The organism is Halobellus litoreus, assembly GCF_024464595.1.
Lineage (GTDB): Archaea > Halobacteriota > Halobacteria > Halobacteriales > Haloferacaceae > Haloquadratum > Haloquadratum litoreum.
Window position 1 is genome coordinate 114,359 of sequence record NZ_JANHAW010000002.1, and the last position, 54,101, is coordinate 168,459.

At 65.9% G+C, this 54,101-nt stretch carries 56 protein-coding genes, 1 tRNA gene and 2 pseudogenes (2 of these 59 running past the window's edge); 29 read left to right on the forward strand and 30 right to left on the reverse strand.

Annotated elements, in window-relative coordinates:
- The 7 genes from NO360_RS08120 to NO360_RS08150 all read right to left on the reverse strand — a co-directional run.
- Window positions 1-178 carry the beginning of a tRNA uridine(34) 5-carboxymethylaminomethyl modification radical SAM/GNAT enzyme Elp3 gene (locus NO360_RS08120; RefSeq protein WP_256307279.1) on the reverse strand. Its footprint begins 1,514 nt before the window's first position, so 178 of the gene's 1,692 nt are visible here — the first part of the coding sequence; the start codon lies at window positions 176-178; the stop codon falls past the left edge of the window.
- 122 nt (window positions 179-300) lie between these two features.
- Entirely contained in the window at window positions 301-2,445 is a 2,145-nt protein-coding gene (locus tag NO360_RS08125) for a DHH family phosphoesterase (RefSeq protein WP_256307281.1), read from the reverse strand.
- An 87-nt stretch (window positions 2,446-2,532) separates the two neighbouring features.
- Window positions 2,533-3,135 (reverse strand): YIP1 family protein, encoded by a 603-nt coding sequence (locus NO360_RS08130; RefSeq protein ID WP_256307283.1) that lies wholly within the window; start codon window positions 3,133-3,135, stop codon window positions 2,533-2,535.
- Window positions 3,136-3,145: 10 nt separating this feature from the next.
- On the reverse strand, window positions 3,146-3,733 hold the full coding sequence (locus NO360_RS08135; protein ID WP_256307285.1) for a thymidine kinase: 588 nt from the start codon (window positions 3,731-3,733) through the stop codon (window positions 3,146-3,148).
- Between the two features lie 122 nt (window positions 3,734-3,855).
- Window positions 3,856-4,119 carry a lipoyl domain-containing protein gene (locus tag NO360_RS08140; protein ID WP_256307287.1) on the reverse strand — a complete coding sequence of 88 codons (264 nt, stop codon included), beginning with the start codon at window positions 4,117-4,119 and terminating at the stop codon, window positions 3,856-3,858.
- 4 nt (window positions 4,120-4,123) lie between these two features.
- A complete protein-coding gene (locus NO360_RS08145) occupies window positions 4,124-5,140 on the reverse strand; it encodes an alpha-ketoacid dehydrogenase subunit beta (protein WP_256307288.1) in 1,017 nt (338 codons plus the stop codon).
- Window positions 5,140-6,153 carry a thiamine pyrophosphate-dependent dehydrogenase E1 component subunit alpha gene (locus NO360_RS08150; RefSeq protein ID WP_345780203.1) on the reverse strand — a complete coding sequence of 338 codons (1,014 nt, stop codon included), beginning with the start codon at window positions 6,151-6,153 and terminating at the stop codon, window positions 5,140-5,142. The genes NO360_RS08145 and NO360_RS08150 overlap by 1 nt, the downstream gene beginning before the upstream one ends.
- 319 nt (window positions 6,154-6,472) lie before the next feature.
- Here NO360_RS08150 and NO360_RS08155 point away from each other — a divergent pair, with 319 nt between their 5' ends.
- From NO360_RS08155 to NO360_RS08165, 3 genes are all read left to right on the forward strand, one after another.
- Window positions 6,473-6,724 carry a hypothetical protein gene (locus NO360_RS08155; protein WP_256307290.1) on the forward strand — a complete coding sequence of 84 codons (252 nt, stop codon included), beginning with the start codon at window positions 6,473-6,475 and terminating at the stop codon, window positions 6,722-6,724.
- Between the two features lie 205 nt (window positions 6,725-6,929).
- Window positions 6,930-7,664 (forward strand): DUF429 domain-containing protein, encoded by a 735-nt coding sequence (locus tag NO360_RS08160; RefSeq protein WP_256307292.1) that lies wholly within the window; start codon window positions 6,930-6,932, stop codon window positions 7,662-7,664.
- Between the two features lie 399 nt (window positions 7,665-8,063).
- Window positions 8,064-8,459, forward strand: a complete 396-nt coding sequence (locus NO360_RS08165) for a RidA family protein (protein ID WP_256307293.1) — start codon at window positions 8,064-8,066, stop codon at window positions 8,457-8,459.
- A gap of 182 nt (window positions 8,460-8,641) precedes the next feature.
- On the opposite strand, the gene NO360_RS08170 is transcribed toward NO360_RS08165, so the two are convergent.
- The 6 genes from NO360_RS08170 to NO360_RS08195 all read right to left on the reverse strand — a co-directional run bounded on the left by NO360_RS08170 (window position 8,642) and on the right by NO360_RS08195 (window position 13,161).
- The gene (locus tag NO360_RS08170; protein ID WP_256307294.1) at window positions 8,642-9,574 is read right to left on the reverse strand and encodes a DUF1641 domain-containing protein; all 933 of its coding nucleotides are present in this window, start codon (window positions 9,572-9,574) and stop codon (window positions 8,642-8,644) included.
- Window positions 9,575-9,578: 4 nt separating this feature from the next.
- Window positions 9,579-10,754, reverse strand: a complete 1,176-nt coding sequence (locus NO360_RS08175) for an NAD(P)/FAD-dependent oxidoreductase (RefSeq protein WP_256307295.1) — start codon at window positions 10,752-10,754, stop codon at window positions 9,579-9,581.
- 19 nt (window positions 10,755-10,773) lie between these two features.
- Window positions 10,774-11,436 (reverse strand): helical membrane plugin domain-containing protein, encoded by a 663-nt coding sequence (locus NO360_RS08180; protein ID WP_256307296.1) that lies wholly within the window; start codon window positions 11,434-11,436, stop codon window positions 10,774-10,776.
- Window positions 11,436-12,581: an NAD(P)/FAD-dependent oxidoreductase gene (locus NO360_RS08185; protein WP_256307298.1), complete on the reverse strand. Its 1,146-nt coding sequence runs from the start codon at window positions 12,579-12,581 to the stop codon at window positions 11,436-11,438. The genes NO360_RS08180 and NO360_RS08185 overlap by 1 nt, the downstream gene beginning before the upstream one ends.
- Entirely contained in the window at window positions 12,574-12,819 is a 246-nt protein-coding gene (locus NO360_RS08190) for a sulfurtransferase TusA family protein (RefSeq protein WP_256307299.1), read from the reverse strand. Before NO360_RS08190 ends, NO360_RS08185 begins: the two co-directional genes overlap by 8 nt.
- A gap of 162 nt (window positions 12,820-12,981) precedes the next feature.
- On the reverse strand, window positions 12,982-13,161 hold the full coding sequence (locus NO360_RS08195) for a DUF8073 family membrane protein (protein WP_256307300.1): 180 nt from the start codon (window positions 13,159-13,161) through the stop codon (window positions 12,982-12,984).
- Window positions 13,162-13,388: 227 nt separating this feature from the next.
- On the opposite strand from NO360_RS08195, the gene NO360_RS08200 reads away from it, so the two are divergent.
- Window positions 13,389-14,825 carry a cytochrome ubiquinol oxidase subunit I gene (locus NO360_RS08200; RefSeq protein WP_256307301.1) on the forward strand — a complete coding sequence of 479 codons (1,437 nt, stop codon included), beginning with the start codon at window positions 13,389-13,391 and terminating at the stop codon, window positions 14,823-14,825.
- A complete protein-coding gene (locus tag NO360_RS08205) occupies window positions 14,818-15,819 on the forward strand; it encodes a cytochrome d ubiquinol oxidase subunit II (protein WP_256307302.1) in 1,002 nt (333 codons plus the stop codon). The genes NO360_RS08200 and NO360_RS08205 overlap by 8 nt, the downstream gene beginning before the upstream one ends.
- Window positions 15,820-16,185: 366 nt before the next feature.
- On the opposite strand, the gene NO360_RS08210 is transcribed toward NO360_RS08205, so the two are convergent.
- Window positions 16,186-16,425 carry a hypothetical protein gene (locus NO360_RS08210; protein WP_256307303.1) on the reverse strand — a complete coding sequence of 80 codons (240 nt, stop codon included), beginning with the start codon at window positions 16,423-16,425 and terminating at the stop codon, window positions 16,186-16,188.
- 157 nt (window positions 16,426-16,582) lie between these two features.
- Between NO360_RS08210 and NO360_RS08215 the strand changes: the two genes are divergently transcribed.
- The 4 genes from NO360_RS08215 to NO360_RS08230 all read left to right on the forward strand — a co-directional run bounded on the left by NO360_RS08215 (window position 16,583) and on the right by NO360_RS08230 (window position 19,546).
- Window positions 16,583-17,302 (forward strand): helix-turn-helix domain-containing protein, encoded by a 720-nt coding sequence (locus NO360_RS08215; protein ID WP_256307304.1) that lies wholly within the window; start codon window positions 16,583-16,585, stop codon window positions 17,300-17,302.
- Entirely contained in the window at window positions 17,299-18,216 is a 918-nt protein-coding gene (locus tag NO360_RS08220; RefSeq protein ID WP_256307305.1) for a sulfurtransferase, read from the forward strand. The genes NO360_RS08215 and NO360_RS08220 overlap by 4 nt, the downstream gene beginning before the upstream one ends.
- Before the next feature lie 243 nt (window positions 18,217-18,459).
- The gene (gene dps, locus NO360_RS08225; protein ID WP_256307306.1) at window positions 18,460-19,119 is read left to right on the forward strand and encodes a DNA protection during starvation protein; all 660 of its coding nucleotides are present in this window, start codon (window positions 18,460-18,462) and stop codon (window positions 19,117-19,119) included.
- Between the two features lie 43 nt (window positions 19,120-19,162).
- Window positions 19,163-19,546, forward strand: a complete 384-nt coding sequence (locus NO360_RS08230; protein WP_256307307.1) for a 2Fe-2S iron-sulfur cluster-binding protein — start codon at window positions 19,163-19,165, stop codon at window positions 19,544-19,546.
- Window positions 19,547-19,952: 406 nt separating this feature from the next.
- Here the strand turns inward: NO360_RS08230 and NO360_RS08235 are convergent, their stop codons facing one another.
- Window positions 19,953-20,309: a winged helix-turn-helix transcriptional regulator gene (locus tag NO360_RS08235; RefSeq protein ID WP_256307308.1), complete on the reverse strand. Its 357-nt coding sequence runs from the start codon at window positions 20,307-20,309 to the stop codon at window positions 19,953-19,955.
- A 142-nt stretch (window positions 20,310-20,451) separates the two neighbouring features.
- Here NO360_RS08235 and NO360_RS19070 point away from each other — a divergent pair.
- The 4 genes and pseudogenes from NO360_RS19070 to NO360_RS19170 all read left to right on the forward strand — a co-directional run.
- Window positions 20,452-21,438, forward strand: a pseudogene (locus NO360_RS19070) (winged helix-turn-helix domain-containing protein); the annotation flags it as partial.
- 99 nt (window positions 21,439-21,537) lie between these two features.
- Window positions 21,538-21,897 (forward strand): annotated as a pseudogene (locus tag NO360_RS08240) (transposase); the annotation flags it as partial.
- Window positions 21,898-22,470: 573 nt separating this feature from the next.
- Window positions 22,471-23,535: an acetylserotonin O-methyltransferase gene (locus NO360_RS08245; protein WP_256307309.1), complete on the forward strand. Its 1,065-nt coding sequence runs from the start codon at window positions 22,471-22,473 to the stop codon at window positions 23,533-23,535.
- Between the two features lie 360 nt (window positions 23,536-23,895).
- Window positions 23,896-24,507, forward strand: a complete 612-nt coding sequence (locus NO360_RS19170; RefSeq protein WP_465260951.1) for a helix-turn-helix transcriptional regulator — start codon at window positions 23,896-23,898, stop codon at window positions 24,505-24,507.
- A gap of 236 nt (window positions 24,508-24,743) precedes the next feature.
- Here NO360_RS19170 and NO360_RS08250 read toward each other — a convergent pair.
- The 4 genes from NO360_RS08250 to NO360_RS08265 all read right to left on the reverse strand — a co-directional run bounded on the left by NO360_RS08250 (window position 24,744) and on the right by NO360_RS08265 (window position 26,743).
- Window positions 24,744-24,818, reverse strand: a tRNA-Arg gene (locus NO360_RS08250).
- A 123-nt stretch (window positions 24,819-24,941) separates the two neighbouring features.
- Window positions 24,942-25,247: a chorismate mutase gene (locus NO360_RS08255; RefSeq protein WP_256307310.1), complete on the reverse strand. Its 306-nt coding sequence runs from the start codon at window positions 25,245-25,247 to the stop codon at window positions 24,942-24,944.
- Complete coding sequence (locus NO360_RS08260) at window positions 25,244-26,098, reverse strand: shikimate kinase (protein ID WP_256307311.1); 855 nt, start codon at window positions 26,096-26,098, stop codon at window positions 25,244-25,246. Before NO360_RS08260 ends, NO360_RS08255 begins: the two co-directional genes overlap by 4 nt.
- 63 nt (window positions 26,099-26,161) lie before the next feature.
- Entirely contained in the window at window positions 26,162-26,743 is a 582-nt protein-coding gene (locus NO360_RS08265; RefSeq protein ID WP_256307312.1) for a MaoC/PaaZ C-terminal domain-containing protein, read from the reverse strand.
- A 112-nt stretch (window positions 26,744-26,855) separates the two neighbouring features.
- On the opposite strand from NO360_RS08265, the gene NO360_RS08270 reads away from it, so the two are divergent.
- The 3 genes from NO360_RS08270 (at window position 26,856) to NO360_RS08280 (ending at window position 29,107) form a co-directional block, all read left to right on the forward strand.
- On the forward strand, window positions 26,856-28,268 hold the full coding sequence (locus NO360_RS08270; protein ID WP_256307313.1) for an outer membrane protein assembly factor BamB family protein: 1,413 nt from the start codon (window positions 26,856-26,858) through the stop codon (window positions 28,266-28,268).
- Window positions 28,269-28,400: 132 nt separating this feature from the next.
- Window positions 28,401-28,877 (forward strand): DUF5796 family protein, encoded by a 477-nt coding sequence (locus NO360_RS08275; protein WP_256307314.1) that lies wholly within the window; start codon window positions 28,401-28,403, stop codon window positions 28,875-28,877.
- Window positions 28,877-29,107, forward strand: a complete 231-nt coding sequence (locus NO360_RS08280) for a DUF7508 domain-containing protein (protein ID WP_256307315.1) — start codon at window positions 28,877-28,879, stop codon at window positions 29,105-29,107. Before NO360_RS08275 ends, NO360_RS08280 begins: the two co-directional genes overlap by 1 nt.
- A gap of 46 nt (window positions 29,108-29,153) precedes the next feature.
- Here the strand turns inward: NO360_RS08280 and NO360_RS08285 are convergent, their stop codons facing one another.
- On the reverse strand, window positions 29,154-30,320 hold the full coding sequence (locus NO360_RS08285; RefSeq protein WP_256307316.1) for a DR2241 family protein: 1,167 nt from the start codon (window positions 30,318-30,320) through the stop codon (window positions 29,154-29,156).
- A complete protein-coding gene (locus tag NO360_RS08290) occupies window positions 30,313-31,206 on the reverse strand; it encodes a CbiX/SirB N-terminal domain-containing protein (RefSeq protein ID WP_256307317.1) in 894 nt (297 codons plus the stop codon). The genes NO360_RS08285 and NO360_RS08290 overlap by 8 nt, the downstream gene beginning before the upstream one ends.
- A 154-nt stretch (window positions 31,207-31,360) precedes the next feature.
- Between NO360_RS08290 and NO360_RS08295 the strand changes: the two genes are divergently transcribed.
- Window positions 31,361-31,876 carry a DUF7523 family protein gene (locus tag NO360_RS08295; protein WP_256307318.1) on the forward strand — a complete coding sequence of 172 codons (516 nt, stop codon included), beginning with the start codon at window positions 31,361-31,363 and terminating at the stop codon, window positions 31,874-31,876.
- Between the two features lie 71 nt (window positions 31,877-31,947).
- Here NO360_RS08295 and NO360_RS08300 read toward each other — a convergent pair whose 3' ends face one another.
- The gene (locus NO360_RS08300) at window positions 31,948-32,925 is read right to left on the reverse strand and encodes an L-lactate dehydrogenase (RefSeq protein WP_256307319.1); all 978 of its coding nucleotides are present in this window, start codon (window positions 32,923-32,925) and stop codon (window positions 31,948-31,950) included.
- A gap of 182 nt (window positions 32,926-33,107) precedes the next feature.
- On the opposite strand from NO360_RS08300, the gene cysS reads away from it, so the two are divergent.
- Window positions 33,108-34,595, forward strand: coding sequence for a cysteine--tRNA ligase (gene cysS, locus NO360_RS08305; protein ID WP_256307320.1), 1,488 nt, complete (start codon window positions 33,108-33,110; stop codon window positions 34,593-34,595).
- A 42-nt stretch (window positions 34,596-34,637) separates the two neighbouring features.
- Here cysS and NO360_RS08310 read toward each other — a convergent pair whose 3' ends face one another.
- Window positions 34,638-34,925: a DUF357 domain-containing protein gene (locus tag NO360_RS08310; RefSeq protein ID WP_256307321.1), complete on the reverse strand. Its 288-nt coding sequence runs from the start codon at window positions 34,923-34,925 to the stop codon at window positions 34,638-34,640.
- A 134-nt stretch (window positions 34,926-35,059) separates the two neighbouring features.
- Here NO360_RS08310 and NO360_RS08315 point away from each other — a divergent pair, with 134 nt between their 5' ends.
- The 4 genes from NO360_RS08315 (at window position 35,060) to NO360_RS08330 (ending at window position 39,964) form a co-directional block, all read left to right on the forward strand.
- Window positions 35,060-36,130, forward strand: a complete 1,071-nt coding sequence (locus NO360_RS08315) for an NAD(P)/FAD-dependent oxidoreductase (RefSeq protein ID WP_256307322.1) — start codon at window positions 35,060-35,062, stop codon at window positions 36,128-36,130.
- A 324-nt stretch (window positions 36,131-36,454) separates the two neighbouring features.
- Window positions 36,455-37,879, forward strand: coding sequence for an MATE family efflux transporter (locus tag NO360_RS08320; RefSeq protein WP_256307324.1), 1,425 nt, complete (start codon window positions 36,455-36,457; stop codon window positions 37,877-37,879).
- An 84-nt stretch (window positions 37,880-37,963) separates the two neighbouring features.
- A complete protein-coding gene (locus tag NO360_RS08325) occupies window positions 37,964-39,571 on the forward strand; it encodes a BCCT family transporter (RefSeq protein ID WP_256307325.1) in 1,608 nt (535 codons plus the stop codon).
- Between the two features lie 108 nt (window positions 39,572-39,679).
- Window positions 39,680-39,964: a DUF7545 family protein gene (locus NO360_RS08330; RefSeq protein WP_256307326.1), complete on the forward strand. Its 285-nt coding sequence runs from the start codon at window positions 39,680-39,682 to the stop codon at window positions 39,962-39,964.
- 36 nt (window positions 39,965-40,000) lie between these two features.
- Here the strand turns inward: NO360_RS08330 and NO360_RS08335 are convergent, their stop codons facing one another.
- A complete protein-coding gene (locus NO360_RS08335; RefSeq protein WP_256307327.1) occupies window positions 40,001-40,846 on the reverse strand; it encodes a ZIP family metal transporter in 846 nt (281 codons plus the stop codon).
- A gap of 260 nt (window positions 40,847-41,106) precedes the next feature.
- On the opposite strand from NO360_RS08335, the gene NO360_RS08340 reads away from it, so the two are divergent.
- On the forward strand, window positions 41,107-41,571 hold the full coding sequence (locus NO360_RS08340) for a YbaK/EbsC family protein (RefSeq protein WP_256307329.1): 465 nt from the start codon (window positions 41,107-41,109) through the stop codon (window positions 41,569-41,571).
- Between the two features lie 12 nt (window positions 41,572-41,583).
- Here NO360_RS08340 and NO360_RS08345 read toward each other — a convergent pair whose 3' ends face one another.
- Complete coding sequence (locus NO360_RS08345) at window positions 41,584-42,690, reverse strand: sensor histidine kinase (RefSeq protein ID WP_256307331.1); 1,107 nt, start codon at window positions 42,688-42,690, stop codon at window positions 41,584-41,586.
- Window positions 42,691-42,795: 105 nt separating this feature from the next.
- Between NO360_RS08345 and NO360_RS08350 the strand changes: the two genes are divergently transcribed.
- The 4 genes from NO360_RS08350 to NO360_RS08365 all read left to right on the forward strand — a co-directional run bounded on the left by NO360_RS08350 (window position 42,796) and on the right by NO360_RS08365 (window position 46,880).
- Window positions 42,796-43,113 (forward strand): DUF7967 family protein, encoded by a 318-nt coding sequence (locus tag NO360_RS08350; protein WP_256307333.1) that lies wholly within the window; start codon window positions 42,796-42,798, stop codon window positions 43,111-43,113.
- Window positions 43,114-43,282: 169 nt separating this feature from the next.
- On the forward strand, window positions 43,283-45,376 hold the full coding sequence (locus NO360_RS08355; RefSeq protein WP_256308507.1) for an acetate--CoA ligase family protein: 2,094 nt from the start codon (window positions 43,283-43,285) through the stop codon (window positions 45,374-45,376).
- Window positions 45,377-45,386: 10 nt separating this feature from the next.
- Complete coding sequence (locus tag NO360_RS08360; RefSeq protein WP_256307334.1) at window positions 45,387-46,571, forward strand: phosphotransacetylase family protein; 1,185 nt, start codon at window positions 45,387-45,389, stop codon at window positions 46,569-46,571.
- Window positions 46,572-46,703: 132 nt separating this feature from the next.
- On the forward strand, window positions 46,704-46,880 hold the full coding sequence (locus tag NO360_RS08365; RefSeq protein ID WP_256307336.1) for a hypothetical protein: 177 nt from the start codon (window positions 46,704-46,706) through the stop codon (window positions 46,878-46,880).
- Between the two features lie 96 nt (window positions 46,881-46,976).
- On the opposite strand, the gene NO360_RS08370 is transcribed toward NO360_RS08365, so the two are convergent.
- Window positions 46,977-47,588, reverse strand: a complete 612-nt coding sequence (locus tag NO360_RS08370) for a plastocyanin/azurin family copper-binding protein (protein ID WP_256307337.1) — start codon at window positions 47,586-47,588, stop codon at window positions 46,977-46,979.
- A gap of 170 nt (window positions 47,589-47,758) precedes the next feature.
- On the opposite strand from NO360_RS08370, the gene NO360_RS08375 reads away from it, so the two are divergent.
- Window positions 47,759-48,004, forward strand: coding sequence for a DUF7543 family protein (locus tag NO360_RS08375; RefSeq protein WP_256307338.1), 246 nt, complete (start codon window positions 47,759-47,761; stop codon window positions 48,002-48,004).
- Window positions 48,005-48,073: 69 nt separating this feature from the next.
- On the opposite strand, the gene NO360_RS08380 is transcribed toward NO360_RS08375, so the two are convergent.
- Window positions 48,074-48,859 (reverse strand): CBS domain-containing protein, encoded by a 786-nt coding sequence (locus NO360_RS08380; RefSeq protein ID WP_256307339.1) that lies wholly within the window; start codon window positions 48,857-48,859, stop codon window positions 48,074-48,076.
- Between the two features lie 81 nt (window positions 48,860-48,940).
- Window positions 48,941-50,416 carry a DHHA1 domain-containing protein gene (locus tag NO360_RS08385; protein WP_256307340.1) on the reverse strand — a complete coding sequence of 492 codons (1,476 nt, stop codon included), beginning with the start codon at window positions 50,414-50,416 and terminating at the stop codon, window positions 48,941-48,943.
- Window positions 50,417-50,619: 203 nt separating this feature from the next.
- Between NO360_RS08385 and NO360_RS19075 the strand changes: the two genes are divergently transcribed.
- Complete coding sequence (locus NO360_RS19075; protein ID WP_390282389.1) at window positions 50,620-51,102, forward strand: NUDIX hydrolase; 483 nt, start codon at window positions 50,620-50,622, stop codon at window positions 51,100-51,102.
- A 189-nt stretch (window positions 51,103-51,291) separates the two neighbouring features.
- Here NO360_RS19075 and NO360_RS08390 read toward each other — a convergent pair whose 3' ends face one another.
- Together NO360_RS08390 and NO360_RS08395 are read right to left on the reverse strand one after the other, a co-directional pair.
- Complete coding sequence (locus tag NO360_RS08390) at window positions 51,292-52,806, reverse strand: NADH-quinone oxidoreductase subunit N (RefSeq protein WP_256307341.1); 1,515 nt, start codon at window positions 52,804-52,806, stop codon at window positions 51,292-51,294.
- Window positions 52,806-54,101 carry the 3' portion of a complex I subunit 4 family protein gene (locus tag NO360_RS08395; RefSeq protein ID WP_256307342.1) on the reverse strand. It continues 231 nt past the right edge of the window, so 1,296 of the gene's 1,527 nt are visible here — the last part of the coding sequence; its start codon lies off the right edge, out of view — the gene reads right to left on this strand; its stop codon occupies window positions 52,806-52,808. Before NO360_RS08395 ends, NO360_RS08390 begins: the two co-directional genes overlap by 1 nt.

Sequence of the window (54,101 nt, forward strand, 5' to 3'; positions counted from 1 at the left end):
CCTTCGGCGAGGAATGCGTCGAGCAGGCGTCGAGCTTCGCGGACTCCAGATCGTCGCGTCCGACGTCGCCGTCCAGGATCCGCTGAACGAGGTCCTCGCAGGTGCGTCGGAACGCCTCGGTCTCCGTCGGGTCTGATTCCCCCTCTGACCCGGGCTCGGGATCGGCGTCGGCGCTCACCGGCGAAGCACCTCCCACAGTCGCGGCGAAGAGCGGTTCATTACCAATTTCTCGTCCCGTTTCGGGGTTAAGCGTGTCGCTCCGCAGGATCGTGAACGCGTCGAACGACGGCGTGGCCGAGTTCAGAGCTGGTCGACGACGGCCGCGGCGACGGCGTCGACGACGTCCTCTCGCGCGCCGGAGAGGAACTCCACGCGGTTCTGTCGGATGCCGACGGCCGTGATTCCGCCCTCGGGGACGGCGTCACTGGCGTCGGCCGCAGCGGTCCGGACGTCGACGCCCTCGGCGCGGACGAACAGCTCGTCCGTGGAGTAGACGATCGTCGCCACCCGGTCGTCGTCGGCCCGGCGGTGCAGCGCGTCCGCGAGCAGCGACGTCGGCGGGAAGTCGAAGCGGTGACTGTAGGAGTCGGCGTCGAGGACGGCGACCGAGACGCCGTCGACCTCCCGGGTTTCGAGGTTCGCTTCGGCGGTCTCGACCTCGTCGTCGAGTTTGATCCGGAACTGCTCGGAGACATGACCGGCGAGGCCGCCGTCGTCCTCGAACAGCAGGTCGGTGATGAGCTCGCGTTTGTCCTGGTAGGACTGGTAGTAGGCTTCCAGCGCGACGGCCTCGCGGAGCTTGCGAGTCCCGTCGGCGCCGTAGCCGGCCTCGCTCGCGAGGTCGACGTACGCCGCCGGCGTCTCCTGCCAGTAGCTCACCGCGGGGAGGTGCGCGAGGTCGTCGCTCGCGTCGGCGTTGACGGCGGCCGCGAGGTTCGCACCGAGCGCACCAGTCGAGAGGCCCGAGGCGTCGACGTCGGTGAGGCTCGGCGAGACGAGGACGCTCGCCTCGTCGACGATTTCGGTGTCGACCGCGTCGGCGTCGACGACGACCCGGGACGCCCCGTAGACGCCGAGGAGTCCGAGGCCGTCGAGCGAGTCCGTGGTGCCGCCGACGCCGACGAGAACCACGAGCGGCAGTTTCTCGTCGTGGCGCTCGTTGTCCTGCAGCATTCGCGTCACGTCGTTGGTCGCGGCGTCCATCCCGTAGACGGGATCGTCGAGCGGCCGTCGGGTGAAGAAGTGGTACTCGGCGTCCGCGCGGGCGTGCTCCTCCCGGATGAGCGGCAGCACCGCGCGTTCGATGGCCGCGCCGGCGACGTAGCCGTCGGCGGTAGCGGCGTGGCGGACGACGATCGGTCGCGACTGCAACACGGCGGTCCGGATCGCTTCCGCGGCGTCCGCGAGTTGATCGGTGACGGCCTCGACCGCCTCGTCCGCCGCGAGCGGCTCGACGGTCTCCGGACGAGCCTTCTCCGAGAGCGCGTCTTCGAGCCGGGTTTCGACGGTCGCGGCCTCGTCTCCGGAGAGAGCCGTCAACTCCTCGGTTTCGACCTGCAGTTCGCCGCGTCGGAGTTCGACCTCGCCGTCGAGTCTGACGACGTCGCCCTCGTCGACCTCGGGGTACGCGCGGACGCCGGCTTCGACGAACGCCGCGCAGTCGACGACGGCCGTCTCGTCGCGGACCTCGAAGATGGTCGGCCCGCCGGTCTGACGCGCTCCGACGACCTCTCCTTCGATCCGGACGCGTTCGCCAACGCGGTCGCCGAGGGAGTCGACGGTGACGCGCTCGGGCGCTTCGACTTCCGTCGGTTCCTCGTCGTCGGTTGTCGCGTCCGATTCGGACGCCTCCTCGAACTCGAACTCGGTCTCCGCGTCCGCTTCCTCGGTCGTTTCGGTGACCTCATCTCCGGACGCCTCACTGGCGTCCACAGAGTCGCCATCGTCGTCCGGGCGTTCGGTTTCCGTTGCTGCCGACGTGGAAGCCGACTGTTCGGTGTCCTCGGTCGAATCCGTCCCGTTGCCGACACGGGATTTCGTCGAGATCCCCTTCGGCGTCTTCTTGACCGGCGTGGGACCGTCGTCGGCGGAGCCGTTGTCGATCGGTTCGCCGTCGTCGTCGCCGTCGGGGTCGTGGACGCGCGCACCCCGGAACTCCGACTCCGACTGACGAATCGACCAGCCGAGATCGATGTTCCCGTTGCTCCGGACGTTCTTCACCTGGACGAAGACGGTGTCGCCGGACTCCCAGTCGAGGCTCTCGAGGCGACGGTCGAGTTCGCTACGGTGCAGGAGCCCGGTCACTCCGGGCGCGAGGTCGACGAAGACGCCGAAATCCGCGAATCCATCGACGGTACCCTTGTAGTACCGCCCCGGCGTGAGCTGCTTCGGGGAATCTCCCCGGAAATCGAACCAGACGTCCTCGTCGTGCGTAATCCAATCCATTGAGAGAGTACAGTGTGTCGCGCCTAAAACGATTGTCGAATTCCTGCGCTCCGGGTGTGCATCCGTCTCACGGTCGCGTTCCGTCCGTCAGATCAGTCCGGCGGCCCGGAGAACGGCCTCCCCGGCGTCGAGACCGCCGAACGCGGAGCCGAAGAGCAGCGTCGCCGGGACGGCCCCGGCGGCGAGGGCGCGGACGGTCGTCGTCCCGTGCACTTCCCGGAGGCCGATCACGAGCAGCGCGCCCCCGTAGAGTGCACAGACGAGTCGCAGCGCCGGCCAGGGGAGACCGGCGACGACGCACGGGGCCGTGGCGTAGGCGACGACCTGAACTGTCTCGCTCACGCCCGCCCGGTCTCGAACCGCGACGATCAGGATGACCGTCTGCAACGCGGCGGTCAGGTGCAGCGCCGCGGGGGCGACGACGAGCGCCACGGCGGCGAGCGCGAGCGCGACCGACACGGTTCGACCGCCGGCCAGCGCCGGAATCCGCTCGGGGGCGAACGCGAAGAGCCCGATTGTGTAGGCCACGGCGACGACCACGGCGAAGACCAGCCCCGGTGCCTGATCGCCCGGCGCGACGCCGTTCCTGAAGAACTGTTGCGGCCTGACGAGGACTTCGACCCACGCACGCAGGAGCCCGCGCGGTCCGCGCTCGCGGCCGCCGTCGGGATTCTCGACCCAGGTGGTCACGGTGTGTGAACTACTCGCGGCGAAGCGTATGACAGTTCCGGCACCGGGCCTCGTAGGACTCCTCGGCGCCGACGACGATGGTCGGATCGTCGACGTGGGCGGGTTCGCCCTCGACGAGCCGCTGGTTCCGCGTCGCCGGCTCGCCGCACTGCGAGCAGATGGCCTGCAGTTTGTCGACGTACTCCGCGACGGCCATCAGTTGGGGCAGCGGCTCGAACGGCTCGCCCCTGTACGTCTGGTCGATTCCCGAGACGACCACCCGGCGGCCGTCGTCGGCGAGGCGCTGACAGACGTCCACCAGTTCCGGGCCGAAGAAGTTCGCCTCGTCGACCGCGACGACGTCCTCGCCGTCGAGACGCTCGCGGATCTCCCAGACCCCCTCGCCCTCGCTGGGAACGACGGCGGCGTTCCACTGCCGACCGACGTGTGACCCGACGGTCGTCTCCCCGTAGCGGTCGTCGACAGCCGGTTTGAACGCGGCGACCTCCTGACCCGCGATCTCCGCGCGCCGGAGGCGACGGAGGACCTCCTCGGTCTTTCCGGAGAACATCGACCCCGTGACGACCTCGATCCAGCCGCTGTTCGTGATGGCGTGCATACGACGTTCGAGCGCGGTGGAGGCACAAACCGTTGTCCATTCGTTCGGGAGCCCCGAAACCGGTAGGAGGAATCGCCGTCAGCCGGAGGACGGTACGGGCCGATATCTCCCCCAATCCACTCCTACGCTTCCGGGGTGATCCACGCCAGCGTGTCGCCGCGCTCGAACTCGTCGTCTTCCGCTTTGACGATCTCGGCTATCGTCCCACTGGCCGGCGCGAGCACGTCGATGCTGACCTTCTCGATCTGGATCTCACAGACGCTCTCTCCTTCCTCGACCGTCGCGCCTTCCCGGACGAACCAGTTGACGACGATCCCCTCGTCGCTGTCGGCCTCGTCGGCCCACTCGTCGGCGGTCACCGGAACGCGGTCGTCGGTTCCGCTCATCTGGTCACTGCGTCCTCCGGACGGCCGCGGCGATGTCGTCGACGTCCGGGACCACCTCGTTCTCCATCGGCCGCGAGTACGGGATCGGCACGTCAGGGAGCGCGACGCGCTCGACCGAATCGAGCGCGGCGAGCGCCTCGTCGGCGACGCTGGCGACGATCTCGCCCGTCACGCCGTAGGAGCGGTAGTCCTCGTCGACGACGACGAGGTTCCCCGTCTTCTCGACCGACTCGACGATGGTGTCGGTGTCCAGCGGGACGAGCGACCGCAGGTCGACGACCTCGGCGTCGATCCCGTCGTCGGCGAGGTCCGCTGCCGCCTCCAGCGCCCGGTGGACGTGCAGGCCGAGCGTCACGATCGTGACGTCGTCGCCGTCGCGCTTCACGTCGGCGCTGCCGAACGGGATCGTGTAGTCGGTCTGTGGGACGGGCGTCTTCGGCCCGTCCGGGGCGGGGAGCCAGCCGATCCCCATCAGGCGCTTGTGGAACATATAGAGGACGGGGTCGTCGTCGCGGATGGCGTTGTGCATCAAGCCCTTCGCCTCGTAGGCGGTCGAGGGAACGACGACTTTCAGCCCGGGGACGTGGGCGAAGGTGCCGTACAGCGTCTGGGAGTGCTGGGCGGCGTCGTTGTAGGTGCCGCCGACGGCGGCGGTGAGCACCATCGGCACAGAGACGTTGCCGCCGCTCATATAGGTGTTCTTGGCCATCTGGTTGTAGATCTGATCCATCGCGACGCCGAAGAAGTCGACGAACATCAGTTCCGCGATGGGCCGCATTCCCTCCTGAGCGGCCCCGACCGCCGCTCCCAGATACGCGGTCTCGCTGATCGGGACGTCCATCACCCGGTCGTAGCCGAACTCCTCGCGGAGGCCCTCCGTCGAGTCGAAGATGCCGCCGTAGTCGGCGACGTCCTCGCCCATGTAGAACACCTCGTCGTTCTCCCGCATCTCGTGGGCGATGGCCGAGACCATCGCCCTGCTCATCGTCAGGTCGCGGGTCTCGCCGCTGGCGTCGGACATCAGTCGTCACCCCCTGCGACGTCGAAGTCGGGTTCGCTGTCGGTCACGCCGCTCGGTGGATTCACGAACATATCCTCGTATGCGTCCGCCGGGTCCGGTTTCGGCTGCTCTTTGGCCCACGCGATCGCCGCCTCGACCCGCTCGTGGGACTCTTCGCGGATCGATTCCATCGTCTCGTCGTCCACGCCGTAGTCGCGGAGGTCCGCCTCCAGTCGCTCGATGGAGTCGCGTGCGAGAGCCGCGTCTTGGTCCGCTTCCGGCCGATAGGTCTGGGGGTCTCCCATAAAGTGGCCCATCCGACGGTGCACCTGCACTTCGAGGACCGTCGGTCCGTTGCGGTCGCGGGCGCGGCCGATCGCCTCGCCGGCGACCTCGTAGATCTCGACGGCGTCGTCGGCGTCGACGCGGACGCCGGGCATCTCGAACCCGTCGGCCCGATTCGCGCCGTTCTCGACGTCGGTGACGCGTTCTTTGGGCATACTGATCGCCCAGTCGTTGTCCTCGATGACGAAGACGACCGGGAGATCGAAGACCGCCGCGAAGTTCAGCGACTCCAGGAACGCGCCCTGGTCGATCGCGCCCTCCCCGAGGTACGCGACGGCGACGCTGTCCTCGTTTCGCTTCTTCGCCGCGAGGCCCGCGCCGGCGGCGGGGGGACAGCCCTCGGCGATGATCCCGCTGCAGGCGAAGTGGACCTCGGGGTCGAACAGGTGCATATGTCCGCCCTTCCCCTTTCCCAGTCCCGTCTGCCGGCCGAAGATTTCGGCGGTCATTCGCTGGAGATCCACGCCCTTCGCGATGGCGACGTGGTGGGGCCGGTGCGGCGCGGTCACCGCGTCGTCGTCGCGGAGGTGCTGGCAGACGCCCGCGGCCGCCGCCTCCTGTCCCGCGGCGAGGTGGAGTTCTCCGGGAATCGGCCCGGCCGAGATGTCGAAGGCCGGCTGTTTGCCCTCCAGATACTCCTCCTGCAACCGCTCCTCGTAGTGGCGAGCGGTCACCATATTCTCGTACATCTCCGTTAAAACGGTCCTGCTAACTCCTGCCATACTGAATACAACTATTTGACAGGTATTATAGTTAAGGATAGGCGATGGAGATCGGTCACGGCAGTCGTCGAGTGCCGAAACGGACTCTCACGGGGCGGAGCGGCCGCGGTGGACGGATCACCGCCGTCGGGTCACTGACGTTCCGCGACCCTCGGAGTGACGAGTGATGGTGGGTTCACGCCGCCCGTCGATCACACAGGGCGGATCTGCTACCCAAGGATTCAACTGGCGCTCTCAATTACGACCCGGCTGAACAGTGTCGCCCGCATTTATCCTACTGGGTCTTATGGCCGTCGCGCTCCTCGGAGTCGGGTACGTGCTCGTGTTTCGCGTCGATACCGCGCTCGCGTTACAGGAACGGTTCGCGGAGGTGGCTAGTTGGAAACCCCCCTCGGAAGACCCCGAATACTACGAGGAGATGCGCCCGCACCGACGAGCAGTGTTCCGGCTGGGCGGCACCGTCGTGCTCGCGGTCGGTGGGGTGTTGCTCGCGATGTGGATATACGGCACGTTCGTCCTCGGATCGGTTTCGCAGTGAGAGATGCCCCGGGATCGTCGAAATTGATCCCTGGCCGTCTGCAGCGGTTCGCGTGTTCGCCCTCGGGTGCTCGGGGGTGGAGGGCACAGACGTGTGCCTGTTGCCGGGGTAGTAGCACTCGTTCCAGCCGACAGTACGGTTTTCACCGTTTCGTAGCTACTTTGCGAAGAAACGAAGCGTGTGGGAACCCTCTACGACACCGCCAATGAACACCTACGTCGGCGTCGACGGTTGTCCGGAGGGGTGGATTGCAGTGGTGTACTCGGACACGGATTTCGTGGGGGCGTGGTTCTACGAAGACGTCTCCGATCTCTGGGAGAGCCACGCCGATGCCGAGCGGATCCTCGTCGACGTCCCGATCGGGCTTCGCGAGAACTCCAGTGATCCACGGGAGTGTGATGCAGCCGCGCGTGACGTACTCAAGCCCGATCGATACAGGAGCGTCTTTCCAACCCCGGTGCGGCAGGCAGCCCGCCAGGACTCCTACGAGGACGCCAAGGAGAAACAGGAGGAGCGAACCGACGGGAGCCTGAACCGGCAGACGTGGGGCATCACGCCGAAGATCGACGAGGTCGATCGGTTCCTTCTGGAAAACGAAGCTGCTCGCGGCGCGATACGGGAGGCACATCCCGAAGTCTGCTTCTGGGCGTTCGCCGGTGAAGAGATGGCGTACTCGAAGACCAACGATGGAGCGCGAGCCTTCTGGGAGCGAGTCGCCGTTCTTCGGACGCTCGAGGAGGACGTGTACGATCACCTCTGGGAAGTCGGAACCGGAGACCTCGGTGGCTCGCCATCGACTGACGACGTCGTCGACGCCTTCGCAGTCGCGCTGACCGCCCGCGGCGACGGAGACGGTCTCGAAACGCTTCCGGATGATCCCGAGGAAGACGAAGCAGGTCTCCCGATGGAGATGGTGTACCGACCGAAGCCGAGGGCGTAGCCGACGCAAACGACTCGTGTACTTCTGTGAGGGGCAGAAGGCTTCTTCCCAACATTCCAGATCCGTATCCACGGGCGAACTGACGCCCGAGGATTCCGAGAGGGGACCGATCATCTTCATCGACGAGCCGTGCCGAGCGTACGGGATCGACCCGCACGACTGCTCCCGTCCAAAGGAATCCGGACCACTGACACGTGAGAAGCGCTCCACGCCGGAGCGAGCTACCTGTTGCGGTCGACTCCCCACAGACGATCGAGAACGTCCCGACGTGGCTTCGGGACTGACGTTTCAGGCGGGATCGACGTCCTACTCTGAACCGGTTCGGCGGACGACGGCGATCGTTTCCTCCTCCCCGGTAGTCCCCGAAACAGGTTTCAGAATCGCCCGTTCCCAGTAGGTATGGAACGCCGTCGAATCGCCTCAGGCACAGAGTGGGAATCGAAGGTCGGGTACTCTCGAGCGGTCCGGGTCGGCTCACAGATCCACGTCTCCGGGACGACCGCGACCGACGACGAGGGCGACGTCGTCGGCGAGGGCGATCCCGCCGCGCAGACCAAACAGGCCCTTGCGAACATCGAAGCCGCCCTCAGGGAGGCCGACGCGTCGCTCGACGACGTCGTCCGCACCCGGCTGTTCGTCACCGACATCGAGGACTGGGAGGCGATCGGGGACGCCCACGGCGAGTACTTCGGTGACGTCCGACCGGCGACGAGTATGCTGGAAGTGAGCCGGCTGATCACCCCGGAACTCCTCGTCGAGATCGAGGCCGTCGCCGTCGTCGACGACGGGTCGTAGCGACCCGCAGCACGATCGAAACCCCTCCGATCCCCGTTCCACACCGCATCACGTAGTGAAACGCTGCAGTCAGCGACCACGACAGACGAGACGCCCTCACGACGTAGTTTGGTTCTCTCCGATCGGGTCACCGTCGGGGCGACGAACTGCACGGTCCCCGCTCACCGCCACCGAGCACACGATCAGTTCGATCGATCGGGTGCCTGCGCGCGTCCGGCCCGTTCGGTTGCCTCGATCATCGTTCCGATGGTGCGCTGAACGTCGTCGTTCCGGAACGCCGAGAGAAGTCCGAACAGGCCGACTCGGCGGTCGTTCGTCTCGTCGGTGAACGCGCTGACCCCGGCGTCGACCGTCTCGACGACCTGCGGGTCGCTCGCGCGCTCGACGACGTCCGCGGCCTGCCCTAACTGCGTGCCGAGTTGGTAGTACTCCTCGGTGCTGCGGTCGGCGGCGTCGCCGAACCCATCGAGAAGTGCGAGAAGCCCGTGAAGGGTCTCCATATTTTCGCCCAGCGCGACGAGCGTCTCGACCGACTCCGCGCGGTCGAACGCCGTCGCGAGCCGGCGAACGTCCGCACGTGCCGCCTCGGCGGCCGCCTCGTCCTCGGGGGCCACGTCAGCAAGTGCGTCGCTGGTCACCTCGAGCGTCGCCAGCAGATCGAGGAACGTGTCGGTGTTGTCGCCGAGCCGGCGCAACAGAACCAGCGTCTCCTCGCGCTCGAACGCCATTCGAAGTTCCGCGATCTCACCGCGGTTCTCGGCGGCGACGGTGCGTAACTCGGGGACGAGCTCCGTCGAGAGGTCCTGCGCGACGACGACCAGGTCGAGCAGGTCCGCCAGCGCGTCGGCGTTGTCGCCGACCTGTTCGACGAGTTGCATCGTCTCCTCGTTCTCCAGCGCGGTTCGCAGGTCCGCCAGCGGCTCGCGGTTCTCTTCGACCGCCGTCCGGAGCTCCGGTACCAGGTCGTCGCCGAAGCCCCGGACGACCGACAGCAGGTCCAGGAGCGCGATCAGGTCGTCGGCGTGCGCGTCGACGCGGGCGGCCACTGCCTGGATATCGCCTTCTCCATCGGGGCCAGTCGCCACCGCACTCGCGTCGGATGGTGTCTCACTCATCGGCTCAGGGAACCGGGTCGTAGCCGCGCATCCAGACGTTCCAGTACAGCGACGGGATCACGTTCACGTCGAGGATCCAGTTGAGCCGGCTCACGATCGGCGCGGAGATTGAGTCCTCGTAATCGAACTCCGCGATCATCGCCTTGCCTTGCTCGACGAGGATCGGACAGGCGGTGTAGCCGTCGTAGTCGGCGACCAGCGACCGGTCCTCGAGGTACCGCTCGACGTTGTCGACGACGACGTGGGACTGCTTGCGCGCGGCCGAGGCGGTCCGCGAGGTAGGCACGTCGGCGTTGTCACCCAACGCGAACACGTTCGGGTACGTCTCGTGCTGGAGCGTGTGGTCGTCGACGGAGACGTACTCACCGCCGTCGGTCAGCGGCGAGTTGTCGACGACGAACTCGTGGCCGTATTGGGGCGGCACCGGCGCATACAGGTCGTACTCGAGCGCGTCCCCCTCCTCGGAGTGGACCGTCCGGCTCTCGTAGTCGACTTCGGAGACGGTGAACTCGGGGACGAACGTGATGTCGCGCTCGTCCCAGATCTCCGCGATCCGCTCCTGGTACGGCGCCTTCGGCCCCGTGCCGAACACCTCCGAGCCGGGCTTCGTCATCACGAGTTCGGCGTCCTCGCGCACACCGCGCTCGCGGAGGTACCCCTCCATCAGCATCGTGAGCTTCAGCGGCGCGCCGCCGCACTTGATCGGCGTGTCCGGGACCGTCACCAGGAACCGTCCGCCGTCGAATTCGTCGACGGCGTCACCCAGTGCCCGCGCCGCGGAGGCGTGATAGAACGGATAGACCGAATCCGTTCGGTTCCAGCCCTCGAGCATCCCCGGCACCGATCCCGGGCGACGGTCGTTCCCGACCGCGGAGACGAGGACGTCGTACTCGTAGGTCCCCGACTCTCCGGCGACGGTCCGGTCGTCCGGATCGATCCCGACGACCTCGTCGTGGACGAACGAAATCTCGTCGTGGAGCAACTCGCGCGTGTCGCGCTGCTGCTCGTCGAGGTCCATATAGTCGAAGGGGATCAGGTAGTACGCGGGCTGGTAGCTGTGCGTCCGACGCTTGTCGATCACTGCCACGTCGGCGTCGATGCGCCGACGGAGCGCGTTCGCCGTCATCGTCCCCGCGGCGCCGCCGCCGAGGACGAGAACGGTGGGTCGTGTTGCTGTCATAGTTCTGTGTACTCGGTCGTCATTCGTCGTTCGGTCCGTCTACGGCGGTGCCCACGGTTCCGATCCCGCGGGCGACCGCGACGAGGTACCCCATCCCGGCCTTGACCTCGGGATCCCGCAACGCCCCGAGCAGGCCGACCGGACCGATCGGCTCGGCCTCCTCGGCGCCGGCCGCACCGACGCCCTCCAGCATCCGAACGAGCCCGCGGCGCACCTCGTCGTCGGCGGCCGTGTCGGCGATCTCGCCCATCGAGGTCCCGGTCGCGGCGACCGTCTCGACCATCTCGTCGTCCATCGCATCAGTCAGTAGCGCGACCGCGTCCGCGATCTCGGTGAGCCGGTCGAGCGTGCCGCTCCGCTGGAGCGTCGCGACGCGTTCTACGGCGTCGGCGAGGTCGTCGCCGTTCCGGCCCACGGCCGAACTGAGCTCGACCGTTTCCTCACCGGCGAGTTCCGTCGCGACCAGCCCGAGCGTCGTCGCGTCGCTCGTGAGCGACTCGACCATCTCGTCGTCAAGGCTGTCCGTCACGAGCGCAAGCGCGTCGAGAAGCGCTGACAACTGGCCAGACTGCTTCAGCAGTGCGGCGACGGTCTCGGGGTTGTCCGCGATCGCCTCGCGGATCGCCGGCGGGACCGGCTCCGTCTCGGCGGCCGCGCCGTCTTCCTCGTCGGTCGCGCTCATCACAACACCCCGCGGGCAGTCAGCCAGTACGACTGGTTGTAGCCGAGCTTCGACCAGTGGATCAGCTTCGAGGGCGGCTTCGGCGTCGGCTCCGACTCGTAGTCGAAGGCGATGTAGGTCGCCTCGTCCTCGCCGCTCTCGATGAAACAGACGGTCTTGCCGTCGTACTCCGTGGTGGGGCGCTGACCGCGGACGACGCTGGCCAGCCGGTCCGCCAGCGACGTGGCCGCGTAGTGGGCCGCGCTGCCCGCCTTGCTCGTCGGGAGGTCGGCGACGTCGCCGAGGGCGTACACGTCCGCCGCGTTCGTCGCCTCCAGCGTCGCCGGGTCGACGTCGACCCAGCCGTCGTCGCCGAGTCCCGCCTCCCGGACGACGTCGCTGCCGTCGTGCGGCGGGATCGCCACCAGCAGGTCGTAGGACAGTTCCCGACCTTCGACGGTGTGGAGGACCTCCTCGTCGGGGTCGACCCGCTCGGGGTTGAAGAACGTCTCCACGCCGATGTCGCGCTCGTCCAGCAGCGGTCCGGCCCAGTCGGCGACCGACTGGATCCCGTGGGCGCGGTTGATCGGGTACGTGTACGTGATGTCGATGTCATCGCGCAGGCCCCGCTCGCGGAACCAGGTGTCCGCGATAAGCGGGAACTCCAGCGGCGCGACCGGGCACATATGCGGCACGCCGATGACCGACAGCACGAGGTGTCCCTCGGTGAACTCCGCGAGCGCCTCCCGGAGTTCCTCGGTCGCTTCGGGTCCGTAGAAGTGGTGGCCTCCCGCGGCCAGCCCCGGCGTCTCCGCCGGTGTCACTTGCGCGCCCATCGCGAGCACGAGGTGGTCGTAGGCGAGATCGGAACGCGGTCCGTCGAACGACACCGTCTTCGCGTCGGTGTCGACGGCGTTCACTCGGTCGATCAGCAGGTCGACCCGCCGGTCGATCAGGTCCGCGAGCGGACGTTTCGCGTCCGCGGGCGTCTTCTCGCCGAAGGGCACGTACAGCCACGTCGGCTTGTACACGTGCTCTTCGCTGTCGTTTACGAGGACCACCTCGACGTCGCCCCCGTCGATCTCGGCCGCGACCTCGTCGGCGAGGTTGTTCGCCAGGACCGACCCCGCGGTCCCCCCGCCGACGATGACGACGCGTTCAGTCATCGATCCGTACGTACAGGTCCCAGTGGTCGCCGCTGTCGACCACGTCGACCAGTTCGTTTCCGGACTCGTCGGCCCACTCCGCGACGTCCGGTTCGGTCCCCTCGTTCGAACTCTGAAGTCGGATCACTGTTCCCGGATCGACGTCTTTCGCCTTGCCGATCAGTTCCATCATCGGACCGGGGCAGGACGATCCGATCGCGTTCACCGTCACGTCAGCTTCGAGTTGTGTATCGCTCATTCAATATCGCCCCGTGGTAGATCCTGCCGATCGATGACTATCTGCATTGAGTTGTCGCACGACAACTGCCGTCGCAATCGCACGTGCCGACGGCGTGTGGCTCTTCACAGAATCACGAGGCGGACGTCAGGCGTTCCGCCCTCTCCCCGAAGCGCTTGATCCTCATCCGATCGTCTCCCAGTTCCTGTACAAGGCAACACCGAACGCGAGGACGATCCCGCCAACTGCGAACTGTCGGCCGACCGTCCCGATCTCACCGTTGAGTCCAGCGATAACGGCCCGGACCGTCATCACGAGCGTAACGACCGCGACGAGCGACAGGACGGCGTGGCGCGTTTCCATACGCGAACGTAGCGGCCTCACGTCCCAAAAGGATCAGTTGGCGCAGGACAACGCTTCCCGCACGGCAACGTGAGGCATCTAATCCCACGACAGCCGGCACACTCGGTTGTCCTGTGCCAAAGAGGGGGTTAACCCCGCCCAGTCAGTAGCTGTATACGAGACGGCAGCGCGCACAGCAATCGAATCGAGCACAGCGAGACGACTGTCACACCCCCACCGACGAATGAATGATCGACCCAGTAATCGCAAGTAGGCTCCAGTTCGCGCTAACGACTATCGTCCACATCATCTTCCCGGTGATGAGTATGGGCCTCGCTCCGTTCCTCGTTTACTTCACGTGGCGAGACGTCCGGGGCGGTGATCCAGTATACGAACAGTTACGTCGGTTCTGGACCAAGATCTTCGCCATCTCGTTCGTGGTCGGGACCGTCACGGGGATCGTCCTGGAATTCGAGTTCGGGACGAACTTCGCGGCGTTCGCGACGGCCGCGGGCGAGCTCTTCGGCGGCCCGCTGGCCGTCGAGGGGATGATGGCGTTTATGCTCGAAGCGACGTTCCTGGGGATCTTCATCTTCGGTCGGGAACGCGTCTCCGACCGATTGTATCTCGTCTCCAGCGTCGCCGTCGGGCTCGGGACGTGGCTGTCGGCGGTGTGGATCCTCATCGCGAACTCGTGGATGCAGACGCCGCGGGGCTACGAGCTCGCCACCGAGAACGGCCAGACGATCGTCCATCTCACCGACCCGATCGCGGCGTACCTGAACCCGCGGTTCCCGTATATGTTCGTCCATATGCAGAACGCCGCCGTCGAGTCGGTGGCGCTGTTTATGGCCGGCGTCGCCGCGTACTACGTCTACCGGCACCACGTCTGGGAGTACCCCGTCGAGAACGTCGCGTTCTGGGAGAAGACCCTCAAGATCGCGCTCGTGGCCCTGTTGATCACTGCGCCTCTCCAAGTGCTCCAGGGCGACCTCTACGCGCGTCACGTCTACGAGACACAACCCCAGAAGTTCGCCGCAATGGAGGCCGTTTGGGACACCGAGGCGTACGTCCCCGAGTACATCTTCGCGATCCCCACTGACCTGAGCCAGCTCACCGACCCGCGCGCCAAGGAGCTGTTCGGGATCGGCATTCCCGGCGGCGCCTCGTGGCTGGCCAGCGGGGGTGATCCCACAGCCGAGATCCGCGGGCTGAACTCCTTCGAGTCGGAGTCGCCGCCGGTCGCGATCGTGTTCTGGTCGTTCCGGGCGATGGTTGGGATGGGCTTTTGGTTCATCCTGCTGGCGTTCTGGGGCGGATACCGGTGGTTCACCGGCGAGCTGTTCGAGGACGGCCTGCTGCACAAGGCGCTTATGGCCTCCAGCCTGCTGGGGATCCTCGCGGTCGAACTCGGCTGGGTCGTCACCGAGGTCGGCAGACAGCCGTGGGTGATACAGGGCATCCTCAAGACGAGCGCGGGCGTCTCGCCCGGTCTCACCGGGACCGAGGCCCTGACGACGCTCCTCGGATTCGTCGGGGTCTACACGGCGATCCTCGCGCTGTACACCTACGTCGTCGCGCGGATCATCCGCGGCGGGCCGCCGGGCGAGGAGGACCTGGACTCGGTCCCCGACCAGCGGGAGAGAGACGAGAGGCCAGCCGCGGGGGTCGCCGGGGATGATTAGCGTCGAGTCACTCGCGGCGGGACCGCTCTTGGACCTCCCGCTCGCGGAGCTGTGGTTCGCGCTGATATTCGCCCTGCTGGGGACGTTCCTGTTCCTCGACGGGTTCGACTTCGGCGCCGGCGCCATCTTCGCGACGCTCGACGACGAGTCGGCGCGCGAGACGGTGCTGTCGGCGATCGGGCCGTTCTGGGACGGCAACGAGGTCTGGCTCGTCGTCTTCGGCGGCGCGCTGTTCGCTGCCTTCCCACGAGTGTACGCCGGCCTGTTCAGTCGCCACTACCTGCTTATGTTCGGCATCCTCGGCGCGCTCATCCTCCGGGGGCTCGCCCCCGAAATGTACGAACAACGCCACGACGAGCGCTGGCAACGCTGGTGGGGACGGTCGTTCGTCGCCGGGAGCGTGCTGGCACCGTTCCTCCTCGGCGCGTTCGCGGGCAACTGGCTCGTCGGGAGCCCGCGGTCGTTCACGCTCGTCGGCATCGTCGTCGGGAGCACCGTCACGGTGCTGACCGTCGTCTCCGGGGCGGCCTTCCTGGGCCTGAAGGCCGGGAGAGCGCTCCCGGGGGCCGTGCATCGGATCGGCGTCGGCGCGGTCGTCGTGTATCTCCTCTTGGTCGTCGCGACCCTGGGAACGCTCGCCGTCACTCTCCCGGCCGGAGCCGACGCACTGCTGTCGATGCCCGTGCTCGCGTTGGTCGCGGCTTCGATCGCACTCGCGATCGCCTACGCGGTCGCGCTCCGACGGGGGGCGAACCTCGCCGCGCTCGTCTCGGCCGCGGGCTTGACCTACGGGCTGGTGGCGGTCGTCGCGGTCGTTATGTACCCGCGTATCGACCCGGCGACGGGGCTCGTCGTCGAGGAAGCGATCGTGTCGACCCTCCCGCTGAACCTGATGTCGATCGGCGCCGCGCTGTTGCTCCCGCTGGTCGCGACGTACTTCGTCGTCCTGTACTCCGCGTTCAGCGGGCCAATCACGGCCGAGGAGTCGTACTGAGATGGGCGGCAACGACGACCGGGACGACGCGACCGCTGCGCCGCGAGCCGACAGCCGTCTGCTCTCGCGCGTGCTGATCACGTGGGCAGAGTTGCTCCTCGTCGGGTTCGCCGGCGCCGCGCTGGGGGGGGGCCGCGTCCGGACCACCGCAACTCATCGTCTACCTCGGAACGATCCTCGCATCGGTCGCGGTGCTCCTGTATAACGTCGATCGACTCGTCACGACGCGGATCAGAGGCGCCTCGTGAGCGGACCGCGGGCGCACGCGACAGGCACCTCCCGTCGCTCGCCGGATCCGCCCCGGCAATCGGACAGCACGCGGGGCGGCACGGTAGTCCGATCGCGTGAGGGGTCGACCGGAGGCGGTCAGTTCGGTCGACGCCTCGACGGGGCGAACGGACCGACGCCGCGCCGTTTGGCGACGATACCGAACAGCAACAGCGCGCTCGGAACGAACAAGAGCGCCCCAAGTGCGGTGACGACGTCGTCGTGGGAGAGCCCGAAGGCGACCCCGCCGATCCCGGCACCGAGCGCGACGACGGCGGGGATCAGCAGGCGGCTCCGTAGTGTCGCTAGTACCTCTTCGGCCGAAGGGGGGAATTCCATACGGGACGAGATAAGTACGTTGAACCCATATCGTCGGTGTTGTCGAGATCCAACCGCGCGGCCCGCTGTGAGACCGTTCAAACCCCCCACCCGGACGAAGACGGCCCGACCAGTCAGAGCGAACGTCACAGATTCCGATGCACGAGTTCAGTTCCTGATGTACGATTTTAGCTTCCAGATAACGTACGACCCCAGCGCCGACGAGTACGTCGACCTGTTCATCGATCGCGAGTCGCTTCGATCGGAAGCGATTTACTCGTGTCTCGATCCCGGCGAACTGTGGACCCTGGAGTCGGTGACGGGTGATCCGGACGACCTCACGGCCGTCGACGAACTCCTCTTGGACGAGTCCGTCGACAGGGAGTCGATCAGCAGTCGGGAGTGCAGTGCTACGCGAACGACGAGTCTCCTGACCGACGAGCACCGGCGGCGGGTCGCATACACCTACGTGTCCGACGTGGACTTCTGCGAAGCCGTTCCGCTCATCGTGGCGAAGTACGTCGACGGCGGCGTGCTCTTCGAGCAGACGCGGACGGGTGATACGGTTCGGTGGCGGGTACTTCTGCAGGACGACTCGAAGGTCGGACACCTGTACGATACGCTGTCTGCGAAACTCGGCGACGGCCTGTCGTTCTCTTTTGAACATCTGACGGAAGTCGATAACTGGGAGAGCGGCCTCCTCCCGCGGGCCGACATCCGTGCGGAACAGCGCGAAATCCTGACAGTGGCCGTCGAGCGTGGCTACTTCGAGACGCCCCGCGAGGTAACGCTCGACGAACTCGCCGAAGAGCTTAACATTCCCCGCTCGACTGTGTCGTACCGGCTTCGGCGCGCGACGGCGGAGCTGGCGAAACGGTTCTCGAACCGACAACTATGACTGCCGATGACTCCCCGGATGCCGGGACACGGCCGGAACCCGACGAACCGCTCGAGTCACAGTACCCCACAGACGTCCTCGTTAGCCCCGAGTGGGTCGAATCCCGACTCGACCGGTTCGACTCCGCGGAAACCGACGCCAGGTTGCTCGAGGTCGACGTCAACACTGAATTCTACGAGACCGGTCACGCTCCCGGTGCCGTCTGCGTCGACTGGCAGGAGGACCTCCGCTCGGCAGACGCTCACGACATTCTCGGCCCGCAAGAAATGGAGTCGTTCCTGGGTGCCTGTGGGATCACCGAAGAGACGACGGTCGTCGTCTACGGCGACAACTCGAACTGGTTCGCGACCCATCTCTACTGGCAACTCACCTACTACGGCCACCCGGATGTCCGGGTTATGGACGGGGGCCGCGAATACTGGGTCGAACACGACTACCCGCTCTCGACAGCCCCGGTCGATCCCCCGACTGTCGCGTACGGGAAGACGCTCGATCACCCGGCCGAGGAGGTGCGAGCCTACCGTGAGGACGTGCGTGACGCGCTCGACACCGAGACGGTCCTCGTCGACGTGCGCCTCCCCGAGGAGTTCCGCGGCGAGATCGTGAAGCCGCCGGGAATCGACGAGGGCGCCGTCCGCGGAGGGCACGTCCCTGGCGCAACGAACGTCTTCTGGGCCGAGAACGTCCGTCCGGACGGCCGGTTCAAATCACCGGATCGGCTCCGCGCCGTCTACGAGTCGCGGGGGATCACGCCCGACGACGACATCATCGTCTACTGTCGGATCGGCGAGCGGTCGTCCGTGACGTGGTTCGTCCTCGCGGAACTACTCGGGTACGATCGCGTCCGGAATTACGACGGCTCCTGGACTGAGTGGGGGAATATGATCGGCGTCCCGATCGAAAACGGAGAATGATCGTCGGATCCAGTGGCTCGTGCCCGACGGCTCCGTTCGTCCGCGTCCCGTCCGCAGACGGCTCGTAGCGGTTCGGTCCCGATGCGGAACGGTCGAACGAGACTCGTCTGTGCGCTCTGGCTCACGAGCGTATGCGAGACAGGATGATATTTTCATTCTAGGCCACCTCAATCTTGCTAAATCAAAAAATTGTCTTGCGACAAACCAAGTCTAATTCCCATCGCCCGTGTACGTTGAAATGCGATGTCCGAAGAGAAAACGCACGGAAGCGGCGCTGTCGAACCGGGAGATACGAGCAAGCGAGTCGGCGCGGAAGTCATTCGCGAGCGTGGCCTCGACCCCGAAGAACTCCGCGAGAAGCTGATCGATGCCATCGGCGCGGAGTTCACGACGTACTACTACTACACGAACCTCCGGATGCACCTCGCAGGTGAGGAAGACTACAAGGAGATCACCGAAGACGCGCGTCTCGAAGACCGCGCGCACTTCGAGCTCGTCGTCCCGCGGATCTACGAGTTGGAGGGGTCACTCCCGAACGACATCCGTGATTTCGCGGACCGTGCCTCCTGTCCGGATGCGGAGGTGCCGACGCCGATGGACGACAGCGGCAACTTCGACACCAGCGACCTCGAAGTCGAAGATATCCTGGAAGTGTTGCTCGAAGCCGAACGGTGCGCCATTCGGACCTGGAGCGAGATCTGCGATATGACTCGCGAGGCAGACCCACGGACGTACGATATGGCCCAGCGGATCCTCAACGAGGAGATGGACCACGAAGCCTGGTTCATCGAGCTCCTGAGCAAGGAACGCGACGACGAGATCAACCCGGCTGGCCACTTCGCCCGCGGCGAACCAGGTGATGCACCGTACTCGACGAACAACCGGTTCAACGACTCGGCCTGAGTCCGGTAGTCGGCCTTCCCATCCTCTCTACACTCTCATCCGTATGACACAGTCGTCAAACGAAACGTGGACCGTCACGATCGTCGTGCCCGCGGAATCGTCGCTGGATGGGGCCGGTGAAACGTTCGAACTCGACGTGAATACGGACGAGACGATCCTCGCTGCCGCGCGTGCTGCGGGGGTCTGGCTGCCGGCCGACTGTCAGCAGGGCTGGTGTACCACCTGTGCTGCTCGCCTCGTCGACGGCGACGTCGTCCATCCCAACGCGCGTCGATATTTCGACGAAGACCGCGAGGCTGGGTACGTACTCCTCTGCACTGCGAAGCCTCGGGCCGATACGACCGTCGTCGTCGATCAGTACGACGACTTTCTCGAGCTCAGGGCAGCCAACGACAACCCACCGGGGAACTCGAAACTGGACTCATAGACGGAACAACGAGTACGAACGGCGCACAGTCGGCCGGGACTGCCGATCGGGATCACGGGGAGCCAACGTACGAGGCAGCCTCCGTTTTGCACGGGGAGTACCACTCTGTTCGGCAGCGGCGAGGACACGCCGACGGTCTCCCGAGGTCGGTGTCGCCGCGTGGGACCGCGATGCCGCGCAGCAACGTTCACCGATCCGCGATGCAGTTCGAGGAGTTCTTCAGAGGGTTCCGCAAGCTGAAAGCCGAACGCAGGGTACCGATGCCGCAAGCGGCCTCAAATCATCCATCTCGCTCGCCGTGCTGGTCGTTGAACACGAAGGTGAACAGCGCGTCGTCAGTCCGCCACATCGGGTATTCGAGATTCTGGCAAGCCTTGGACCATCAACCGTCACCGAAACGTCTAATTCAGATAGTTCTAGGAACGGTCAGGAGAGGTCGCCAGTCCGGCTCCAGCTCATCGAACATAATAGCGAGTGATTCGCCTTTCTCGGTCAGGTCATAGTACGTGGCAATGGGGCGATCTTCTAAGCGCCGGCGAATGAGGACTCGCTCCTCCAGTTCCTTGAGAACCCGTGAGAGAGTAGAGGAATCGGCAGGCCTCTCTTCCTTTATGCTGTTGAATCGCTGTTCACCATTCATCACGAGGTAGTGCAAGATGACGAGTCGCCATTTCGATCCGATCTCCTCGAAGGCTTGTGTCATCGGGCACACCGAAAAATGGTCCTCGTCGCCGCTTTCGGACTCGTGGGAATCTGGTGGCATCAGCGAACACCTATGTGTTAACACCTAACACACACAGCCACAAAAAAGAACCACCCACCAGCATAGAGAAGCATTAGATATTCTGATCCGATGACTACGGCACTCGCCACACCTTTTTCTCCAATGCGTGGTAATAAATCACATGGTAGAGCCAGATTCCCATATACCCGAATCTCCACTTGATTCAGCTGCAGGGGCCGCCGAATCCCACGTCATCGAGGCGTTCAAACTGTTGAGCGACGAAATTCGATTGGCAATCCTGCTGGCACTGTGGGAGGTGTACAATCCCTATGCCGAGGACAACGCTGTCTCGTTTTCGCGGTTGTTCGACCGCATCGGCGTCCAGGACAGCGGCAATTTCAGCTACCACCTCGACAGACTGGTCGGTCACTATGTCGAAAAAACCGACGCCGGCTACCGACTCCGAAACTCCGGGCTCAAAATCGTCCGGGCAGTCATCGCAGGCTCGGGCCTCGAATCGCGCCGTCTGCTACCAACCGAGATTCCTCGGTCCTGCTACCACTGTGGTGCTCCAGTGGAACTCAGTTACGAAGACGAGCGACTCTACCAGATCTGTACCGAGTGCGAGGGGAATATCGGCCCCGAGTCTACCGAACAGACGCGTGAGGGAACGCTCATCGTCTACGATGACTTCAACCCCGCCGGCTTGTCCCATCGGACGCCCGAGGAGGTATTCGTGGCAGGAACGATCGAGTACGTTCAAACCGTCAAGTTACTCATCAGGGGTGTTTGTCCGGAATGTTCCGGACCGATCGAGGAATCCCTGGAGATCTGTGATTCCCACGACGCTCCGGCGGGGGAACTCTGCCCCAACTGTGGCACGTCGATGCGTGGTGGCTGGAACGAAGCCCGGGTCAGTTACGTGTGCTCGGTCTGCAAGCACAGCGCGTCCTATCCGGCGTGGGTGGCTGTATTCGACCATCCTGCGGTCGTCGCGTTTTACCACGAACACGGATTCGATATGACCTACGGCCTTGACGACCCCGAGGTCTGTGGCCGGTTGTTCGATCGCCTCAAAAAGGAACAGACGGTCGTGTCCAGAGATCCAGTTCGGATTCGCGTGACCGCCACATATGATGGAGCGGAGCTCCACCTGACCCTCGATGAGAATCTCACTGTCGTAGGTGTCAGCCGCGACGACTCCGGGACGGATCGTGACTTGGATGCGGCTGCGAACAAACGGGTTGCGAGCAGTTCCTCTCCTGAGATCTCCTCCACAGACAGTGGGGAGAGCGATGAGTCGGTCAGTCTTCCAGACACTGATGACTGCCTACAGACGCTCCGACGCTCTCGTTGGCCGGATGGAACTCGATGTCCGAACTGCGACAGTATGGATACGATCAAGAAAGGAACGACGAGCAAGGGCGCACAACGGTACAAGTGCCAGACTTGCGATGGCAAATTCAACGACCTGACGGGGACGCTCTTAGCCGATCATCAACTTTCTATTCCGGAAATGGTCCATATCATCCGAGAGATGAACACGACAGAGGTCACGCAAATTGCGCGACAACTCGACCGTTCCTACAAAGCCGTGCTGGAATTCGCTCACGAGGTCCGAGATAGCGGTACCGCGAGTTTCGAATCCACTGTTGTGACAGCCGTATCTCGGTCGAACTCAGTCTGACGATTGGTCTCCAACACAACGGACGTGATCCGATGTCCGAAAGAGTGCTCCGGGATCACTGAAATCAGTCTCCACCTGTTCTATTACCCGGTCACAAACGAAGCCAGGTCCGCGATGAATTTTCTCGGACGGCAAATCGAGTTCGCCCGACGAAACAGAACCAGGATACGATGCCTCATTCGGATCTCGTCCGAGTCCTGGTTTCTACATATGACTTCGTAGAGACTTCGGACCCCGTCCCCCGCGTCATCAGAATCGCGCCGTCACCAGCAACGCACCTGTGTCGCCAAGACACGGCGAACAGAGTGGATCAGACAGACAGTGTGCTTACTGAAATTTCATACAGATTATACTTTTGGTCCGTCCAATAGTATCAGTAGGTGAGTCGTGAGGGCACGATGCCGGCCGCCAATGCCCGCTAAACGACCCCGTGGACGACCAGTGGCACAGAGTATCACGTAGAACGTGACGCGGAAGCACAACCGACGCCGGCCGACTACACGGTGAGTACTCATGGCAGAAACCACACCAGACGATAGAGAACACACGCCCGAAGAAACCGAACCGAGTCCGGAACACATTATGCAGGTTGCGACCGGATTTTGGGGGACGAAAGTTTTGGGTGCAGCCGTCGATCTAGAACTATTCACCGTCCTCGCAGACGGAGGGCTTCGAGCCTCCGAGATCGAACGGGAACTCGGCTTGCATCCCCGGGCGACCAGAGATTTCCTCGACACGCTCGCGTCGCTCGGATTCCTCGAACGTGACAACGGGGACGATCCCCGGTATCGGAACACGCCGGAGACTGCGGCATTTCTGAACAAGGCCGATCCACGCTACATCGGTGGCGCGATCAACATCTTCAACCAGCAAACCTACGACGTGTGGGGAGGGCTCGAAGAGAGTCTGCGAACAGGCGAACCACAGGGAGTCATCGATGAGACGGGCGAACCGCTGTGGGAGGAGATGTACGATGACCCTATGGAACTAGAGGCGTTCGCCGAGGGGATGGCCGGGCTGTCAAAGGGGAACTTCGTCGCGTTTGCCGAGCAGTTCGATTTCTCGGACTACGACTCGATGACGGACGTTGGAGGTGCTCTCGGCGACCTGTCTCGGATCGTGGCCCGACGCGAATCCCACCTTTCGATCACTACGACGGACCTGCCGGAGGTGGCTGAACTGGCCCGCGAGCGCATCCATACTGACGGCCTTGAGGATCGGATCGACGCCGTCAGCAGCGACTACAACGAGGAGCCCATCCCCGACGCGGACCTCGTAACAGCGAGTCTGGTCCTCCATCAGGAGAACCTGGAGACGAAAAAGACGCTCATGGAGAAGTTCTACGATGCCGTCAACCCGGGCGGAACCTTCGTCGCTATCGACCACATCATCGACGACGAGCGCCAGGCGAATACTATGGGTCTGATGATGTCGCTGAATATGCTCGTATACTACGGTGACGCATTCGACTACACCGGGCAACAGTTCGTGTCGTGGGCGGAGGACGCAGGCTTCGAGGACGTCCAGATTCAGCATTTGAAGGGGCCAGCGAGTATGGGGATTGCACACAAGGGTTGAATTTCAGAGAGTATCCTCATCAGGCGGTTTCGCCGGTCTCGCTCCGCGTAACAGCACCAGGATGATCCCGGGCGCGTGGAGTTCGGGTCGTAGTTGCAGTTCGGACAGTAGAGGTCGAACGTCATCGCATAGCATCTCTCGCATTCGTCACAAATCCCGGTACTGGCGTCGTGGTTTTCACACACATCAACGGACGTTTCGAGTTTGGCAGAGCACCGCGAGCAGACGCCAGCACTGTCGATAAAAAGTCTGCGTGTCGCCACTCGCCTGAATTGGCTGCTTAGGCAGAGACAGCAAATTACTCGGCATCGTATTGTAAGTGGAACCAATCGTTTTCAGGCTCGTATACGTACTTAGCTTATGGGCCACGATAGCATACCACACCAAAATACTGAGTCTCCAATCGGTGACATCGCGTATCTCGCGCGGTCCGAACACCGCGTCCCGACACTCGTCGCGCTGACAGAGCGTCCCCGGAGTCGCTCTGAGCTCTGTGAGTTGGCCGGTGTTTCGTCCTCGACGATACGGCGAACGCTAGACGAATTCGAAGACCGAATCTGGATCCGCAAGGACGGCTACCAGTACGAAATCACACAATCGGGGGAAGCAATCGCGTTCGCAATGGAAGAGCTGATTGCTCTGGTCAGCGCCGAGCGAAAGCTGCGTGACGTCTGGCACTGGCTTCCTGACGATGCGATCGAATTCGCACTCGAACCGAGTTCAGGAGTGACCGTGACCGTCCCCGAATACGACGCCCCGTACCGTCCGATAAACCGATACAGATCGCTGCTCGAAGGGACCGACCGGTTCCGGTACCTCGGAGTCGGCATTACCCTGATTGAACCCTGTCGAGAACTGTCCAGACTAAATCAGGATGAATCTTGTCGACGGGCTCGCCTCGATCGAGGACGGGCACCGAGTGACAGGATTCACACTCGCGATACCTTGTACGCGAGTATGTCCGAGGATTGATACACCCCGTCGCACAGATCCGGCAATAGTACTGGGTGAACCCAGAAACCGGGGTGCTATCCATCGAAACCACCCCGATTTGCTGAGGAAATCGCCCGACATCGACGGGGTGCGTTTAGATTCCACTTGGTCGCAGTTTGAGACGGATTTTTTGAAACGCTAAAAACGGAGAATACGTCCGAATAGACGCCTCTACGAAGTGATTTGGTTTTACTTCGATTCGGGCAAAGTTCGCATGGGCGCTGCAGGATTTGAACCCGCGACAACTTGGTCCGAAGCCAAGCACTCTGTCCAAACTGAGCTAAGCGCCCTCACTCCTGGATACCGGCGTCGGTTAATTTAAACCCACGGATTCGCGCCCGATGTCGTCCTACTCCCGACACTACAATCTGATTCCCCACCCTCTGAGACGGCGCACACACTGGTTCCGATGCTTAGCGATTCTCGCGTTGCTCTACCTTGTTCAACTCGATGAGTAGCCGGAAGACGGCCTTCACGAGATTCGAGTCCACGTCGAACTGTTCGGCATTCCGCCCCGCACGCTCCATCACGCGTTCTTCCTGGTTCTCGTCGGTCGTTGGTAGATCCTGTTCGGCTTTCACCTGGGCGACCGAGTCGGCGACGTAGGTCCGTCGCGCAATCAGTTCAACGATCTCCCGGTCGATGTCTTCGATCTCCTCACGCAGTTCGTCCAGGGACGGGTCTTCGTCGTCGGAGGTGGTGTATTCGTTTCGAGTCATTGGATGCGTGCTCCGTCGTTTCGCGTCGTCGTTCGCCACGTCCGACCGCTGCGTTCGTCCCACCGCACTTGGACGCGGTCGAGGCCCTCGCTATCGCCGACGGCGACGACGCTCGGACCGGTCCCCGACAGCGACACGCCGGCCACGTGCGGCATCGCCTCGATCGCGGGGTCAGGAGAGAACCCGAGCGCGGCCGAAAAAGCCAGCCCGTTCACGGTCATCGCCTCGGCGTACCGGCCGTCGAGAGCCAGGTCGGCGACCAGTTCGGCCATCGACGCGACGTTCGCACACCGCTCGACGTCGGCATCGGCGCTGTAGGCGCGTTCTTCGGGCGTCCAGACGAGGACGTCCCAGGACACCTCGTCGCGGGCGAGCATCTCGTCTGCGTCGTTGTCGGTGACGGTCACGCCGCCGAGCATCGACGCCGAGGCGTCGTCGAACGCGCCGGTCACGGTGACGCCGACGTCGCGTGCGGCTTCGACGCCGAGGCGGCACGCTTCGAGTCGGTCCGGATCCGCGTCGAGGGCGTCAGCGGTGGCGAGCACCGTCGCGTTGGCCGCGGCACTCGAACTCTTCAGCCCCGCGGCCATCGGGACGTCGCTCTCGGTCCGCACCGATCCCCCGGAGGGGGCGTCGCCGCCGCCGTAGCGCTCGACCGCGAGTTCGACGCAGCGCTCGATGAGACGGGTGTCGGCGTCGACCGTCCCGGCAATCTCGCCCGTCACCGCATCGGAGTCGTCGAGTTCGACCGTAGCGGCCGTCTCGGCGTCGATGGCGAAGGCCGACCCGGTCCCCGTCGAGAGGGCGTTCAGCACCGTCCCCGCCCCCAGTGCGACTGCGTGGCCGTGCATACATGGATGCTATCGAGCGACCTAAAAGGAGTAGCGATTGACACGCGCTCCCAGAGAGGGGGGTCACGCCCCCGACGTCGACGCCGCGTCGCGGCGTCGGAGCATCCCCAACACCCGCCAGGTGACGACGGCGTCACCGTCCGGAGTCCGTCCAGTCACGTCGACGTCGACGTAGCCGCGGCGAGGATCGGAGTCCGAGGGCCGCTTGTCGACGACTTCGACGTCGACCGCGAGCGTGTCACCCGGATTTACCGGTCGGTGCCACCGCAGGTCGTCGACGCCGCGCCCGCCGAGGAACGCGACGCGGCCGAAGAACGCCTCCGTCGCGAGTCGGTTACAGGCGCAGTAACTGTGCAGGCCGCTGGCGACGAGACCGTCGAACGGCGACGCCTCGTCGGCGGCGTCGCCGAGGTGGAACGGCTGGGGATCGTACTTCCCGGCGAAGTCGACGATCGACTCGCGAGTGAACGTGACTGTCCGGTCGGCGACGAAGCGGTCGCCGACGGCGACGTCCTCGTACGTCAGTCGCTCCGTTGCTGTCCCGTCGTCGCGTGCGCCGGCAGAATCGAGCGGCGTGACGGTCTCATCAAGCGAATTCGTGTCGGAGACGCCGGTGTCGGGGACGTCCGTATCGCGACCGGTCATACGAGACCACTCGAGGTCGGCCATCAAAGCCGCTGCGCTCCGGACAGGGGGACGCCGCGAGTCCTCCCGATCGTGCCGAAGACACTTACACTGCCGATGCGGGGCGTATGGTATGTCGCCCGACGCGACCGGCGATACGCCCGCCGGACCGTCCCTCCGCGAGCGGGCCGAACGAGCGATCACGCGGCGGCGGCTCCTCCTCGCCGGTGGTCTCGGACTCGGCGCTGGAGCGCTCACACAGGTGCGAACCGAGCCGCCTGCCCCGCCCGACGTGTCCGCCGGAACGTGGCCGTTCACCGACCGCGACCCGCAGCGAACCGACGCGGCGCCCGGTGCGACCCCACCCGCGGACCCGTCAGTCGCGTGGCGGAAACGGCCGGTTGCGTCGGTCGATGCGCTCGTTGTCGGTCCCGAGCGCGTGTACGTCGGGAGCGGGCGGACGGCGGCCGACCCGCCGGTCGTCGCGGCGCTTCGCCGCGCAGACGGCGCCGTCCAGTGGACCCGGCAGGTTCCCGCGCGGTGTCTCGCCGCGGTCGCCGGCGCCGTCTACGCCTGCGGCGAGTCGGGTCCGGCGGCGGACCGCAGCGACGGCGGACGGTCAGGTGTCGTCACGCGACTCGCGGCCGACACCGGGGCGACGCAGTGGCGGCGGGACCTCCGCGAGTACGGTGAGCGACTGGCCGCGAGCGAGCGGGCGGTCTACGTCGGCTACCACGACGGCGTGACGGCGTTCGGCCGACGGGGCCGGCGGCTGTTCCGCACCTCGACGTGGGGCGTCCCCGTGACGCCGCTTCTCGTCGACGACGCACTCCTCCTGGCGGGCGGGCGCGTGGCGCGGTTAGGCGCCCGTCGGTGGAGCGAGGTGCTTCTCGAACAGCCGCCGGATTCGGCCTGGGAACGGAACCCGCCGGACTACACGCTGGATCCGACTGTCGTCGCGCGGACGGGCGCCCCCGACCTCGTCGTGACGGGGACGCTCTCGCTCAACTCGGGGACCGACGAATCGCCGTCACTCCGAGCGTACGAACTCGACGGTGGCGCGCAGCGCTGGGCAACGGTCGACGCGACCCCGCTGGCCGAACCAGTGATCGTCAAAGAACTCGCGGTGCGCGAAGACCGACTGTTTCACGCGATTCGAACCGGACGGGACGACGGCCGCCGGCGGACTGTCTGCTGTCGCAGCGCGACGACGGGCGAGGAGCGCTGGCGCGTCGATTTCTCGAACTGGATCCGATCGGTCGTCGTCTCCGGTGACCGCGTTCTCGTCGGCACGCGCTGGGACTCAGTCACGCCGGATACAGACTCGCCCGTCGGGAGTGCAAGCGTCGACGGCGCGGACACCGAAACCCCGCCGCCGGGCCGCGTGACGGCGCTCTCGCTCGACGGCAACGTCCGGTGGCAACAGTCGATTGCCGGCTCCGTCTCGAACGTCGCCCCGGTCGGTTCTCGGCTATTCGTCGGCACCGACGACGCGAGTTACGGCGGCGAGACGGCGGCGTCGGGCCGCCTCGTCGCCCTCGAATGAGACGAGATGTGGACCGGCTGGACCGGCTGGCGACACCGAGCGGACGATCGAGCCTTCGCCGCAACCCTGCCGTCGCCCCGGCCCGGTCCTGGCATCGCGGTCCTTTTGAGCGGCCCACCCGAACTCTGGGGTATGAGCGCGCGCAACGACGTCCCGCCGAGCACCGTCGGCGTCGAACTCCTCGAGCACGGCGTCGAGGTGGAGTACACCGACGGCCGGACGACGCTGTACCGGGGCGTTCCGGAGCCAGTCACCGACACGCTCACCACGCCCCCGAAGAAGGAGACGCACGTTCTCGTCACCGACCCCACAGAGACGGAGGGCGTGATGCTGTACGTCAACGACCTCAAGACCCACGACGACATCCTCGAAGCGACCGGCGTCGGCCGCGTCGTCCTCGATGACGGGGAGGAAGAGGAGATATTCCCGGGCGTCACCGTCCGCCGGCCCGGCGGGATGCGGACGGAGGTCGAGGCCGACCCCGAAATCGCCCGCGGGCGGGTGTTCGTCTTCGTCGAAGACGACTGGAGCGAGCGTTCCTACGAGTTCGTGGGCGAGGAGTCTGAAAAGACGGGCGACTCCGAGACCGACGAGAGAACCGACGCCTGATGGCACTCCGAAAGCGCTGGAAACAATTGACCCGCGAGACGGTCGCCTCCGCCCCCGACGCCTACGCGCTGATCGAGTTCGGAGACGACGATGGCACCCTCGTCCGCACGACGGCGGGGCTGCTTCCCGACGAACTCCGCGAGGCGTTGGCCTACGGCGACGCCGCACAGGTCCGCTGGGAGCGAGCGCAGTCCGCGGAGCACGCCGAGCGACTGCTCGACGAGCGGTAGGCGTCGGCGTTCGTTTCGCGGCGACGGGTCGGTGGCGCCGGGCCGCTCAGTGCCCGTCGTCGTGGCCGCCGTCCTCGACGTCGTGCTCGTCCGGGTGCGTCGGCGTCCCCGAGAGGTTCCCGTCCCCGTCGAATCGCTTCGCGCGGAGGAACCGCGCCCGGTAGCGGTTCGCGCCCTCGTAGACGTCTGCCTCGCGGATGTCGTCGGTGCTGCCGTCGGCGACGGCGTCGACGATGGCCTCGACCTGCTCTTTCTCGGACGGCGTGAGGTCGAACTCGTAGGTGTGAGTCTCTTCCTCCTCCAACTTCGTCCACTTGCGCGCGGCGGCGACGACGAGCGAGCAGGGCTCCCGACAGGGGAACGTCCCCGCGCCGCCGTCGGCCGCCAGGTCGTGATCGGCGTCGTACTCCCACTCGCGGCGCTTGAGACACTGCGAGTCGACGCAGCAGGCCTCGGCGACCCAGTCGACCGCCTCGGGAGCGAGGTCCTCGATGACGTCGTAGATCCCGGTCTGCCGCTCCGCGGTCTCCCGCCAGTGGGTCACGTCGAGGTCGCCCTCGCGTTCGAGGTTCCAGTTGGCGACCGAGGCGGGGTAGAGGACGTCGAGCGTCTCGACGGCGTCGCGGCCGTCGAGGTCGGGGAAAACCCACCCCGATACGAGCGTCGGGGCCGTCTTCAGCGGCCGGTATCGGCCGCGGTCGTCGTACGTCGCGATCTCCCGGGCGTCGAGCGGGTCGTGGTGGGCGTCCAGTTCGGTGGCTTCGATCCCGGTATCGTCGGCGTGACGGATCTCGTACCGGCGGTGACCGGCCGAGGCGAGCGTCGCGGTCACGACGACGTCGCCCCACTCCGTCTCCATTCCGGATTCGAGCGCGTCGTACCGCTCCGGGACGGCGTGGTCGTGGGCGGCCTCGGCGTGTCGGAGGAACGCCTGCCGGTGCCGGCCGCGGTGGCCGACGACCGCCTCCCAGTAGTACCAGTTCGTGACGAACGGCGCGACGTCGTCCCCGCTCGCGACCGTCCGGAGCTCGGATTCGGAGAGGTCGCCGTGACGAACGGCGGGGGTTTCGATCGCGAACGTCGTGCCGTCGTCGTCCGCAGTCGCGTGCAGGCCGTCGAACTCGATCGGGTCGGGATCCGTTCTCAAGTGGTCACACAACGTGTCGACCTGGTCGTCGCGGACGTCGAACTGTTCGGACTCCACGTCAGTCACCCGCCGCCGGCGTCTCGCCGTCAGCGTCGGTCTCGCGAGTCTTCTCCCGAACCGTCGCGATGGCTGACTCGATGTCCGCGCCGGCGTCGGCGGCGCGTTCCAGCACCACGTCGGCCATCAGCCCCTCGGTGCCGACCGCGCCGGCGTACCAGATGCGGTGGCCGTCAACCTCGGCGGGGACGTCGTAGCCCGTCCGGTAGTCGTCGGTCAGTCCCATGTCCTCCGGGATGTCCTCCTGCGTGTGGAACCCGTCGGCGATGAAGAGCGGGACGACGACGACGTCCTCGCTCTCGAAGTAGTCGGTGACGTCGTCGACCTCCGGTTCCTCGTCCATATACAGCGCCTGCACCTCGTCGAATCGGTCCATCTCGCGGACGCGGTCGGCGTGGTACTCGATGGCCTTCGCGGAGTTCTCGTTGCGCTCGGTGCCGTGGCCGACGACCGCGAGCCCGAAGCCCTCGCCGACATCGGGGTCGCCCGTCACCGTCTCGGCGCGTCGAACGAGCACGTCTGTCATCGCCTCGTGCGTCCCCGCCGGCCCGCAGTAGTGCACCGTCTGGCCGGTGTCCTCGGCGGTGAACGTCGCCGTGTCCGCGCTCAGTCCGTCGGAGTCCCAGGCGGAGACGTCCCACCCCGACAGGCGGAGTTCCCGCGGGATCACCTGCTCGGTGAAGTACCCCTCGCTGATGAACAGCGGGACCACGTAGACCTCCTCGGACTCGACGGTCCGGAGGACCTCCCGCAGCGAGGGCTCCTCCTTCCAGAACCCCGTCTTCACCTCGTCGAACGCGCCCGTCTCGCGGATGGTGTCCGCGTGGGCGTGCGTCGGTGCCGACGAATCGGGATTGAGATGCGATCCGTGCGCCACGATGACCAGCGCTTGCATACCTGATTCAGAGGGCGGAACGCCCTTAGGGACTTCGGGTTCCGCGAACGAATCTTCGCGTTTCGACAGTCGAATTTTTTCTGCCGCGGCTCGCAGACTCCTCTCCCACCCGCCGACCCGCGGATTTTTCTCTCCCTCGTTCCTGGCAGGGCGTATGTCACTTGCCGCCGAGACGCGGGCCGCGGTCCGGGCCCGTCCGTGGCTCCTGCGGGCGCTGCGCGCGGGCGTCGTGAACTACACCGCCGCCGCGGAGGCGCTGGACGTCGAGGGCGATACCGACTCTATCGCGACCGCGCTCCGTCGGTTCGCCGACGACCTCTCGCCCGGCGAGTCCAGCGACCGCGACGTCACCGTCAGGATGCGCAGCGGCGTCGGGCTCGCGGGCGTCGACGTCGACGACGGTGAATCGGCCTCGAACGACACCGAAACGCTCCTGTCGGTCGGCGACGCCGCCATCGTCACCGCGGACGGCAGTCTGACCGCCATCGTCGTGGCGGGCGACGTGGACTCGGCGGCGCTCGCGGTCGTCGTCGAACGCCTCGCCGCGGAGAACGTCGTCGTCGACGCCGCGGGCGTCGCCGGCGACGAACTCGTCGTGGTCGTGCCGCGGCGCGACGGCGCGAACGCGCTTCGGCTCGTCGAGTCGGCGCTGGAGTCGGTGCCGTCCTGAAGAGCCGCCGACACCGCTCTCCCGGGGCTATCGTCGCCGCACTCGGCCGGCCGTGGTTCTCACAGGGACACTCAGTCGGCGGCGAGTTCGTCGAGGTCGAGCCTGTCGAGCGACTCGCGGATCACCGCCGCCGACTCCTCCAGGTCGGTCTGCTCGGCCTCCGAGAGGTCGAATTCCAGCACGTCCCGGACGCCGCCGCGGTTGACGGTACAGGGCAGGCTCAGGTAGGCGTCCTCGATGCCGTGCTGGCCGTCGACGAGCGTCGAGACGGTGAGGATCGAGTCGTCGTCGCCGAGGATGCGCTCGACGGTCGCCGTCACCGAGCGAGCGACGCCGTAGTTCGTCCGGCCCTTGCGCTCGATGATCTCGTAGGCGGCGTTGCGGACGTCGTCGCCGATCCGCGACTTGAGCGCGTCGACGTCCTCGACGCCCCGGTGCGCACAGTACCGCTCGAACGGGACACCGCCCAGGTTCGCGGAACTCCAGACGAGCACCTCGCTGTCGCCGTGCTCGCCGATCACGTACGCGTGGACGTTCGCGGGATCGAGGTCGAACTCGCGGCTCAGCGCGTGGCGGAACCGCGACGTGTCGAGGACGGTCCCCGACCCGATCACCCGCTCGGCCGGGAGGTCCGAGACCGCCCAGGTGACGTACGCGAGGACGTCGACCGGGTTGGTGACGACGAGAATCACGGCGTCGTCGTTCAGTCCCGCGGTGATCTCCGGGACTATCTCGGCGAAGATCTCGGCGTTGCGCTCCATCAGTTCGAGTCGAGTCTCGCCGGGGTTCTGGCTGGCACCGGCGGTGACGACCACGACGTCCGCGTCCCAGCAGTCCTCGTAGTCGCCCGTCCTGACTCTAACGGAGGAGGTGAAGTACGCGCCGTGATCGAGATCCATCGCCTCCCCCTCGGCGCGCTCGTCGTCGATATCGACCAGGACGATCTCGCCAACCAGACCGCTGTCCATCAGGGCGAAAGCGGTGCTCGAACCGACCGCCCCCGCACCGCCGACGATCGCCACAGTCCCCTTCCCGCGTGCTGCGCTCATATCTATCGATTATCTCATCAGAGAGTAAATTTTGGGGGCGATTCCCGGCCGCCCGGAACCGCCCGCCTCGGCGCGTCACGCTCGCGGAACCCCACACGGTGTCGTCCGCTCCAGGAACGGGCGACGGGAACCACACCGGCCTTCCGACGGGTTGAAAAACGCGTCCGGAGAAGGAGACGGTGATGACGCTGTCCGTGACCAACACCCTGACGGGCGAACGCGAGGAGTTCGAGCCGCGGAACGACGACGAAGTCCTGCTGTACGTCTGTGGGCTCACGGTCTCGGACGACGCCCACCTCGGTCACGCGCGCCTCTGGGCGCAGGCGGACGTGATGCACCGCTGGCTGGAACACGAGGGCTACGACGTGCGCCACGTCGAGAACTTCACCGACGTCAACGAGAAGATCGTCGCGCGGATCGGCGAAGACGACCTCGGCGAGAGCGAGGCGGCGGTCGCCGAGCACTTCACCTCGCACGTGATCCGGGACATGCGCGGCCTGAACCTGAAGCGCGCCGAGGTGTACCCCCGCGTGTCCGAGCACGTCCCCGAGATCGTCGAACTCGTCGAGACCCTCGTCGATCGGGGGTACGCCTACGAGTCCAACGGATCGGTGTACTTCGACGTCACCGCCTTCGACGACTACGGCAAGCTCTCGAACCAGCGACTCGACGAGATCGAGTCCCAGGGAGCCGACGCGGAGCGCTCGGAGAAGCACCACCCGGCCGACTTCGCGCTCTGGAAGGCCGGCGCGGTCGATCCAGACGACGTCGCCGAACACCGCCACTCGGACCTCCCCGCCCTCGACGACGCCTGCGGACAGACCTGGGAGTCGCCGTGGGGCGAGGGCCGACCCGGGTGGCACGTCGAGTGCTCGGCGATGTCGATGTCGCACCTCGACGACACCATCGACATCCACGTCGGCGGCCGGGACCTCGTGTTCCCGCACCACGAGAACGAGATCGCCCAGAGCGAGGCCGCCACGGGCCAGCAGTTCGCCCGCTACTGGCTCCACGTCGGCCTCCTACAGACCGCCGGCGACAAGATGTCCTCCAGCCTCGGCAACTTCCTCACCGTCGTCGACGCCCTCGAGGAGTACGGCGTCGACGTCGTCCGGACGTTCTACTGCTCGACCGGCTATCGCAGCGAACAGACGTTCGGCGAGGACGAGATGCGCGAGGCCGAGGAGCGCTGGGAGCGCCTCGAACGCGCCTACGAGGCCGCCGTCGACGCCTGCGACAGCACCGACGCCTACGCGAAGGTGGAGGACGAAGCGTTCCGCGAGTCGCTGGCGGGGGCTCGCCAGGAGTTTTCGGCGGCGATGAACGACGACTTCAACGTCCGCGAGGCGATGGCGGCGCTTCTGGAACTGGCGACGGCGGTGAACCGCCACGTCGATAGGGATGAGAAGTACGACTTCTGGGCGCTCCGAGAGTCCGTCGAAGCCTTCGAGGAACTCGGTGGCGACGTCTTCGGGCTCTCCTTCGGCGAGAGCGAGCGCGGGGGGACGGTCGTCCTCGCCGAGGAACTGGTCGAACTCGTCTTGGAGATCAGAGAGGCCGAGCGCGAGGCCGGCAACTACGAGCGCGCGGACGACCTCCGCGACGACCTCGCCGCGCTCGGCGTCGAGGTGCAGGACAGCGACGACGGCCCGTCCTTCCGATTCGAATAGCCGTCTCGACGCGTCCCGCTGCCTGGACGCGCGCTCGTCTCCCTATTCCATCGTGAACAGGTGCGTCTCGTCGGGAACCTCGAACAGCCCCATCCGGACGCCGGCGTCGAGCCACCCGTAGCCGTAGGAAAAGGCCGCCAGCGCGTTCACGGGGTCGTCGTTCTCGCGGAAGTGCCGGCCGTCTTCCAGGTACGACAGTGCCATCTCTCGGATCTCGCCGGCGGCCTCGCCGAGCGGCGTCGACGCCGGGACGGCGACGTCGGCCGCCGCGAGCGCGTCGGCGAACATCCCCTCGTAGCGGTCGGTCTTCTCGATCAGATCCGCGGGCATACGGCCATCTCGGTTCTCACGCGGTAAGAACCCCACCACACTACGGCAGTATTGGCAAGATTGCACAATACAGTATGGCGAGGGGCGCGCACGACAGCGGAATCTAAAAGGGCGGGTCCACCATAGGAGACGATATGACAGCAGACGCTGACGACGTCGTCGAACACCGACCGCTCATCGTCGCGGGCTCCGGTATCGCCGGGCTCTCGGCGGCGATCTACGCCGGCCGTTCGAACAACGAGCCCCTCGTCTTCGAGGGCGACGAGCCCGGCGGACAGCTCACGCTCACCACCGAGGTCGACAACTACCCCGGCTTCCCCGAGGGGATTTCGGGGCCGGAACTGGTTCAGAATATGAAGCAGCAGGCCGAGCGCTTCGGTGCGGAGATCAAAAACGGCATCATCGAGTCGGTCGAGGCGAAGGAACGGCCGTTCACGGTGCGTCTGAAGAACGGCGACGTCTACACGGCCGACGCGATCATCGCCGCCTCGGGCGCCTCCGCCCGCACCCTCGGCATTCCCGGCGAGGACGACCTGATGGGCTACGGCCTCTCGACGTGTGCGACCTGCGACGGCGCGTTCTTCCGCGACGAGAAGATTATGGTCGTCGGCGGCGGCGACGCCGCGATGGAGGAGGCGAACTTCCTCACCAAATTCGCTTCCACCGTGTACATCGTCCACCGCCGCGAGGAGTTCCGGGCGGAGGACTACTGGATCGACCGCGTGATGGAGAAGGTCGAGGCGGGCGAGATCGAGATTATGCGTAACACCGAGGTGACCGAACTCCACGGGAGCCGCGAGGAGGGCGTCGACCACGTCACGCTCGTCGAGCACCCGGAGGGCCACCCGACCGACAGACTCGACGACCCCGACACCGAGGAGTTCGACTTCGACGTCGGCGCGGTGTTCTACGCCATCGGCCACACGCCGAACACGGCGTACCTCGAAGGCACGGGCGTCGAACTCGACGACGACGGCTACCTCAAGGCGAAGGGCGGGGAGGGCGGCGGCCAGACCGCGACCGACGTCCCCGGCATCTTCGGCGCGGGCGACGTCGTCGACTACCACTACCAGCAGGCCGCCACCGCCGGCGGGATGGGCGTGAAGGCCGCCCTCGACGCCGACGACTACCTCGAAGAACTCGAACGCGGCGAGGCGACCGCCGAGGCCGGCGAGGTCGCTGCCGCCGCCGAGAGCGACGACTGAACACCTACCTCTTTCGCACCCACCTTTTTCCGCCTCGGGTGCGCTTCGCGCACCGCTCTTCACGGGCGACCGCCGGTCGCCCGTGAGGAAGCGAGACGGCGAAGCCGTCTCGCCCTCGGCGCAAAAACCTGTCTTGCTGAGCGAAGCGAAGCAAGGCTCGTGAGACGCTTCGCGTCTCACGGTGGAGGAAAAAAGGCCGCTCGCTTCGCTCGCGGGGAACGCCGCGCTGCGCGCGGCGATGCTTGCGACACAAATTCGTTCTGCGCTCCGGCCGCTCCGTCCGCGAACGGAATCCATTAGCCCCCGCGGCGACTTCCTCCTGCTGTGTCTCGGCTCCGCCGAATCGGCTCGAGGATCGCCCGCGGACTGGCCAGCGCGGGCGTCATCGACGAGCGACGACTCGACGCGACCGTCGAATTGGCGTGGCCGCGCGTCGTCACCGGCTTCGCCATTATGTCGAAGCGAACGGTGGACCTAGCGCTCGTCGGACTCGTCATCGGCCCGACCGCCGTCGCCGGGCTGACGCTCGCGAACGCCTTCTGGATGGTCGCGAAGTTCCTCGCGATCGGTCTCGCCGGCGGGACCGTCTCCCTCGTCTCGCAGAACTACGGCGGCGGCGACGACGAGCGCGCGGCGTCGGTGGTTCGACTGAGCGTCGTCCTCGCCGTCGCGCTCGGCATCCCGATCGTCGCGTTCCTCGGACTCGCGGCCGAGCCGCTGGTCGGGCTCGTCGGCGACGATCCGACGAGCATCGGTTACGGCGCGACCTACCTCGCGGTCGTCGCGCCCGGCCTGCTCTTCGAGTTCCTGAACCTGATCGCCAGCCGGACGTACGCGGGCGTCGGCGACACGGTCACGCCGATGGTGGCCCGCGCGGGCGGTGCCGTCGCCAACATCGCGCTGTCGGCGACGTTCGTCCTCGAGTTCGATATGGGCGTCGCGGGCGCGGCGCTCGGAACCGCGCTGGCGACGGCGCTCGTGACAGTCGCGTTCTCGTGGGGGATGACCGGCCGGAACTACGTCCGCGGGCGCGGTGCGAGCCCGGTCCCGCTCACGCTCGCGAGGCCGTTCTTCGACCTCGAACTGCTCCGCCAGATCGCGCGCGTCTCGACCCCGCTCGTGGCCCGACGGGCCGCCCAGGGGCTGGTCGTCTTCCCCCTGCTCGCCATCGCGGCGACGTTCGGGCCGGTCGCCGTGGCGGCCATCGGCATCGGGCGGCAGGTCCGCGCGCTGCTGGCGAGTTTCTCCTGGGGCTTCTCCATCGCGGCCTCGACGCTCGTGGGCCAGGAACTCGGCGCGGGCGAGGAGCGGGAGGCCGAAGCCTACGGCTGGGGCATCGTCAAACTCTCGGCGGTGGTGTATGTCCTGGCCGCGGCCGTCGTGGTCGTCTTCGCCGACCCCATCGCCGGCGTGTTCGTGAACGAGGCCGAGAACCGCGCGCTCTCGGCGCAGTTCGTCCGCGTCGCCGCCATAAGCGTCGTCGCGATGGGGATCGACGGCTCGGTCACCGGCGCGCTGCGTGGGGCGGGTGACACGCGAATCCCCTTCATCTCGGCGCTCGCAGGCCTGTACCTCGTGGCCGTCCCGGTCGCGTGGCTGGGCACTGTCGTTCCACTGCTCGGGATCTCTGGGCTCCTCGTCGCACTCCTCGCCGAAACCGGCGTGCCGATGGTGGTGAATCTCTGGCGATTCCGCTCGAACCGCTGGAAGGCGATCAGTCGGGAGTATCGCCCGACAGTGGGCGACTGACCGCGATCTCGCGCACTGGGACACTTCAACGGGTTATCTATGTAGTATCAGGTTTGACAACGTATCACTCGGAGACGGAACTGTATGCATTCGGTGCGTGCGAGTCTGAAACAGTTCGTGGACGAACTCGACTCCGTGGTGTTCGGCGTCGGGTTCTCAGTGTCGCTGATCGCCATCCTGGTCTTCTTCCTGAACCCGGAGGCCTCGGCGGAGCGGATGGGGCAAATAAACGAGTACCTCTGGACCGAGTTTATGTGGGTCTACGTCGGGACGATGTTTCTGATGGTGTCGTTCAGTCTCTGGCTGATGTTCGGCCGGTGGGGCGACATCAAACTCGGCAAACCCGACGACGACCCCGAATTCAGTCTGCTGTCGTTCTTCTCGATGATGTTCTCGGCGGGCATCGCCGCTGGAATCGTGTTCTGGGGGCCGGCGGAAGCCCTGGCGCACTACGAGAGCGTCCCGCCGCTGATCGGTGCGGAAGCCGGGACGCCGGCGGCGGCGGTCGGCGCGATCCAGTACACGCTCTTTCACTGGGGCATCTCCTACTGGGTCCCGTACCTGATCGTCGCGCTGCCGATCGCCTACTACGCGTTCCGGAAAGACGCCCCGATGCGCGTCTCCACGCTCATCGCACCCTTCGTCGGCGTCGACAACCTCGACGGGTTCTGGGCGAAGACGATCGACGTGCTCGCGGTGTTCGCGACCATCGGCGGGATCGCGACGACGCTCGGTTTCGTTGGTAGACAGTTCCTCACCGGCCTGCAGTACACCCTCGGCGTCTCGCTCGGCGACGCCGGGACCGTGTTGGTGATCACCGGCCTGACGGTCGCCTTCACCGTCTCGGTGACCCTCGGCGTAAAGAAGGGAATCGCGCGCGTGTCGCTGTTCAATATGGCCGTCTTCGCCGCGCTGGCGGTCGCGACGTTCCTCCTGGGGCCGACCAACTACATTATGAACACCGGACTCCAGGCCGTCGGGGGCTACTTCGGGGAGTTCCTCACGATGAGCCTCTACACCAACGCCACCGGCACCGGTGAGTGGGTCGGCAACTGGACGGTCTTCTACTGGGCGTGGGTGTTCTCGTGGGCGCCCTTCGGCGGGCTGTTCGTCGCTCGCATCTCGAAGGGGCGGACGATCCGGCAGGTCGTCGCGACGGCGCTCATCGGCGCCACGGCCTCGACGATCCCGTGGTTCCTCACGATGGGCGGCAGCGCCATCTTCTTCGAACGCAACGACATCGCGCCGATGCTGCAGATGGTGGATCAGTACGGCGTCTCCGTCTCCGGATTCCCGCTGTTCGGGGCGCTTCCGTTCGGTGACGCGCTGGCGGCGGTGTTCATGTTGCTCGTGGTGACGTTCTTCGTCACCTCGGCGGACTCCTCGACGCTGGCGCTCGGCATGCTCACCACCGGCGGCAAGCAGCACCCTTCGACGGTCAATCGGCTGATCTGGAGTGGACTGATGGGCGGCCTCGCGTCGCTGCTCATCGTCGGCGGCGGCATCGACGCGCTTCGCTCGTCGGCAATCATCACGGGGTTCCCCTTCGCGCTCATCTCGGTCGTCGCCATCGCGGGGATGGCCTGGGAGTACCAGTCGGTTTCGCCGCTGCTCTCGTCGGAGCCGGACGGGACAGTCGGTACGTCGAACGACTCGGTGGGGATGTCCTCACCGACCACCGACGACGACTGAGAACCACGGTCGTATCCGCTCGGCGGTAATCTGGATTTCCAGAGCCCCGACGTCCCCGTCTCCACCCGCTTCCCACAGAGCCTTATGTCGAGACGCCACAGAGACGGTATGGTCGAAACCGAGACCTACACGATCGAAGCGCCGAACGGCGACATCGAGGAGATCGAACTGCCCGAGGGCCTCGCGGACGTCTTCACCGAGCAGGGCGAGTCACCGACGGCGGTCGTCGGCGACCTGCTCATCCAGTCGTTCGCCCAGCAGGCACACGGCGTCGTCCATCACGGCCAGGGCGACACGCCGGCGGACCTGGAAGCGCTCAACGAGAAGATGGAAGAACTGTTCGAGGAGCGGTTCGGCGTCTCGCTCTCGGAAGCGATGGGCCACAGCCACTGAACGAGAGCCCCTCGGGACGAAGTTTTTGTGACGCGATCAGACGAACGCCAGCGGGACCATCGCGAACACGCCGAACGCGAGGCCGACGAGTAGTTCCCGACGGCCGTTGCCAGGGAGCCCCCGGCCGACCGCTCTGGCTTCCGGAATGAACTCGGTGAGCACCAGATAGATCATCGCCCCGGCGGCGAAGCCGAACCCGGCGGGGAGGAACTCCCGAGCGATGCGGACGAAGTAGAATGCGAGCACGGCACCGATGGGTTGGGGGAGACTCGAGAACACGGACCACCAGACGAGTTTCCAGTTCGCGACGCCCATCGAGCGCAGCGGGATCGAGATCGCGACGCCCTCGGGCACGTTGTGGATCGAGATCGCGATCGTCATAAATATCGCCAGGAGCGGCACGACGAACCCTAAGATCTGGGTGCCGCCTTCGATCCCCAGGTCGGCGAACGAAACGCCGACGGCGACGCCCTCGGGGAACGAGTGAACCGTCAGGACCCCGAGGATCAACACCAGCTTCTTGAAGTCCGCCTCGGCGTACTGCTTCGGATCGACGTCCGTGGCCTCGATGAAGTCGTGGGCGACGTAGACGAGGACGACGCCCGCGAGAAGGCCGAGCGCCAGAAGCGACAGGTCACTCCGCGGAATCGGATCGACAGCGACCCCGCTCAGCGAGACGTGCACGTACGCCCCGAGCGCCTCCAGCACCAACCCGAACACCGACGCCGAGAGCATAATGCCCGAGGCGATCCCCCACAGCGCGACGTTCCAGCGGTCGCTCACCTCGTCGACGAAAAAGAAGGGGACCGCGCCGAGGCCCGTCGCCAGCGCGGTGATGAACCCCGCGACGAAGACAAATCCCAGAGACCAGAGTTCGACCATACCGCGTCTTGGCCGCCGGTAACCATAAATATTTCATATTTCTTAACTTTTGGCAGGCCTAAAAACTCGACCACCAGCGGTTCGGAGAGACGAGATGACGCGAAATCATATCAGATTCCAATATATTTCGTTCGTCGGTGCTCACACACGACGAGAGCGGTGCACAGCTACCCGTAGCAAGCGCGTCGTTGCCGGCAGTCGCGTCGGTCTCCTACGGCGATGGCGAAGCGTTCTTCGGAGTCGCGGTCACAGGGGGTCGTATGCACCGGCGAGCCGCCGATTTCACCAGTCAGGCACGGGAACGGTACGGCCTCGACCTCTCCGTCGAGGAGTTCCCCGAGGGAACGAAGACCGCGGCCGACGCCGCAGAGGCAGTCGGTTGCGACGTCGGACAGATCGCGAGCAGCCTCGTCTTCGAGGCCGACGGCGACCTCGTCGTCGTCGTGACCAGCGGGTCGAACCGCGTCGACGAGTCTCGGCTGGCGGGACACATCGGCGTCGAGGCGGTCGAGATGGCCGATCCGGAGACGATCAGCGAGATCATCGGGTGGAGCATCGGCGGGGTTCCGCCGCTGTGTCACGAGGCGGACGTGCCCGTGTTCCTCGACGAGTCGCTTCTGGGCTACGAGCGGGTATGGGCCGCCGCGGGGACGCCGACCGCGGTGTTTCCGATCGGCCCTGAAAAACTGCGACGGATCGCGGGCGCGACGCCGATCGAGGTGTGACGTCGGTCGCCGTCACTCGACGACCGTGACTCCGGTGAACTCGAATCGCGCACCGCCGTCCTCGCCGTCGGTCACGGCGACGTCCCAGCCGTGTGCCTCCGCGATCCACCTGACGATCGAGAGCCCGTAGCCCGTCCCCGCTTCTGCGGTCGAGTACCCGAGATCGAACACCTGTTCACGCTCCTCGGGAGGGATTCCGGGGCCGTCGTCCGCGACGTAGAATCCGGACTCGATTCCGTCGATCGCTCCCACACGAACCGTTACGCTGTTATCGTGCGCGGAACCGTGTTCCACGGCGTTCCGGATCAGGTTCTCGAAGAGGTTTCGGAGCCGATCGGGATCGGCCTCGATCGTGAGTTCGGTCTCGAGGGTCAGCGTCGCGTCGCCGGTGTCGACAGTCGCCCAGCACTGTTCGAGAAACGTCGACAGCGACACGTGCTCGTTCGTCCCGACGTACTGGCCCTGTTTGGCCAGCGTGAGCGTGTCGTCGATGATTCGCCACATCCGTCCGAGCGCCGTTTCGGCCGCTTCGAGATGGGTCGATTCGCACTCCTCTCCGGCGAGTTCGAGGTGTCCCTCGGCGACGTTCAGCGGGTTCCGGAGGTCGTGTGCGACGACGCCCGCGAACTCCTCTAACCGCTCGTTCTGCCGCTCCAGTTGTCGTTCGTAGGCCTTTCGGGTGCCGATCTTCCGAAGCGAAACGATCACGCCGTCGACGCCGTCGTCGGTTGCGTCGGCCGTCTCGTCGCCGACCTCGTCAGCACCACCGCCGTCGAATCCGTCCTCGAGACGAATCGGTGTGGCCCTCGCCTCCGCCGGCAGCCGCCGCGGGACCGGTGCCTCCTCCGGATGACGCATCGAGAGTTCCACTCGCTCTGCCGTCGAGTCGCCCGACAGCACCGACTTCACCGCCGTCTCGAGCGCCTCGAAGCCCGCTTCGACGATCCGACCGAACACCGCGAAGTCGGATCCGACAACCGTCTCCTCGGCGAGTCCCGAGATGGCGTAGAAGCGCTCGTTCGCGAAGGCGACGGTTCCGTCGGTGTCGACGGCGACGACCGGCTCCATCTGGTTCCGGGAGACGGATTCGACGTCGATCCGACCCTCGCCTCGCGCCATAGTCGAACTACAGGGGAAGACCGTGTTAAAATGTACCTACTCCGCTGCAAATTCGATCGCGGTCCGTACTCGAACTTTTCTCTCCGGGCGGTGTATCTCACGCCGATGTCAGAACCACCAGCGACCAGCAGTGATACGGACGAATCTTCTGAAGACGGACGCCAACGCGTTTGGCTCGTCGAACGAACCTACTCCGACGACGAACAGAACATCGTCATCCTGGTGTATGCCACGCCCGACGGGTCGCGGTATCTGCGAAAAGAGCGCGCCCTCACGAGTTTCGACGATTCGCGCGACACCACGGCAGCGATCCGAGCGCGCGAGTCGAGTCTGGGACCGGTGACCGATCCGGACGAGCGGGAGCGGTATGCCAGGGAAGCGACCCGCACGCGCGAGCAGTACGACCCCGACGAGCCGATCTGACCCCGGGAGACCCGTCTCGCGCCGACCGGTTCCTGCGACCCACTCGCTGGACGTCCTCGCCGGGCCGACCGCAGCCGTCGTCGGTCCGGACAGCACGCTCGTCGGAGACGTACTCGGAACCGAGTACGAATACCCGAATTTAAGCACCATCGCGGAGTACTCCCGGACGATGGGAGAGTTATCTCCGTTGTTTGCGCCCGAACGCATCGCCGTCGTGGGCGCGACGGACCGAGAGGGGTCGGTCGGCAGAGCGATTATGGAGAACCTCCTCGACGCGTTCGTGGGCGAGGTCGTCCCCGTGAACCCGGGACGAGAGGAGGTCTTCGGACTGCCGACGCTCGACAGCGTCGCCGACTCCGAGGCCGACCTCGCCGTGGTGGTCGTCCCACCGACGGTCGCTGTCGACGTTGTCCGCCAGGCGGGCGAGGCCGGCATCACGAACGTCGTGGTCATCACCGCCGGATTCGGCGAGACGGGCACCGAGGGCGCGACCCGGGAAGAAGAGTTGACGGCGGTCGCCGAGGCCTACGACATCGACCTAGTCGGACCGAACAGCCTCGGAATCATGTCGACACCGGTCGGGATGAACGCCTCGTTCGGCCCCGAGAACGCCACCTCGGGTCGGATGTCGTTCATGAGCCAGTCGGGCGCGTTCATTACGGCCGTGCTGGACTGGGCGAACGACCAAGGAATCGGGTTCAAAGACATCGTGTCGCTTGGTAACAAGGCTGTCCTCGACGAGTCCGACTTCGTTCGGGAGTGGGGCGACGACGATGAGACTGACGTCATCATCGGGTATCTGGAAGGCATCGACGACGGACAGGCGTTCATCGAGACAGCGAGAGCAGTCACACGGGAGACGCCGATCGTTCTCGTGAAGTCCGGCCGCACCGACGCCGGCGCGCAGGCCGCCTCCAGCCACACGGGCACCATCGCGGGGTCGGATCAGGCCTACGAGGCGGGCTTAGAGCAGGCTGGCGTCATCCGCGCGGAGTCCGTCCAGGAACTGTTCGACGCCGCGCGCGTCCTGGAGAGCCAGCCGCTCCCGGAGACCGACGGCGTCGCGGTCATCACGAACGCCGGTGGCCCCGGCGTGATGAGCACCGACTCCATCGGCGATTCGCGGCTCTCGATGGCCTCCTTCTCCGAGGAGACGCTCGACGCGTTCTCCGAGGCGCTGCCCGCGGAGGGGAACATCTACAACCCGGTCGACGTCGTCGGCGACGCCGACAACGAGCGGTTCCGCGACGCGCTCGACGTGGCGCTGGAAGACGAGAACGTCGGCAGCGCGATGGTGTTGGCGTGCCCGACGGCGGTGCTCGACTACGAGGAGTTGGCGGCGGACACGGTGGCGATGCAGGCGAAACACGAGAAACCGGTAGCGGCCTGTTTCATGGGCGGTGCGCGAGTCAAACCCGCCGCTGAGACGCTGTCGGAGGCGGGCATCCCGAACTACTTCGATCCCGCGCGGGCGGTCGCAGGCCTCGACGCGCTCTCGCGCTTTCGCGACATCAGCGAGCGCGAGTACCAAGAGCCGACGACCTTCGACGTCGACCGCGACCGCGCCCGGGAGATCCTGTCGGCCGTCGAGGGACGGACGGACACGCGTCTGGGCGTCGAGGCGATGGGGCTGCTCGACGCCTACGGGATCCCGACGCCCGACGGCGACATCGTCGACTCGCCGGCTGACGCCCTCGACGTCGCCGAGCGGATCGACGGCGACGTCGTGATGAAGATCGTGAGTCCGGACATCCTGCACAAGTCCGACATCGGCGGCGTGAAAGTGGGCGTCGCCGACGAGGACGTCGAAGACGCCTACGAGGACCTCGTCTCCCGCGCCCGCAACTACCAACCGGACGCGATGATCATCGGCGTGCAGGTGCAGGAGATGGTCGATCTCGACCGCGGCGTCGAGACCATCGTGGGGATGAACCGCGACCCGCAGTTCGGCCCGCTGCTTCTCTTCGGGCTCGGCGGCATCTTCGTCGAGACGCTCGAAGACACGACGTTCCGCGTCGCTCCCGTCTCCGAGCACGAGGCCGAGTCGATGACCCGAGAGATCGACGCCGCACCCCTGCTTCGGGGGGCTCGCGGCCGCGACCCCACCGATGTCGAGGGGGTAGTCGAGACGATCCAACGCCTCTCCCAACTCGTGACGGACTTCCCGGCGATACTCGAACTGGACATCAACCCCCTCGTCGCCACGCCCGACGGCGTCGAGGCCGTCGACGTGCGACTCACCGTCGATCCCGACGAACTATAGAGAGCCCACAATGCACACGAACACCCTACTCGTCACCTCGATCACCGAAAGCACCGGCAAAACGGCAGTCACGCTCGCGCTCGGCGGCCTCGCACAGGAACGCGGCCTCACCGTGGGCTACATGAAGCCCAAGGGGACGCGGCTCCAATCGAACGTCGGCAAGACGCTCGACGAGGACCCGATGCTCGCGCGCGAACTCCTGGGACTGGACAGCGAGATGCACCAGATGGAGCCGATCGTCTACTCGCCGACGTTCGTCGACGGCGTGGTCCGCGGACAGGAGGATCCCGACGAACTCGGCGGGATCGTCGAGGAGTACTTCGCCGAGCTCGCGGCCGACACGGACTTGATGCTGATCGAAGGCGGCGGCTCCTGGACCACCGGCGGGATCGTCGACCTCACCGACGTCGACATCGCCGACCGTCTCGACGCGAACGTCCTGCTCGTGGCCGACTACGAGCAATCGCGGGACCTCGACGACATCGTCGTCGCCGCCGAGTCGTTCGGCGACCGCCTCGCCGGCGTGCTGTTCAACGGCGTGACCGACGCCGCCTTCGACGACCTCGAACAGGAGGCCGTGCCGTTCCTCGAAAGTCGCGGCGTGCCGGTCCTCGGCGTCGTCCCGCGCGAACGCGAACTCGCGGGCGTCCGCGTCGACGACCTCGCCGACGAACTGGGCGCGAAAGCCGTCACCGAGGGCGACACCGAGGCTTACGTCGAGCGGTTCCTCGTCGGAGCGATGGGCGGCGACGCGGCGCTGCAGTACTTCAGGCGGACGAAGAACGCCGCGGTCATCACCGGCGGCGACCGCTCTGAGATCATCGCCGCCGCACTGGAAGCGCCCGGGGTCAACGCCATCATCCTCACCGGCGGCCACCGGCCGACCCAGGCGGTGCTCGGGCAGGCCGAACAGAAGGGCGTTCCCGTGCTCTTGGCCACTGGTGACACCCTCTCGGTCGTCGACCGCGCGGAAGCGGTGGTCAACACCGGTCGGGCCCGCGACGAGGAGACGATCGCACGGATGCGCGAACTCCTCCACGACCACGCGGACGTCGACGCGCTTCTCGGGGACGAAACGGCCGAGAACGGATCCGATGACGCGGCCGGCGACGAGGCGGCCGCCGGTGAAGAAGGCGGCTCAGACACGGACGGCGCAACCGGAGACGCCGGCGACGGCGAGCGCGACGCGCAGTGACCCGCCAGGTTCTGTCGCTCCCGCCGGGATCTACGTAGGTGCCGAATTCTGACCCCCAGTGGGAGACAGAAATAGAAGCCTTACCGGACGTAACAGGCGATTAATTATTAGACTACCCTCTCCTGTGTAGGTATGGACTTCGACTGGCCGACATACTTCGAGTGCGCGGCGTGCGGTGCCGAATTCCCGGCGAACGCGGTCCAATACGACGATCTCGGATACCCCGAGTGCCCGGAATGCGAGGCACGCACCGGCCCGCTCGCGAGTCTGGAGGCCGTCGAAGCGGCCGAGAGTGGGATCGCAGAGTAACGGTCGTCGGCGCCGAGGGATTGCCGCGCACCCGAGCTCCGGTCTGTCGCCCGATTCGTCCCGATTTCGGTAGTTTCCGGTGGCCGCGATTCGCGTTCACCGCTCGTCCTCGTCCATCATCTCGTAATCGCCACCGTATTTCAGGAAGAAGTACGTGAGCGTGATGACGGCGACGAACGCGCCGGTCACGGTCACGAGTAGCGTCTTCGCGGCGGGGGGAACGGTCGGGACCGCCGCCCCGGCCGCCTCCGTCTCCGCTCCACCCGGCACGACGTCGACCGTTCCGAGCATTCCCACGCTCTCGTGAGGGATGCAGAAGTACTCGTAGGTCCCTTCCACCTCGAAGGTGTGTTGATACGTTTCGCCCTCAGGGACGTCGCCGCTCTCGGGGTCGCCGGCCGAGTAGGCCCCGCGTGCGTCCGCCTCGTTGTCGAACCCGCCCGAAGCGAAATACGCGGCTTCGCCGGGAATCTCGTCCTCGTAGGCGGTGACGGAGTGTCCGACGGTTCCGACGGTCTCCCAGACGATCGTGTCGCCGGGCGCGATGGTTATCGAATCCGGATCGAAGACCAAGTCGTCGGTCATATCGATCCTGTGGGTCGTCCCCTCCTGCGCGGTAGCCGCTCCGGTCGCGCCCCCGGCCGCGCCGACCCCCACTGCGGCTTGCAGGAGTCTGCGTCGCGAGAGTCGCTTCGAGGTCTGGGCCATAGGACGGATACGCGGTATCACGAATTAGTAAGTCGGAGATTTCTGGCTTAACCGACTCAAAATGATCAAAGTACGAGAAACTCCTCGGATCGCCACCCCCGCAGAAACGCGCCGGAGTGGCGAGCCCGCGTGGTCGGAAGATACAGGCCGACGAGACCCGATCCGTCGGTATGGAGTGGACGCTGAACCGCGAGGAGGAGGGCCTCGTCGAGTGGACGCGCGCGGACGGGTACGCGACGATCCGGTGCCGACAGCGGGCTGACGGCGAGTGGGTCGTCAGACTCGACCGACTGTATCAGGCACCCGACGGGAGCGGATACCGCCGCGAACGCGTCGGAAACGTCGATGCGGCGAAGCGGGTAGCCGAGGCGTGGAGAGACGAGCACGACGGCGAGACGGGCGACGGTGGATCGTGACGCCGTCGCCCGTCTTCGGCGGCGCTTCTCGACTGCGCTTGATCGACGGACCTCGGCATCCCCGAACCGCTACTCCTGGAGCCGATGCGTCGTCTCGATCAGGGGATGGCGGCCGTAATCGGCGATCTCGATGTCTTCGAGCGACGAGAGGCCCTCTTTGTCGGCCGTCCGCTGCATCCCCAACTCGACGGGTTCGTCGAGGACGATCACGGAGGCGTCCATCTCCTCGATCCCGAGTTGGTGGGCGGCCATCACGCGGTGGTGCCCGTCGGCTAGGAGGAGTTTGCCGCCGTTGTCGATGACGACGAGCGGCTCGGCGAGTCCCCGTTCGAGTTCGTACTGTCTGCCTTCGAGTTCGTCGGCGTACACGCGCCCCTGCGTCGGGGTGAGATCGTCGAGTTCGACGACTCGCGGTTCCTGATGCAGCGTGATCCCGTGGATCTGTTCGAGCGTCCGCATCAGTTTGCCGACCTTCTCCGGCGTCGCGCGTTCGATCTGCGAGCGAACGACGTCGGTGTTCGAGATGATTCCCACGAGGTTGTCGGCGTCGTCGACCACCGGGAGCTTCTGGATCCCCGACCGGAGGATGACGCGGGCGGCGTCGATCACGTCCATCTCCGGGTGTGCGACGATGATGTCCTCTGTCATCACGGTGAAGATCGGCGCCTCGTCGTCGACTAAGAGGAGGTCGCTGGCGGTGACGAACCCCTCGACCTTGCGGCTCTGGGCGACCGGGAACCCGTTGTGTCCCTCGCTTTCCTTGATCCGTCGTCCGACGTCTGCGACGGTATCGGTCGGCGCGACGGTCTGCACCTCGCGCGTCATGTACTCCTTGACCTTCGGGCGCCCACTCATTGTCAGGTCTATGCGGGCGGTCCGCAAAAACGTGCGCCCTCGCCGTCGCTCGCTCGCCGACCGGCCCGCGATGGTCCGCACTCACTCCTCGAAGGAGTCGAACGGCGACTCGAACACCCAGTCTGTCCCCTCGGACCCGACGTCGAGAAGCGTCGTCGCGTCTTCGAGCGTCTCGAAAATGCGGCCGGCGATGACTTCGGTGACGATGGCGGACAGTTCCGCCGGTGACTCGTCTTCCGTCTCCCCGAGGATGCCGAGCGGGACCTGCGCCCCCGCCATATCCGCGTGGCCGCCGGCGCTGCCGATGGCCCCGAGCGCGTCGCGGAGCGTCTCGCCGAGGTCGACGTCCGTCCCGCGAGCCCGCCCGGAGACGTAGACGGTCCCGTCTTTGAACCCGTAGACGACGGCGATGCGGATCCCCTCCATATTCAGGAGCCGATCCGCGGCCTGCGCGAGCGCGTCGCGATCGGAGATCGATCCGACGTTGGTCGCGAGGGCGTCGCCGCGGACGTCGCGGTCGCGGATCGCCCGCGCCAGCGTCTCCAGCACCGCCGACGTCATACTCGGCGACTCGACGCGGTCCAGCGCCGAGAGGTCCGCGTGCGTGAGGAGCCACGCCGCGGCCTCGAAGTCAGTCGCCGAGACCTCCCGTGCGAAGTCGTTCGTGTCGATCCGGATCCCGAAGAGCAGCGCCGTCGCCAGCGACTCCTCGGGGTCGATGCCCGCCCGTCGGAGGTACTCCGCCAGGAGCGTGCTCGTCGCGCCGATGTCGCGTCTGAGGTCGACGAAGTGCGCCTCGACCGGGGCGCGAGGCGGGTGGTGATCGACGACGATGTCGATCTGGGTGTCCTCAGGGAGCCCGTCGTTGACGCCGGGCCGGGAGTGATCGACGAGCGCGACGCCCCCGTACGCCTCCAGGTCCGTCTCGGAGTCGAGTTCGATCAGATCGAGGTCGAGGAGGTTCACCAGCGCTCGGTTCTCCTGGTGAGAGATATCGCCGAAGTAGCAGGGGTCCGCGGAGACGCCGGCGGCCGCGGCCACCCGCGAGAGCGCGAGCGCGCTCGCGATCGCGTCCGGATCCGGATTGTCGTGCATCACCACGGCCAACCGACCGTCGATGCGGCGAAGGGCGGCGAACAGTCGCTGGAGGCGGTTCGCACCGAGACCCACCGTCAAATCTCGGACCCGGTCGGCGACCACGCGTCTGCCGTCGACGAGTCGGTCTGCGACCTGGTTCACTGTCGCACGCGTCGTCTCGTCTGCGTCGATACCCAGATACACCACCAGCGTCGCGGCCGGATACTGCGCGCGTGCCCGCGCCGCGGCGTCGGTGTTCGTCTCGGGATCGTCTCCGGCGACGAACACCAGGTCCGCATTCGGCGGATACGCGGCCGGGTCGTCGGGCGCGGCCCGTTCGACCGTGACGCCGCTGCGGCCGGTCTGAAGGCTCTCCACCCCGTTCTCCGCGACGACTGTCAGGTCCCCGGGCCACTCGGTGAGGCGCTCTACGGCCCCGCGCGCGTCCGACCCGCACCCGAGCACCAGCCGCCGTTGCATACGCCCCCGTCTGGTCGCCTGCGCAAAAACCCTGCCCCTCCCGAGGTGTGAGCGGACGAAATACCGCCGCGAGCAACGTTCGGTCCGTTCGACGTGCGGCCTGCTCAACCGGACCGTCAGAACAGGTATACGCCGTCTAACCGGACAACTGCCGGTAAGCTGGCGCGTAACTATACTCGAAACGCCCGAACGAAGAGACTCCTATGGCGGATCATCGGCTTCGACCAGACCCGCAACGAACGTCTGTGATCGATCGGGAAACCGATAGCGCGGTCTCGTCCCGCGTGATAGACACGGTCAGAACCGGGGCGAAGGCGCTGTTTGCCTCTCGGTCGAGGGTCCTGCTGGTCGAAGAACGACGGGCTGATGGGTCGACCTTCTGGACGTTACCCGGCGGCGGCGTCAAACCGACAGAATCGTTGTGGGACGGACTTCACCGCGAACTCAGAGAAGAACTCCGCTGCGCTGCGCGCCTCTCTGCGGAAGTGGACAGCTGTCTGTATCGCCACCGTACGAAATCCGATACCGTGACCCACTACACGATCATCGCGGGAACACTACTGACTCCTCCGGACCCCAACCCATCGGAGGACGTCGTCGATTACGAGTGGGTGGACCCGACGCATCCACCGGAAAAAACACTCCGCCCGATCCGGCACGTCATTCGGGATTCGGAGTTCCCGTAGCGTTCCCTAGTGAGTCAAGACCTTCCGACAATCCAGCGTCGGCGACCCGATCGGAACAGGAAGTCTCGGTGGCGGCGCAGCGCGACGTCGACGAGCCGAGCGGAATTTTTCCTACCAGGTTTTTTCGCGGTGGGTTCCCGCAGCGAGCGCAGCGAGCGAGGAAATCCACCGCATCAAAAAGGTGGGTGCTTAGAACAGCGCCGCGGCGACGGCCTGGGCGGTCTCGATGACCGGGCCGAAGGCCGGCAGCAGCAGCAGCGTCCCGAGGCCCGCGAACAGGACTGCGGTGTACAGTCCGACCGGGCGACTCGTGATCTCGAAGTCCTGCGCCGGCGACTCGATCCACATCGCCTTGACGACGCGACTGTAGTAGAACAGCGACAGCGCGCTGTTGATCGCGCCGACCGCGGCGAGCCACCAGAACCCGGCCTCGATGGCCGAGTAGAACAAGGCGTACTTCGAGAGGAAGCCGCCGAACGGCGGCAGGCCCGCGAGGCTGAACATGAACACCGTCATCGCCACCGCGGCGATCGGTGCCGTGGACGCGAGGCCGTTGTAGTCCTCGAACGTCCGGCCGACGCCCCAGTGTTCGACCAGGGCGATGAACAGGAACGCGCCGGTGTTCATGAAGCCGTAGACGAGCAGGTGCGCCATCGACGCGCCGAGGACGTCGCCGTTCGGTCCGCCGGCGGTCAGGGCCGCGAGGCCGATCAGCGCGTAGCCCGCGTGTCCGATCGAGGAGTACGCGAGCATCCGTTTGACGTTCTCCTGGGTCGCGGCGGCGAAGTTCCCGAGCGTCATCGTGACGACGGCGAGGATCTGGAACGCCAGCACCCAGTCGACGCCCGCCGGGATGGCCCCGAGCGGGAACGCTTCGACGAAGACGCGGAAGCCGACCGCGAAGCCGGCCGCCTTCGAAGCCGAGGAGAGGAACGCCGAGATCGGCGCGGGCGCGCCCTCGTAGGCCTCCGGCGCCCAGAAGTGGAACGGCACGGAGGCGGTCTTGTAGGCGACGCCGCCGACGATCATCAGCACGCCCATCCCGAGGACGCCGGCCATCTCGGTGTTCCCGAGCGCGGCGGCAACGTCGCCGAGCACGAGCGATCCCGTGACGGCGTAGACGAGGCTGATCCCGAAGACGAGCACGCCCGAGGAGACCGAGCCGATGAGGAAGTACTTCAGTCCGGCTTCGACGCTGCCGCGATTCTTCTTGAGGAACGCGACGAGCGCGTACGACGGTAGCGACGCGAGTTCGAGGCTGATGAAGACCGTCGCCAGCGAGTTCGCCATCGACATCATCGTCATCCCGGTCGCGGCGAAAAGCACCAGCGAGTAGAACTCCGCGCGGTGGGCCTGCTCGCGCAGGTAGTCGTAGGCGGCGACGCTCACCATCGCGGTGACGATGGTGAAGATGAGCGTGAAGAAGAGGCTCATCCCGTCGACGACGAGCGTGTCGCCGTACAGCGATATCGCGCCGCCCGTCCGCTCCTGGCCGGTGCCGGCGACGAGGAACCACGCCGCGACGGCGAAGGCCGAGAGCGACCCGGCGGCCGAAACGCCTGCCAGGAGCGTATTGCTCGTCTCCTTCGGCGACAGCGTGTCGATGCCGAGCAGCACCAGTCCGGTCAGTGCGAGGAGGAGCGCCGGGGCGAGTGCGGTCCAGGCGGCGACGGGTTCGGTCTGGAGTGCGATCGGGTCGAACATCACAGCCCACCTCCCGTGAGGATCGGGTTAACGGCGTCCTGGATCATCCCGAAGAAGAGGTCGGGCGCGACGCCGAGCACGATCGTGAGCAGCAGGAGCACCGCCAGCGGTGCCACGTCCTGCGTCGGCGCGTTCGTGATCTCGTACTCGCCGTCGAAGCTGAACGGCCCGAACAGCGTCCGCTGCATCGCGAAGAGCAGATAGCCCGCGACGATGACGATGCCGAACATCGCCGCCGCCGTGAACAGGGGCATTCCGGCGTGGACGGTCGACTCGAACGAGCCCTTGAAGATGAAGAACTCGCCCGCGAAGCCGGCCATCAGCGGCAGGCCCATGTAGCCGAACGCGCCGGCGACGAAGATGCCCGCAGTGAGCGGCATCCGGTCTGCGATCCCGGACATATCGCCGACCATCCGGGTGTGCGTCGTGTTGTAGATGACGCCGACCGCCATGAACATCAGCCCCGAGATGAGGCCGTGAGCGATCATCTGGAACGTCGCACCGCCGACTCCGTACGTCGTGTACGCGACGAGTCCGAGGATGACGTAGCCCATAGAGGACACGGAGGAGTACGCGACGATGCGCTTGAGGTCCTGTTGGGCGAGCGCCAGCATCGCGCCGTAGATGACGCTGATGACGGCGATGCCCGCGATCGGGACGACGAGCGCGGTCGCCACGTCGGGCATCATCGTGAAGTTGAACCGGAGCAGCGCGTACGTCCCCATCTTCAGGAGGACGCCAGCCAGCATCACCGACACCGGCGTCGGCGCTTCGACGTGAGCGTCCGGCAGCCACGTGTGCAGCGGCGCGACCGGCACCTTCACCGCGAAGCCGAGGAACGTCGCCACGAAGGCGACCGTCTTCAGCGTCGCGGCGTCGAGGCCGGCGAACGCGCCGAGTTCACCCGCTCGGAGCGCCTGTGCGATCTCCGGCAATCGCATCGACGACACCGAGTCGCCGAGGCCGAACACCAGGGCGATGAAGCCGATGAACATCACGAGCGACGCGACGTTCGTGTAGACGAAGAACTTGATCGCGGCGTAGCGACGGTTCGGGCCGCCCCAGACGCCGATGAGGAAGTACATCGGGACGAGGACGGCCTCCCAGAAGACGAACCACGCGAAGAAGTCGAGCGCGGTGAACACGCCCAGGAGGTTCGCCTCCATGAAGAGCATCAATCCGTAGAACTGCGACTCTCGCTCCGTGATCGGCGTCCACGCGCTGACGATCGCTAGCGTGGAGAGGATCGTCGTGAGGACGACGAGCGGGAGACTGATCCCGTCGACGCCGACGAA

What these genes read in the sequence shown, in the direction of transcription:
- NO360_RS08315 (WP_256307322.1), top strand. Translation starts at nt 35,060, where the DNA reads ATGACAGCAGACGCTGACGACGTCGTCGAACACCGACCGCTCATCGTC.
- NO360_RS08340 (WP_256307329.1), top strand. Translation starts at nt 41,107, where the DNA reads ATGCACCGGCGAGCCGCCGATTTCACCAGTCAGGCACGGGAACGGTAC.
- NO360_RS08200 (WP_256307301.1), top strand. Translation starts at nt 13,389, where the DNA reads ATGATCGACCCAGTAATCGCAAGTAGGCTCCAGTTCGCGCTAACGACT.
- NO360_RS08280 (WP_256307315.1), top strand. Translation starts at nt 28,877, where the DNA reads ATGGCACTCCGAAAGCGCTGGAAACAATTGACCCGCGAGACGGTCGCC.
- NO360_RS08345 (WP_256307331.1), bottom strand. Translation starts at nt 42,690, where the DNA reads ATGGCGCGAGGCGAGGGTCGGATCGACGTCGAATCCGTCTCCCGGAAC.
- NO360_RS08195 (WP_256307300.1), bottom strand. Translation starts at nt 13,161, where the DNA reads ATGGAAACGCGCCACGCCGTCCTGTCGCTCGTCGCGGTCGTTACGCTC.
- cysS (WP_256307320.1), top strand. Translation starts at nt 33,108, where the DNA reads ATGACGCTGTCCGTGACCAACACCCTGACGGGCGAACGCGAGGAGTTC.
- NO360_RS08325 (WP_256307325.1), top strand. Translation starts at nt 37,964, where the DNA reads ATGCATTCGGTGCGTGCGAGTCTGAAACAGTTCGTGGACGAACTCGAC.
- NO360_RS08330 (WP_256307326.1), top strand. Translation starts at nt 39,680, where the DNA reads ATGGTCGAAACCGAGACCTACACGATCGAAGCGCCGAACGGCGACATC.
- NO360_RS08215 (WP_256307304.1), top strand. Translation starts at nt 16,583, where the DNA reads ATGTACGATTTTAGCTTCCAGATAACGTACGACCCCAGCGCCGACGAG.
- NO360_RS08295 (WP_256307318.1), top strand. Translation starts at nt 31,361, where the DNA reads ATGTCACTTGCCGCCGAGACGCGGGCCGCGGTCCGGGCCCGTCCGTGG.
- NO360_RS08260 (WP_256307311.1), bottom strand. Translation starts at nt 26,098, where the DNA reads ATGCACGGCCACGCAGTCGCACTGGGGGCGGGGACGGTGCTGAACGCC.
- NO360_RS08355 (WP_256308507.1), top strand. Translation starts at nt 43,283, where the DNA reads ATGGGAGAGTTATCTCCGTTGTTTGCGCCCGAACGCATCGCCGTCGTG.
- NO360_RS08175 (WP_256307295.1), bottom strand. Translation starts at nt 10,754, where the DNA reads ATGACAGCAACACGACCCACCGTTCTCGTCCTCGGCGGCGGCGCCGCG.
- NO360_RS08245 (WP_256307309.1), top strand. Translation starts at nt 22,471, where the DNA reads ATGGCAGAAACCACACCAGACGATAGAGAACACACGCCCGAAGAAACC.
- NO360_RS08160 (WP_256307292.1), top strand. Translation starts at nt 6,930, where the DNA reads ATGAACACCTACGTCGGCGTCGACGGTTGTCCGGAGGGGTGGATTGCA.
- NO360_RS08390 (WP_256307341.1), bottom strand. Translation starts at nt 52,806, where the DNA reads ATGTTCGACCCGATCGCACTCCAGACCGAACCCGTCGCCGCCTGGACC.
- NO360_RS08290 (WP_256307317.1), bottom strand. Translation starts at nt 31,206, where the DNA reads ATGCAAGCGCTGGTCATCGTGGCGCACGGATCGCATCTCAATCCCGAT.
- NO360_RS08205 (WP_256307302.1), top strand. Translation starts at nt 14,818, where the DNA reads ATGATTAGCGTCGAGTCACTCGCGGCGGGACCGCTCTTGGACCTCCCG.
- NO360_RS08125 (WP_256307281.1), bottom strand. Translation starts at nt 2,445, where the DNA reads ATGGATTGGATTACGCACGACGAGGACGTCTGGTTCGATTTCCGGGGA.
- NO360_RS08235 (WP_256307308.1), bottom strand. Translation starts at nt 20,309, where the DNA reads ATGCCACCAGATTCCCACGAGTCCGAAAGCGGCGACGAGGACCATTTT.
- NO360_RS08370 (WP_256307337.1), bottom strand. Translation starts at nt 47,588, where the DNA reads ATGGCCCAGACCTCGAAGCGACTCTCGCGACGCAGACTCCTGCAAGCC.
- NO360_RS08375 (WP_256307338.1), top strand. Translation starts at nt 47,759, where the DNA reads ATGGAGTGGACGCTGAACCGCGAGGAGGAGGGCCTCGTCGAGTGGACG.
- NO360_RS08135 (WP_256307285.1), bottom strand. Translation starts at nt 3,733, where the DNA reads ATGCACGCCATCACGAACAGCGGCTGGATCGAGGTCGTCACGGGGTCG.
- NO360_RS08180 (WP_256307296.1), bottom strand. Translation starts at nt 11,436, where the DNA reads ATGAGCGCGACCGACGAGGAAGACGGCGCGGCCGCCGAGACGGAGCCG.
- NO360_RS19170 (WP_465260951.1), top strand. Translation starts at nt 23,896, where the DNA reads ATGGGCCACGATAGCATACCACACCAAAATACTGAGTCTCCAATCGGT.
- NO360_RS08255 (WP_256307310.1), bottom strand. Translation starts at nt 25,247, where the DNA reads ATGACTCGAAACGAATACACCACCTCCGACGACGAAGACCCGTCCCTG.
- NO360_RS08145 (WP_256307288.1), bottom strand. Translation starts at nt 5,140, where the DNA reads ATGTCCGACGCCAGCGGCGAGACCCGCGACCTGACGATGAGCAGGGCG.
- NO360_RS08385 (WP_256307340.1), bottom strand. Translation starts at nt 50,416, where the DNA reads ATGCAACGGCGGCTGGTGCTCGGGTGCGGGTCGGACGCGCGCGGGGCC.
- NO360_RS19075 (WP_390282389.1), top strand. Translation starts at nt 50,620, where the DNA reads ATGGCGGATCATCGGCTTCGACCAGACCCGCAACGAACGTCTGTGATC.
- NO360_RS08300 (WP_256307319.1), bottom strand. Translation starts at nt 32,925, where the DNA reads ATGAGCGCAGCACGCGGGAAGGGGACTGTGGCGATCGTCGGCGGTGCG.
- NO360_RS08230 (WP_256307307.1), top strand. Translation starts at nt 19,163, where the DNA reads ATGACACAGTCGTCAAACGAAACGTGGACCGTCACGATCGTCGTGCCC.
- NO360_RS08360 (WP_256307334.1), top strand. Translation starts at nt 45,387, where the DNA reads ATGCACACGAACACCCTACTCGTCACCTCGATCACCGAAAGCACCGGC.
- NO360_RS08380 (WP_256307339.1), bottom strand. Translation starts at nt 48,859, where the DNA reads ATGAGTGGGCGCCCGAAGGTCAAGGAGTACATGACGCGCGAGGTGCAG.
- NO360_RS08155 (WP_256307290.1), top strand. Translation starts at nt 6,473, where the DNA reads ATGGCCGTCGCGCTCCTCGGAGTCGGGTACGTGCTCGTGTTTCGCGTC.
- NO360_RS08220 (WP_256307305.1), top strand. Translation starts at nt 17,299, where the DNA reads ATGACTGCCGATGACTCCCCGGATGCCGGGACACGGCCGGAACCCGAC.
- dps (WP_256307306.1), top strand. Translation starts at nt 18,460, where the DNA reads ATGTCCGAAGAGAAAACGCACGGAAGCGGCGCTGTCGAACCGGGAGAT.
- NO360_RS08185 (WP_256307298.1), bottom strand. Translation starts at nt 12,581, where the DNA reads ATGACTGAACGCGTCGTCATCGTCGGCGGGGGGACCGCGGGGTCGGTC.
- NO360_RS08335 (WP_256307327.1), bottom strand. Translation starts at nt 40,846, where the DNA reads ATGGTCGAACTCTGGTCTCTGGGATTTGTCTTCGTCGCGGGGTTCATC.
- NO360_RS08210 (WP_256307303.1), bottom strand. Translation starts at nt 16,425, where the DNA reads ATGGAATTCCCCCCTTCGGCCGAAGAGGTACTAGCGACACTACGGAGC.
- NO360_RS08350 (WP_256307333.1), top strand. Translation starts at nt 42,796, where the DNA reads ATGTCAGAACCACCAGCGACCAGCAGTGATACGGACGAATCTTCTGAA.
- NO360_RS08190 (WP_256307299.1), bottom strand. Translation starts at nt 12,819, where the DNA reads ATGAGCGATACACAACTCGAAGCTGACGTGACGGTGAACGCGATCGGA.
- NO360_RS08275 (WP_256307314.1), top strand. Translation starts at nt 28,401, where the DNA reads ATGAGCGCGCGCAACGACGTCCCGCCGAGCACCGTCGGCGTCGAACTC.
- NO360_RS08310 (WP_256307321.1), bottom strand. Translation starts at nt 34,925, where the DNA reads ATGCCCGCGGATCTGATCGAGAAGACCGACCGCTACGAGGGGATGTTC.
- NO360_RS08150 (WP_345780203.1), bottom strand. Translation starts at nt 6,153, where the DNA reads ATGTACGAGAATATGGTGACCGCTCGCCACTACGAGGAGCGGTTGCAG.
- NO360_RS08140 (WP_256307287.1), bottom strand. Translation starts at nt 4,119, where the DNA reads ATGAGCGGAACCGACGACCGCGTTCCGGTGACCGCCGACGAGTGGGCC.
- NO360_RS08170 (WP_256307294.1), bottom strand. Translation starts at nt 9,574, where the DNA reads ATGAGTGAGACACCATCCGACGCGAGTGCGGTGGCGACTGGCCCCGAT.
- NO360_RS08265 (WP_256307312.1), bottom strand. Translation starts at nt 26,743, where the DNA reads ATGACCGGTCGCGATACGGACGTCCCCGACACCGGCGTCTCCGACACG.
- NO360_RS08165 (WP_256307293.1), top strand. Translation starts at nt 8,064, where the DNA reads ATGGAACGCCGTCGAATCGCCTCAGGCACAGAGTGGGAATCGAAGGTC.
- NO360_RS08365 (WP_256307336.1), top strand. Translation starts at nt 46,704, where the DNA reads ATGGACTTCGACTGGCCGACATACTTCGAGTGCGCGGCGTGCGGTGCC.
- NO360_RS08270 (WP_256307313.1), top strand. Translation starts at nt 26,856, where the DNA reads ATGTCGCCCGACGCGACCGGCGATACGCCCGCCGGACCGTCCCTCCGC.